61 protein-coding genes and 2 tRNA genes (2 of these 63 cut by a window edge) are annotated in these 53140 nt (G+C 66.9%); 50 read left to right on the top strand and 13 right to left on the bottom strand.

Annotation, left to right across the window (positions count from 1 at the left end; all coding sequences use genetic code 11):
• Window positions 1–488, top strand: partial view of a hypothetical protein gene (locus tag MF134_RS02090; protein ID WP_255337726.1) — the 3' portion only. The gene continues 88 nt to the left of window position 1, outside the view; 488 of the gene's 576 nt are visible here — the last part of the coding sequence; its start codon lies off the left edge, out of view; the stop codon is at window positions 486–488.
• Between the two features lie 116 nt (window positions 489–604).
• Here the strand turns inward: MF134_RS02090 and MF134_RS02085 are convergent, their stop codons facing one another.
• Window positions 605–916: a hypothetical protein gene (locus MF134_RS02085; RefSeq protein WP_255337725.1), complete on the bottom strand. Its 312-nt coding sequence runs from the start codon at window positions 914–916 to the stop codon at window positions 605–607.
• A gap of 98 nt (window positions 917–1014) precedes the next feature.
• Between MF134_RS02085 and MF134_RS02080 the strand changes: the two genes are divergently transcribed.
• The 8 genes from MF134_RS02080 to MF134_RS02045 are packed head-to-tail and all read left to right on the top strand — an operon-like array spanning window position 1015 to window position 9759.
• On the top strand, window positions 1015–1446 hold the full coding sequence (locus MF134_RS02080; protein ID WP_255337724.1) for a hypothetical protein: 432 nt from the start codon (window positions 1015–1017) through the stop codon (window positions 1444–1446).
• A complete protein-coding gene (locus tag MF134_RS02075; RefSeq protein ID WP_255337723.1) occupies window positions 1443–2615 on the top strand; it encodes a GcrA family cell cycle regulator in 1173 nt (390 codons plus the stop codon). Before MF134_RS02080 ends, MF134_RS02075 begins: the two co-directional genes overlap by 4 nt.
• Complete coding sequence (locus tag MF134_RS02070; RefSeq protein WP_255337722.1) at window positions 2612–3736, top strand: DNA-methyltransferase; 1125 nt, start codon at window positions 2612–2614, stop codon at window positions 3734–3736. The genes MF134_RS02075 and MF134_RS02070 overlap by 4 nt, the downstream gene beginning before the upstream one ends.
• Window positions 3733–4332: a hypothetical protein gene (locus tag MF134_RS02065; protein ID WP_255337721.1), complete on the top strand. Its 600-nt coding sequence runs from the start codon at window positions 3733–3735 to the stop codon at window positions 4330–4332. The genes MF134_RS02070 and MF134_RS02065 overlap by 4 nt, the downstream gene beginning before the upstream one ends.
• Window positions 4329–5666 carry a DNA cytosine methyltransferase gene (locus MF134_RS02060; protein WP_255337720.1) on the top strand — a complete coding sequence of 446 codons (1338 nt, stop codon included), beginning with the start codon at window positions 4329–4331 and terminating at the stop codon, window positions 5664–5666. The genes MF134_RS02065 and MF134_RS02060 overlap by 4 nt, the downstream gene beginning before the upstream one ends.
• Complete coding sequence (locus MF134_RS02055) at window positions 5663–6040, top strand: helix-turn-helix domain-containing protein (protein ID WP_255337719.1); 378 nt, start codon at window positions 5663–5665, stop codon at window positions 6038–6040. The genes MF134_RS02060 and MF134_RS02055 overlap by 4 nt, the downstream gene beginning before the upstream one ends.
• Window positions 6037–7572: a primase-helicase zinc-binding domain-containing protein gene (locus tag MF134_RS02050; RefSeq protein ID WP_255337718.1), complete on the top strand. Its 1536-nt coding sequence runs from the start codon at window positions 6037–6039 to the stop codon at window positions 7570–7572. The genes MF134_RS02055 and MF134_RS02050 overlap by 4 nt, the downstream gene beginning before the upstream one ends.
• A 3-nt stretch (window positions 7573–7575) precedes the next feature.
• The gene (locus MF134_RS02045) at window positions 7576–9759 is read left to right on the top strand and encodes a phage/plasmid primase, P4 family (RefSeq protein WP_255337717.1); all 2184 of its coding nucleotides are present in this window, start codon (window positions 7576–7578) and stop codon (window positions 9757–9759) included.
• 17 nt (window positions 9760–9776) lie between these two features.
• Here the strand turns inward: MF134_RS02045 and MF134_RS02040 are convergent, their stop codons facing one another.
• Window positions 9777–10388: a BRCT domain-containing protein gene (locus tag MF134_RS02040; protein WP_255337716.1), complete on the bottom strand. Its 612-nt coding sequence runs from the start codon at window positions 10386–10388 to the stop codon at window positions 9777–9779.
• Window positions 10389–10958: 570 nt separating this feature from the next.
• Here MF134_RS02040 and MF134_RS02035 point away from each other — a divergent pair.
• The 15 genes from MF134_RS02035 to MF134_RS01965 all read left to right on the top strand — a co-directional run bounded on the left by MF134_RS02035 (window position 10959) and on the right by MF134_RS01965 (window position 24180).
• Window positions 10959–11813, top strand: coding sequence for a hypothetical protein (locus MF134_RS02035; protein ID WP_255337715.1), 855 nt, complete (start codon window positions 10959–10961; stop codon window positions 11811–11813).
• Window positions 11814–11950: 137 nt separating this feature from the next.
• Window positions 11951–12490, top strand: a complete 540-nt coding sequence (locus MF134_RS02030; RefSeq protein WP_255337714.1) for a hypothetical protein — start codon at window positions 11951–11953, stop codon at window positions 12488–12490.
• A gap of 180 nt (window positions 12491–12670) precedes the next feature.
• Window positions 12671–13249: a hypothetical protein gene (locus MF134_RS02025; protein WP_255337713.1), complete on the top strand. Its 579-nt coding sequence runs from the start codon at window positions 12671–12673 to the stop codon at window positions 13247–13249.
• The gene (locus MF134_RS02020) at window positions 13246–15207 is read left to right on the top strand and encodes a phage terminase large subunit family protein (RefSeq protein WP_255337712.1); all 1962 of its coding nucleotides are present in this window, start codon (window positions 13246–13248) and stop codon (window positions 15205–15207) included. Before MF134_RS02025 ends, MF134_RS02020 begins: the two co-directional genes overlap by 4 nt.
• A gap of 12 nt (window positions 15208–15219) precedes the next feature.
• A complete protein-coding gene (locus MF134_RS02015) occupies window positions 15220–16827 on the top strand; it encodes a phage portal protein (protein WP_255337711.1) in 1608 nt (535 codons plus the stop codon).
• Window positions 16827–17102: a hypothetical protein gene (locus tag MF134_RS02010; RefSeq protein WP_255337710.1), complete on the top strand. Its 276-nt coding sequence runs from the start codon at window positions 16827–16829 to the stop codon at window positions 17100–17102. The genes MF134_RS02015 and MF134_RS02010 overlap by 1 nt, the downstream gene beginning before the upstream one ends.
• 8 nt (window positions 17103–17110) lie before the next feature.
• Entirely contained in the window at window positions 17111–18442 is a 1332-nt protein-coding gene (locus tag MF134_RS02005; RefSeq protein WP_255337709.1) for a S49 family peptidase, read from the top strand.
• Window positions 18443–18491: 49 nt separating this feature from the next.
• Entirely contained in the window at window positions 18492–19199 is a 708-nt protein-coding gene (locus MF134_RS02000) for a head decoration protein (protein WP_255337708.1), read from the top strand.
• A 95-nt stretch (window positions 19200–19294) separates the two neighbouring features.
• Window positions 19295–20347 (top strand): major capsid protein, encoded by a 1053-nt coding sequence (locus MF134_RS01995; RefSeq protein WP_255337707.1) that lies wholly within the window; start codon window positions 19295–19297, stop codon window positions 20345–20347.
• Window positions 20347–20754, top strand: a complete 408-nt coding sequence (locus MF134_RS01990; protein WP_255337706.1) for a hypothetical protein — start codon at window positions 20347–20349, stop codon at window positions 20752–20754. The genes MF134_RS01995 and MF134_RS01990 overlap by 1 nt, the downstream gene beginning before the upstream one ends.
• A gap of 49 nt (window positions 20755–20803) precedes the next feature.
• Window positions 20804–21532, top strand: coding sequence for a hypothetical protein (locus MF134_RS01985; protein ID WP_255337705.1), 729 nt, complete (start codon window positions 20804–20806; stop codon window positions 21530–21532).
• Window positions 21533–21544: 12 nt separating this feature from the next.
• Entirely contained in the window at window positions 21545–21820 is a 276-nt protein-coding gene (locus tag MF134_RS01980) for a hypothetical protein (RefSeq protein WP_255337704.1), read from the top strand.
• Window positions 21820–23337, top strand: coding sequence for a hypothetical protein (locus tag MF134_RS01975; protein WP_255337703.1), 1518 nt, complete (start codon window positions 21820–21822; stop codon window positions 23335–23337). Before MF134_RS01980 ends, MF134_RS01975 begins: the two co-directional genes overlap by 1 nt.
• Before the next feature lie 124 nt (window positions 23338–23461).
• Window positions 23462–23833: a hypothetical protein gene (locus MF134_RS01970; protein ID WP_255337702.1), complete on the top strand. Its 372-nt coding sequence runs from the start codon at window positions 23462–23464 to the stop codon at window positions 23831–23833.
• On the top strand, window positions 23833–24180 hold the full coding sequence (locus tag MF134_RS01965) for a hypothetical protein (RefSeq protein ID WP_255337701.1): 348 nt from the start codon (window positions 23833–23835) through the stop codon (window positions 24178–24180). The genes MF134_RS01970 and MF134_RS01965 overlap by 1 nt, the downstream gene beginning before the upstream one ends.
• A gap of 79 nt (window positions 24181–24259) precedes the next feature.
• Here MF134_RS01965 and MF134_RS01960 read toward each other — a convergent pair whose 3' ends face one another.
• Window positions 24260–24595 (bottom strand): hypothetical protein, encoded by a 336-nt coding sequence (locus MF134_RS01960; RefSeq protein WP_255337700.1) that lies wholly within the window; start codon window positions 24593–24595, stop codon window positions 24260–24262.
• A 13-nt stretch (window positions 24596–24608) separates the two neighbouring features.
• On the opposite strand from MF134_RS01960, the gene MF134_RS01955 reads away from it, so the two are divergent.
• From MF134_RS01955 to MF134_RS01870, 18 genes are all read left to right on the top strand, one after another.
• Entirely contained in the window at window positions 24609–26657 is a 2049-nt protein-coding gene (locus MF134_RS01955) for a phage tail tape measure protein (RefSeq protein WP_255337699.1), read from the top strand.
• 3 nt (window positions 26658–26660) lie between these two features.
• Window positions 26661–27149, top strand: a complete 489-nt coding sequence (locus MF134_RS01950; RefSeq protein ID WP_255337698.1) for a DNA circularization N-terminal domain-containing protein — start codon at window positions 26661–26663, stop codon at window positions 27147–27149.
• Between the two features lie 3 nt (window positions 27150–27152).
• Window positions 27153–27803 carry a hypothetical protein gene (locus MF134_RS01945; RefSeq protein ID WP_255337697.1) on the top strand — a complete coding sequence of 217 codons (651 nt, stop codon included), beginning with the start codon at window positions 27153–27155 and terminating at the stop codon, window positions 27801–27803.
• Between the two features lie 13 nt (window positions 27804–27816).
• A complete protein-coding gene (locus MF134_RS01940; protein ID WP_255337696.1) occupies window positions 27817–28869 on the top strand; it encodes a phage baseplate assembly protein in 1053 nt (350 codons plus the stop codon).
• Window positions 28870–28878: 9 nt separating this feature from the next.
• Complete coding sequence (locus tag MF134_RS01935; RefSeq protein WP_255337695.1) at window positions 28879–29436, top strand: phage baseplate assembly protein domain-containing protein; 558 nt, start codon at window positions 28879–28881, stop codon at window positions 29434–29436.
• Window positions 29433–29690, top strand: coding sequence for a hypothetical protein (locus MF134_RS01930; RefSeq protein ID WP_255337694.1), 258 nt, complete (start codon window positions 29433–29435; stop codon window positions 29688–29690). Before MF134_RS01935 ends, MF134_RS01930 begins: the two co-directional genes overlap by 4 nt.
• Complete coding sequence (locus tag MF134_RS01925) at window positions 29687–30205, top strand: phage GP46 family protein (RefSeq protein ID WP_255337693.1); 519 nt, start codon at window positions 29687–29689, stop codon at window positions 30203–30205. The genes MF134_RS01930 and MF134_RS01925 overlap by 4 nt, the downstream gene beginning before the upstream one ends.
• Entirely contained in the window at window positions 30205–31284 is a 1080-nt protein-coding gene (locus MF134_RS01920) for a baseplate J/gp47 family protein (RefSeq protein WP_255337692.1), read from the top strand. Before MF134_RS01925 ends, MF134_RS01920 begins: the two co-directional genes overlap by 1 nt.
• A complete protein-coding gene (locus tag MF134_RS01915; protein WP_255337691.1) occupies window positions 31277–32053 on the top strand; it encodes a putative phage tail protein in 777 nt (258 codons plus the stop codon). Before MF134_RS01920 ends, MF134_RS01915 begins: the two co-directional genes overlap by 8 nt.
• Window positions 32054–32130: 77 nt before the next feature.
• Window positions 32131–33372, top strand: coding sequence for a hypothetical protein (locus MF134_RS01910; protein WP_255337690.1), 1242 nt, complete (start codon window positions 32131–32133; stop codon window positions 33370–33372).
• A complete protein-coding gene (locus tag MF134_RS01905) occupies window positions 33372–33902 on the top strand; it encodes a DUF4376 domain-containing protein (RefSeq protein ID WP_255337689.1) in 531 nt (176 codons plus the stop codon). Before MF134_RS01910 ends, MF134_RS01905 begins: the two co-directional genes overlap by 1 nt.
• 2 nt (window positions 33903–33904) lie before the next feature.
• The gene (locus MF134_RS01900) at window positions 33905–35689 is read left to right on the top strand and encodes a hypothetical protein (protein ID WP_255337688.1); all 1785 of its coding nucleotides are present in this window, start codon (window positions 33905–33907) and stop codon (window positions 35687–35689) included.
• Between the two features lie 61 nt (window positions 35690–35750).
• Complete coding sequence (locus MF134_RS01895; RefSeq protein ID WP_255337687.1) at window positions 35751–36473, top strand: peptidoglycan-binding protein; 723 nt, start codon at window positions 35751–35753, stop codon at window positions 36471–36473.
• 226 nt (window positions 36474–36699) lie between these two features.
• A complete protein-coding gene (locus MF134_RS01890) occupies window positions 36700–37011 on the top strand; it encodes a hypothetical protein (protein WP_255337686.1) in 312 nt (103 codons plus the stop codon).
• Window positions 37012–37013: 2 nt separating this feature from the next.
• Entirely contained in the window at window positions 37014–37289 is a 276-nt protein-coding gene (locus tag MF134_RS01885; protein WP_255337685.1) for a hypothetical protein, read from the top strand.
• On the top strand, window positions 37289–37546 hold the full coding sequence (locus MF134_RS01880; RefSeq protein WP_255337684.1) for a hypothetical protein: 258 nt from the start codon (window positions 37289–37291) through the stop codon (window positions 37544–37546). Before MF134_RS01885 ends, MF134_RS01880 begins: the two co-directional genes overlap by 1 nt.
• Before the next feature lie 15 nt (window positions 37547–37561).
• Window positions 37562–37894, top strand: coding sequence for a hypothetical protein (locus tag MF134_RS01875; RefSeq protein WP_255337683.1), 333 nt, complete (start codon window positions 37562–37564; stop codon window positions 37892–37894).
• On the top strand, window positions 37884–38468 hold the full coding sequence (locus MF134_RS01870; RefSeq protein ID WP_255337682.1) for a hypothetical protein: 585 nt from the start codon (window positions 37884–37886) through the stop codon (window positions 38466–38468). The genes MF134_RS01875 and MF134_RS01870 overlap by 11 nt, the downstream gene beginning before the upstream one ends.
• Before the next feature lie 243 nt (window positions 38469–38711).
• Here MF134_RS01870 and MF134_RS01865 read toward each other — a convergent pair whose 3' ends face one another.
• A complete protein-coding gene (locus MF134_RS01865) occupies window positions 38712–39275 on the bottom strand; it encodes a hypothetical protein (protein WP_255337681.1) in 564 nt (187 codons plus the stop codon).
• Window positions 39276–39573: 298 nt separating this feature from the next.
• Between MF134_RS01865 and MF134_RS01860 the strand changes: the two genes are divergently transcribed.
• Window positions 39574–39885 carry a hypothetical protein gene (locus MF134_RS01860; protein WP_255337680.1) on the top strand — a complete coding sequence of 104 codons (312 nt, stop codon included), beginning with the start codon at window positions 39574–39576 and terminating at the stop codon, window positions 39883–39885.
• A gap of 6 nt (window positions 39886–39891) precedes the next feature.
• Here MF134_RS01860 and MF134_RS01855 read toward each other — a convergent pair whose 3' ends face one another.
• Genes MF134_RS01855 through MF134_RS01840 form a run of 4 tightly spaced genes read right to left on the bottom strand, consistent with a single transcriptional unit; the run spans window position 39892 to window position 40880 of the window.
• Complete coding sequence (locus MF134_RS01855; protein WP_255337679.1) at window positions 39892–40167, bottom strand: hypothetical protein; 276 nt, start codon at window positions 40165–40167, stop codon at window positions 39892–39894.
• Window position 40168: 1 nt separating this feature from the next.
• On the bottom strand, window positions 40169–40315 hold the full coding sequence (locus tag MF134_RS01850; protein ID WP_255337678.1) for a hypothetical protein: 147 nt from the start codon (window positions 40313–40315) through the stop codon (window positions 40169–40171).
• Window positions 40312–40719, bottom strand: coding sequence for a thermonuclease family protein (locus MF134_RS01845; RefSeq protein ID WP_255337677.1), 408 nt, complete (start codon window positions 40717–40719; stop codon window positions 40312–40314). The genes MF134_RS01850 and MF134_RS01845 overlap by 4 nt, the downstream gene beginning before the upstream one ends.
• Complete coding sequence (locus MF134_RS01840) at window positions 40716–40880, bottom strand: hypothetical protein (RefSeq protein WP_255337676.1); 165 nt, start codon at window positions 40878–40880, stop codon at window positions 40716–40718. The genes MF134_RS01845 and MF134_RS01840 overlap by 4 nt, the downstream gene beginning before the upstream one ends.
• 189 nt (window positions 40881–41069) lie before the next feature.
• Between MF134_RS01840 and MF134_RS01835 the strand changes: the two genes are divergently transcribed.
• The 3 genes from MF134_RS01835 to MF134_RS01825 all read left to right on the top strand — a co-directional run bounded on the left by MF134_RS01835 (window position 41070) and on the right by MF134_RS01825 (window position 41651).
• Window positions 41070–41146: transfer RNA gene (locus tag MF134_RS01835), tRNA-Pro, on the top strand.
• 37 nt (window positions 41147–41183) lie between these two features.
• On the top strand, window positions 41184–41489 hold the full coding sequence (locus tag MF134_RS01830; RefSeq protein ID WP_255337675.1) for an ETC complex I subunit: 306 nt from the start codon (window positions 41184–41186) through the stop codon (window positions 41487–41489).
• 86 nt (window positions 41490–41575) lie between these two features.
• Window positions 41576–41651: transfer RNA gene (locus tag MF134_RS01825), tRNA-Arg, on the top strand.
• A 132-nt stretch (window positions 41652–41783) separates the two neighbouring features.
• Here the strand turns inward: MF134_RS01825 and MF134_RS01820 are convergent.
• From MF134_RS01820 to MF134_RS01800, 5 genes are all read right to left on the bottom strand, one after another.
• Complete coding sequence (locus MF134_RS01820; RefSeq protein WP_255337674.1) at window positions 41784–43001, bottom strand: geranylgeranyl diphosphate reductase; 1218 nt, start codon at window positions 42999–43001, stop codon at window positions 41784–41786.
• Complete coding sequence (locus MF134_RS01815; RefSeq protein WP_255337673.1) at window positions 42998–44347, bottom strand: BCD family MFS transporter; 1350 nt, start codon at window positions 44345–44347, stop codon at window positions 42998–43000. Before MF134_RS01815 ends, MF134_RS01820 begins: the two co-directional genes overlap by 4 nt.
• A gap of 2 nt (window positions 44348–44349) precedes the next feature.
• Window positions 44350–45267 (bottom strand): chlorophyll synthase ChlG, encoded by a 918-nt coding sequence (chlG, locus tag MF134_RS01810; protein WP_457589931.1) that lies wholly within the window; start codon window positions 45265–45267, stop codon window positions 44350–44352.
• A 203-nt stretch (window positions 45268–45470) separates the two neighbouring features.
• Window positions 45471–46898 (bottom strand): transcriptional regulator PpsR, encoded by a 1428-nt coding sequence (gene ppsR, locus MF134_RS01805; protein ID WP_255337671.1) that lies wholly within the window; start codon window positions 46896–46898, stop codon window positions 45471–45473.
• A 70-nt stretch (window positions 46899–46968) separates the two neighbouring features.
• Window positions 46969–47757 carry a cobalamin B12-binding domain-containing protein gene (locus MF134_RS01800; RefSeq protein ID WP_255337670.1) on the bottom strand — a complete coding sequence of 263 codons (789 nt, stop codon included), beginning with the start codon at window positions 47755–47757 and terminating at the stop codon, window positions 46969–46971.
• A gap of 278 nt (window positions 47758–48035) precedes the next feature.
• Here MF134_RS01800 and bchF point away from each other — a divergent pair, with 278 nt between their 5' ends.
• The 4 genes in view from bchF to MF134_RS01780 are tightly spaced (at most 14 nt apart) and all read left to right on the top strand, a layout consistent with a single transcriptional unit that may run on beyond the window.
• The gene (gene bchF / locus MF134_RS01795; RefSeq protein ID WP_457589930.1) at window positions 48036–48578 is read left to right on the top strand and encodes a 2-vinyl bacteriochlorophyllide hydratase; all 543 of its coding nucleotides are present in this window, start codon (window positions 48036–48038) and stop codon (window positions 48576–48578) included.
• A complete protein-coding gene (locus tag MF134_RS01790) occupies window positions 48575–49882 on the top strand; it encodes a ferredoxin:protochlorophyllide reductase (ATP-dependent) subunit N (RefSeq protein ID WP_255337669.1) in 1308 nt (435 codons plus the stop codon). The genes bchF and MF134_RS01790 overlap by 4 nt, the downstream gene beginning before the upstream one ends.
• Before the next feature lie 14 nt (window positions 49883–49896).
• A complete protein-coding gene (locus tag MF134_RS01785) occupies window positions 49897–51609 on the top strand; it encodes a ferredoxin:protochlorophyllide reductase (ATP-dependent) subunit B (RefSeq protein WP_255337668.1) in 1713 nt (570 codons plus the stop codon).
• Window positions 51584–53140, top strand: the 5' end (the start) of a protein-coding gene (locus tag MF134_RS01780; protein ID WP_255338012.1) for a magnesium chelatase subunit H. It continues 2187 nt past the right edge of the window; 1557 of the gene's 3744 nt are visible here — the first part of the coding sequence; the start codon lies at window positions 51584–51586; its stop codon lies off the right edge, out of view. The genes MF134_RS01785 and MF134_RS01780 overlap by 26 nt, the downstream gene beginning before the upstream one ends.

The raw sequence follows: 53140 nt of genomic DNA, 5'->3' as shown, positions 1-53140 counted from the left end.
CCGCCGTCGTCCTGAGGCGCGGCAGCCGCCTCGACGAGATCGCCGCCGGCGCCGACATTGGCACCCGCTCCTTCGAGCGGGCCGTCGTCTGGTTTTCCGACAACTGGCCCGAGGGCCTCGCTTGGCCGCAGGGCGTCACCCGTCCGCAGCCGGAGGCTGGCGCGGCGGTCGTTGGCGGGTGCGAGGGCGACGCCGGGGCGCCCCTCGCCATTCGACAGGCTCAGGATGAGGGGCTTTGTCCGGACGTCGCTGACGGAGAGGGTGGCGCAGTCTCGAACGGCGACGCCGCCCGACACCCTCGTCCTCACCCTGAGCCTGTCGAAGGGCGAGGGCGAGGGCTCCAGTCCGGCGCGGACGCAGCAAAGGGCGGGGACATCTTCCATGACGGCGAAAATGCGGCCGAACGCCGCAGCCGTCCTGTGATTTCTCAAACGAAACCATCACACGAGCTGACGGTCGCCAAGGCGGCCGGGGAGGATGCGGCGTGAGTGAGCAATTGCGACCCTTGCCCGGGTGCCGGCTGATGCGGGTTTGCGACCTGGATTTGGCCGCCTTCCGGTTTTCGCCGGGACTGTTGGCCGGCGCCGCGCCGGTTGCGGTGCGGTCAGGTCTCGTTCCCGGGGTCCTCGTCGATTTCAGGGATGATCAGGCGCCCATTGGCGTCCAGCCATCCGGCGCTCTGGCCGGCGGTGATGATCGTTGCGGCGATCTGTCGGGCGAGGTGCGGGTTGAGCATCACGTCGGCGATGTCCCCGTTGCGGCTGAGCATGCGCAGAAGAACGGCATTCGGATAAAGGCCGATCTCGAAGGATCGAATCTGCGCGAAGCGTTCAAACGCATCGTCCGGAATGCGCGGCGGCTTGCGCTGACCCGCTGCTTCCCATGCGTCGATCTGGTCTTGCGTAAAGGGTTTCATCGTCCCGTCTCCGTGGGTGGGGTTGCAACTTCCACGGTAGCATGGCCGGAGGAGGAACGGGGTGTTTCCTCCTCCGGTTCGGAGCAGGACGCGCAGCGATGACCGACCTCGCCCCCGAAGACAAGGCGCTGAAGGTGGTGACCGCCGCGCTGGTCGAGGCCTGCGGCGGGGCGTCGGCCTGTTCGCACGTGCTGTCAAAGGCGCAGAGCCTGATCTCTGGCTACTGCCTGCAGTCGGAGCCGAAGCGCTTCATGCCGCTGAACGACGTGCGGACCCTCGAACGGCTGTGCGGGCGGGCGATCGTCTCGGAGTGGATGTGCCGGCAGATCGGCGCGCCGGCAGATCCCGGCGCCTTGGCGCTCGCCGACGTGGCGCTGTTCGCCCGCGAGGGCGCCGAGGCGCAGCTCGCCGTGGTCAGGGCGCTGGAAGACGGACGCATCTGCGCCGCCGACCGCGCCGAAATCCGCCGCGAGCTCGACGACGTCGCCGAAGCCGTCGCCGCGATGCGCGACAAGGTGGGGCAGCCGTGAGCCGGGTTTTTTTCGACATCGACGAGCGAGAGCACGAGGCATCGCCGGAGATGCGGGTGGCGATCGAGAAATCGAAGGCGGCCTTGCGTTCCGTGGCCGGCGCGCAGAAGGAAGACGCTGGTTCGAGGTCGGCGCGGGCGCCCCTCGCCCTTCGACAGGCTCAGGATGAGGGGCTTGAGAGAGGCGCCGCGCTCTCCCGCGACGCTGGTGCCGCCGACGTTTCAGGCAAAGGCGACGCCGTTACTCGACACCCTCACCCTGAGCCTGTCGAAGGGCGAGGGCTCCAGAAGGCGCCGAGCCGTGACGTGGCGATCGACGCCTTCTGGAACCGGCCCTACACCGAAGAGGAAAAGCAGCGGATCGGCGAGCTCTGGAACGAGGGCCATTCGGCCGCGCAGATCGCGGTCGAGCTCCACCGCACCCGCAACGCCATCATCGGCTTCGTCAACCGCCACCGCGACCTCTGCCCGCCGCGCGGGCGCGAGGTGCGGGTCTCCCATTCCGAAACTCTGCCGTCCGTGGACAAGTCGATGAGGCAGAGGAAGCGCGAAAATGCAACGCCGGCTGGCGATGGCCGGACCACGGATAGCGCTTCCCCGCTGCAGCGGTCGTCGGGGGTGTGCGTCACGCCTCCTGATAGCCTGCAGGCAAAGCCCGGCCGATCGCACCGGGCAGACGAGATCATCAGCCGCGACGCGGTGGAAGGTCCCCAGCATCATCCGGAACCGACCCGTGGCGATGATGACTGTACGCTGGAAGGCAGGGCGGAGGTTCACGGGCAGGCAGCCGGTCGATCCCCTGAGAGCCGGACGAAGGGGCGAGGCGCGAGTCTCGCCCCAGGTGAATTATCGCAGGGCGTGTCGTCGACCCCCCACCCGCCGGTCGGAGGCTTCGCTCCGCCGTCGACCTCCCCACAAGGGGGAGGTGGGGCGCCTGACCTCGCCGCCGCTCCGCGCGGCGCGTCGGCCTTTGCGCCGCTGCCGGGCACGCGGCCGATGCCGCTCCTCGAGCGTCGCGGCTGCACCTGGCCGGTTGATCCCGCCGGGCACCGCGGCCCGCAGCTCTTCTGCGACGCGCCGGTGAGCCGCGCCCGCAAGGAGAGCGGCAAGCCGTGCTGGTGCCCGGCGCATCTCGCCCTTGAGCTGGCGCGGACGGGGAGGGGGAATTGAGCGAGAGCTTCCTCGACGGCCGGGTGACGATCCGCATCGGAGACGTCCGTGCGGTTCTGGCGAGTATGCCGGCAGATTCGATTGATTGCGTCGTCACCTCGCCCCCGTATTGGGGGCTTCGCGACTACAATGTCGAGGGTCAGATCGGCCTCGAGCCCACGCTCGCAGAACACCTCGCCGTCATGGTCGAGGTCTTCGAAGCGGTGCGGCGGGTGCTGAAGCCGACGGGCACGCTGTGGCTCAACTACGGCGACTGCTACGCGACCAGTCCGAACGGTCGCAGTGCAGCCGACACGAAGGCGGCCGGGGTCGATGACCGAACGTTTCGGGACAAGCCGTTCTCGACCGTCGGCGGTGGTCTGAAGCCCAAAGATCTCTGCATGGTCCCCAACCGCCTAGCGATCGCTCTGCAGGATGCCGGATGGTGGGTGCGTTCCGAAATCGTGTGGGGAAAACGGAACCCGATGCCGGAAAGTATCGGTGATCGGCCCGCGACGAGCCACGAAAAGATATTTTTCCTGACGAAATCGGCGCGATATCTCTATGATGCCGCAGCGGTACGACAAGTGTCCGCGTCTTCCTCCGAGGTGCGCTGGCGGCAAAACGTCGAAGCTCAGAACGGCTCGACTCGGGGAAATGGTGGCAGGAAAACGAACGGCACAATGAAAGCCGTCGGAGGTCCGCGCGCGAAGGTCCGCGCGGCAGACGTTAGTAGCCCCCGGCATAGCGGGCACGTTAATCACACAGGGATTGAAGATACGCCGCGCGGCTCGCGGAATCTCCGTAACTACGAACCGGCACCGCTGGCTGTCTGGCCGATATCAACCCAGCCCTTCAAAGACGCCCACTTCGCGACATTCCCCCCGGAACTGGCCGAGCGCTGCATTCTTGCAGGCTGCCCGAAGGGAGGCGTGGTGCTCGACCCGTTTGGCGGAGCCGGCACGACGGCTCTCGTCGCGTTGCGGCACGGTCGCCGCAGCGAATTGATCGAGCTGAACCCCGATTATGCCGCCTTGGCACGGCGCCGGATCGAAGGCGAATGGCGGGCGGTTCGGCCGCCAAGTTCTTCGGATTTGGGCCCGCTGTTCGAAGCGGTTGTTGCGAATGAGGCCGCCGAATGACCCCCGATCTTCTCAAGGACCAGCCGGTCGTCGCGGCGTTTGCGCGGGCGCGGCTGGTGGCCGATCCGAAGGGCCGGATCAATGTCGAGAACGCCTATGCCGCCTTCTGCGACTTCGCCAAGGGGCGCGGCGCCGGCGGGCGTGATGCGGCGCTGCCGCGGGCGCAGTTCGGGGCGGTGCTGTTGCAGATGGCCAAGGGCGTCGGCGGGTTTCGCGCGGGCGAAGCGATCACCGGGCTCGCCTGGCTGGAAAACCGGGCGCGGCTCGTTCGCCCCTCGGAAATCGGGCAGGTGATCGCGCCGGTGCTCGATCCGCCGACGCCGGAGCTTGCCGCCCGCGCGATGCTGCACCGGGCGGGGCGGGGCGAGGCGAACCCGCTCGAAGTCTTCTTCACCGCGCATTTTCGCGACCGCGCCGGCGGCCTCGTCAGCCTCGAAGCCGTCAAGCAGGCGGCCGACGCCGCCGGCCTCTCCCACCGCGACGTCCTCGCCTTCGCCCGGGCGCGCGGCCACGAAATCCGCAAGAATGCGTGGGGGCCGGACTATCTGACCGACCTCGAACTGGCGGCACCGGCGAACGCGGAGGCGGCGGAATGAGATACGGTTCCGTCTGTTCCGGCATCGAATGCGCGTCCGTCGCGGTCGAACCGCTCGGCTGGACGCCGCAGTTCTTCGCGGAGATCGACAGGTTCCCCTGCGCCGTTCTCGCGCATCACTACGGCTCCAATCTGCCGGGTGAACCGCTCTCAATGAATGGTGTCCCGAACTTCGGCGACATGAACGATTTCCAGGAATGGCCGGATGCAGATATCGATGTTCTCGTCGGAGGAACGCCCTGCCAGGCCTACAGCGTCGCGGGTCTCAGAAAGGGACTGGATGATCCGCGTGGCGAGCTGTCCCTCGTCTATGCTGCCGTTGCTCGCAGATATCGGCCCCGATGGCTGGTCTGGGAGAACGTCGCCGGCGTCCTTTCGCACGACGGCGGACGAAGCTTTGCAAGCATTCTGGGACTGCTCGCGGGCGTCAGGGTCGAAGTCCCGCAGAACGGATGGAAATCTGCGGGGTATGTCGTCGGCTACGAAGGGGCTTACGGCCTCGCATGGCGCGTCATTGACGCTCAGTATATCCGAGTGGACGGGTTTGGACGGGCTGTCCCTCAAAGACGACGGCGTGTCATCGTTGTCGGACATTCTGGAGGCGCCTGGCAGCGTGCCGCTGCGGTTCTTCTTGAGCGCGAAAGCCTGTCTGGGAATCCTGCGCCGCGCCGAAGCGCGAGGGAAGGAACTGCCGCCGATGCTCAAGTCGGCTTTGGAGGCGGTCGCCATATCACAGACGTAGCGTCCACCCTCGACAGCCATTTTGGCGACAAGCAAGGGCTTGAAAATCAGCACGTCAATCAAGGCTGCCCTCTCTTCGTCGCCCATTCCCTGCGCGCCGAAGGCTTTGACGCCAGCGAGGACGGGACGGGACGTGGCACGCCGATCGTGCCGATCCCGTTCGACACGACGCAGATCACAAGCGCTGCCAACTACAGCAAGCCGAAGGCGGGCGATCCTTGCCACACGCCGAAAGGCGGGGCGCACCCGCCAGCGGTAGCCTTTCAGGAGCGTGAAAGGTCCGGAGGCAGATCGCTGGAAATCGGCGGTGACGTTTCTTACGCGCTGTTGTCTCCCGGCGGCGGCAGTCGGGCGCAGGAGCGCAACATATGCCAGGGCTGGGCCGTCCGCCGCCTGACGCCGCTGGAATGCGAGCGCCTGATGGGCCTGCCGGACGGCTACACGGCCATCACCCATCGCGGCAGGTCTGCGGCGGACGGACCGCGCTATCGCGCGCTCGGCAACGGCTTCACCGTCAATTTCATGCGCTGGGTCTCTCGGCGGATCGAGATGGTCGACGGGTTCTCGTTTTTTCTATCGGAGGCGGCGGAATGAGTGCGGCCGCGCAATCGACGTTCGATCGGCGGATCGTTGAACGGCTGATCGCCGAGCGGGACGCGGCGCGCGAGGAGGTGCGGGCTCTGCGGCGGATGCTCTTCGCCGATGTCGTGCCGCCGGAGGAATGGGGCCTGTGCCGGCAGGAGATCATGGTGCTGCAGATGCTGATGCGGCGCGAGCTGGTGCCGATGGAGGCGCTGGTCGCCGCGCTCTGGCTCGATCCGCCGGAAGCGCCAGAGCAGTCGGTCTTCGTTCACATCTGCCGGCTGCGGCGCAAGATCAGGCCCCATGGTGGCGGCATCTCGGCCACGCGCCGGGTCGGCTACCGGCTGACGGGCAAGGACAGGTTGCGGGAGGCGATGGCGCGATGATTGACGAACGCAAGGCCGCCGTCGACGCCTTTGTCGAGGAGGCGCGGCTGGTGACGGTGTCGGAGGCGGCGGACCGGCTGGGCGTCGCCGGGCTGAAGGGCATTTCGAAGAGCGAGGAGGCCGGGCCGTGCCCGGTCTGCGGCGGAACCGACCGGTTTGCGATCAATCGCGGCCGGGGCGCCTGGAACTGCCGGGGCGCCGATGGCGGCCGCGACGGGATCTCGCTCGCCGCCCATCTTCTGGCGCTCGACGTCTCGCGGCGCGAAGATTTTCTGCAGGCCTGCGCGGAAGTGCTGGGGCGGGCGGTGCCGGGGGACGCGCCGGAGACGGAGGAGGAGCGGGAGGCGCGGGAGGGGCGGCTCGCCGAGCGCCGGGCAGCGGCCGAAGCGGCCCGCGTGCAGGACGAGGCGAAGCAGAACGCTTACCGAAAACGCGAGATCGCCAAGGCGCGGGGCAAGTGGGAAAAGGCGGTAGCGATTGCTCCTCATCCTGAGCTCCTGAGCCTGTCGAAGGGCGAAGGGCGAGGGGCAATTGCGGGCGGTCAGTCGTCGGCGGGTGGGTTTTCCCCCGCCCTTCGACAAGCTCAGGATGAGGGAAAACCCAGTTCCAGCGCTGCGGCGGCCGTCCTTGCCTACCTCACCCGCCGCCTCGGCGGTTTCGCGCCGCCGGTGCTGCCGTTTGCCCGGGCGATCGCTTTCGAGCCCTATTGGCTGCAGCCGCAGGCGGGCAAGCGGCTGTTCGTTCATTTCGGCGCGGCGCGGCCGGGGCCGGAGGCGGCCTGGCGCGAGGTCTGTGCCGACGGGCGGATGGAGGCGATCTTCGAAGCGCCGGCGATGGTCCTGCCTTTCGTCGATCCCTCGGGCGCCGTCGTCGGCTGCCATCTGACCTTTCTCGATCCGCACGGACCGAAGGGGCGCCCCAGCGTCTGGCTGCGGGCGGTGACCGTGTCGGGCAAGAGCGCGGGTGAGGAATCCGTCGAGAAGCTGCCGACGAAGAAGATGCGCGGCACGAAGAAGGGCGGGCTGATCCCGCTGACCGGCTTCGTCGCGCGGGACGGGCTGATCCTGCCGGACCCGGCGCGGCCGCGGCTGGTGATCGGGGAGGGGATCGAGAACGTGCTCGCCGTCGCCGTTTCGGAGGATTGCCCGGCCGATACAATCTACGCCGCCGCCGGCGATCTCGGCAATCTGGCGGGCCGCGCGGCGGGCACCTTTCCCCACCCGACCCTGAAGAACAAGGGCGGCAAGGCGCCGCTGCGGGTCGCCGGTCCCGAGCCGAAGCCGGACGAGCCGCCGGACGCCGCCTGTCAGGCGCCGGCGAGCGTCACCGAGATCCTGCTCGTCGCCGACGGCGATTCCGAGATCGTTGCGACGGCCGCCGCGATGATGCGCGCCGAGTCTCGGCTTTCCGTCTGCCCTCATCCTGAGCCTGTCGAAGGGCGAGGGCAGGCCGGCAGGACCGTCGCCACGGCCTGGCCGCCGCAGGGCGCGGATTTCTGCGATGTTCTCTTGCAAGCATCGAAGGCCGCCTGACGCATGGCTGGGGGGAACGATCCACGCGAGGCGGTGCTCGCCTATCTGCGAAAGGCGGGGCTTTCGGCGGACGGCGCCGACGCCCCTCATCCTGAGGCCCCGAGCCTGTCGAGGGGCGAAGGACGAGGGGTCCAGACCGGCACCAAGGCCCCATCCCCTTCCTTCGATCCGGGCGCCGCCAGGGGCGCTTCCGACCCGCGGCCCGAGCCCGAACCGGTGCTCTCGCCGGAGGAGCTCCTCGAGGAATGCCGGCTCGAACCGGAAACCGACATCGGCAATGCCCGCCGTCTGCTGATCCGCTACGGCGACCGGATCCTCCACGTGGCCCGGATCGGCTGGCATGGCTATGACGGGCGACGCTGGAAGGAGGACGAGGCGGATTCCATCGTCCGGCCGCTCGCCCAGAAGACCGCCGAGCTGATCGTCGAGGAGGCCTACGGGCTCGACGGCAGCGAGGAGGAGCGCGCGGCGATCACGGCGGGTCAGGAGGCGCGCCAGGATCTGAAGGAACTCGGCCGGGCGGTCGCGGCGCGCCAGCGCGAGGCGGCGGCGCCGACGAAGGCGGAACGCGCCGCGCTCAAGGCCTGGACGCTGGTGTCCGCCCAGGCCGAGGCGGCCAAGGCGACGCTCAAGCGCCTCAATTTCGAGCGCAAGACGCGAGGCGCCAAGGGGTTTTCCGACGAGGAGGCCGCGCTGCATGCCGGGCTGCAGGCGCATGTCGAGGCCGGCGAGCGGGCGGCGCGGGAATTGAAGGCGATCGAGGCGGCCCAGAAGGAGCGCCGGGGCGAGGGCTGGACGCTGGAGGAAAGCGCGAAGGCCGAGGCGCTGAAGGACCGGATCGCGGCGATGGAGGAGGCCAAGGAAGCGATCTCGGGGCGGATGTCCGCGCGGTTCCGCCACGCGAAATCCGCCGCCGGCACCACCAAGATCAACAACATGCTGACCGAGGCGGCGCCCCACTGCTCGCGCCTCGTCGGCGATCTCAACACCGACCGGCTGGCGCTGAACTGCAACAACGGCACGCTGCGCTTCGTGCAGGGGGAGGACGAGGAGAGCGATCCGGACGATCCGCGCTTCGTCTGGCGGATCGAGCGGCGCGGCCATTCGCAAGGCGATTTCATCACCAAGCTGTTGCCCTTCGACGCGCCGGGGCGGGATGGCGCCCTGTCATCGGCCGATCTGCCGGACTGGCGCGAGATGGCGCCGACGCTCGACCGGTTTCTGAAGACGATCCAGCCGGACCCGGAGCTGCGCAGCTTCCTGCAGCGCTTCTTCGGCTACTGCCTGACCGGGCTGACCTCCGAGCAGTGCCTGGTCTTCTTCTACGGCATCGGCCGGAACGGCAAGTCGACGCTGACCGATCTGATCGGCCACGTCTTCGACGATTACGCGGTGACGCTCTCGATCGATTCCTTCGCCGGCGATTCGCGAAGGGGCGGGTCCGAGGCGACGCCGGATCTGGCGCGGCTGCCGGGGGCGCGGGTCGTCTTCGCGGCCGAGCCGGAAATGGGGGTCAAGCTCAAGGACGCGCTGATCAAGCAGCTGACCGGCGGCGAGAAGATGCCGGTGCGGCGCCTGCACCAGGACTTCTTCGAGGTCGATCCGCAGTTCAAGATCGTCCTGTCCGGCAATCACAAGCCGCGGATCGACGACACGTCGGACGGCATCTGGCGGCGCGTCTATCTCGTGCCCTTCGACGTCCAGGTGGCCAAGGAGGACGTCGACCGGGCGCTGCCGATCAAGCTGAAACGCGAGGCCGCGGGCGTCTTCGTCTGGCTGCTCGCCGGGGCGCTGGACTATCTGAATTTCGGGCTGAACCCGCCGGAAAAGGTGCTGGCGGCGACCCAGAGCTATCGCGAGGAGAGCGATCCGATCGGCGCCTTCGTGCGCAGCGCCTGCATCGTCACTGGGCATGAGCACGACATGGTCTGGCCGGGCGAACTCTTCGACGCCTATTCGCGCTGGGCGGCGCGGGAGGGCGCGGCGGAGTTCAAGCAGGCGACCTTCGCCCGGCGCTTTCCCGACTACGCACTGAAGAGCTGGGAGGGCGCGGACGGCCAGATGCGCAGCTTCTGGAAGGCCAAGGTCGGCACCACCGTCTACAAGGGCCTCGCCCTGCGCGCCGAGTTCCAGGCACCGGGCAGCGAGGGCAGCGGCGGCGATTATCCGGCGGGGTATGGCGGATGATCGCGATCGTCTCGATGTCAGACCGTCAGATGCTGCGTCCAGTGCTGCTCGGAGACGATCGAGATCGGCAGCCCGGCCGTGCGCATGTCCACCGCCTTCAGGATCTTGTTGCCGAAGGCCGAGTGTTTCCAGGACTCCGTCGCGTAGGCGCCGATCACCAGGACCGACGTCGATCGGGTAAGGCTCCCGGCCGTCGCGCCGCGATCCTTGACGGCCGCCTCGCAATCCTTGCGCTTTCCGAAGACGAACGTGCCGGTGAAGCAATACGCCTTGCCATCGAAGCTGAGGACCGGTGCGGGATCGCAAAGCGGCAGGGTCGTCGCCTTCAGCGCCTCGCCCAGCTCGAAGCTGCGATCGGCGAAGCGGTTCAGCGTATCGAGCAGCTCGGCCTGTTCGTCATCGTCGAGCACGCCGTCGACCAGCATCTCGCCGATCCGCCGATAGAGCGTTTGAAAAAGCGGCTGTGCGCTGACATCGGCATTCGCCGCCAGCCATTTCTGCAGGAATTCGGCTTCGGCCTGATTGATCCGCCCGTCGGCGGCGACGCCGCGCGCAATGCCGACCAGTTCGTCGATCTGCCGCGAGGCGATCCGGTCGCCACCCACCCGGTTCTTGAACGCGTCATCCATCGCCATTCCTCCCGTTGCGATTGCACCAGCAAAGCAAATCGCGGGAGACCCGTCGAGTCACCGGCCGGTCCACGGTTTCGCGTGGTCGGCCAGGCAGCCGCCTCCCTTCTCCCGTGTCGAACCCGTACCCTTTGCCGAACTGCCCGCGGCTCGGCCCGATTGCGCCCTTTCGCGGTCCGTTTCAGGGCCGCGAGGGACGCAAGATCGGCCGTTTGCGCGCTTGCGCCCCTGACAAAGGGTGTGGGGTTTCAAGGGCTTGCGACGCTAGGGACGCTAGGGACGCAAGCCGGCAGGTTTCGCATGCATGCGGGCGCGTGGGGGCGCGCGCGTTCCTGTGTCTGCGTGAAACCATGATGAAGAGGCAAGGGCGTTCCCCTCTACACGTAAGGCGAGACTTTGCGTCCCTAGCGCCCCTTGCGTCCCTTGTGTTTTCAACCATTGGAATTTTTCCTCGAAAGATCAAAGGTTTGAAGGAATGACAAAAAATCGGAATGAGGGACGCAAGACGCCGGATCAGGGACGCAAGGCGAAAATCAGGGACGCAAGCGCGCGAAGAGAGGAAACGGGGCGATGAAACCGATCGAAATCGAGGAGCTTTTGCGCTGGGCCTATCGGCAGGAATTGCCGAAGGCGGGGTCGGGGACGGTCCGCAGCGCCGTGGCGATGAATGGCTGGGGACCGATGAACGACTACGAGCGGCTTCTGACCGTGGTCGACGATGACGGGCGCAACGCCTGGGGCTGCGTCGCCGATCTCTCGGCCGAGAGCGACCCGCATCCCGACGCGCTGATCGTCGGGCGGACGGTCCAGGCGATGGCCGGGATCGACTTCGCCGTCGCCGAGGACTGGGACGGGCTCGCCGATCTCAGATGTTCGGACGGATCGCCCCTCACCGGAGCGGAGCGGGCGGATTGCCACGCGCGCGGCAGGGCGATGGCGCTCGACACACGGGCGGGCCGGATGCCGGGGCTGATCGTGCGCCACGCGATCCTCGGCGGGGCGCCGGAGTGGCTGGATTACGGGCCGGTCCGTCGCGTGTTCGTGCGCAATGCGCAAGGCGGGACGGCGTGGTTCCGCCAAGCGGAACGCTGCGACGGCGAGGGGCGTCCCGGGATCACGATCGAGATCGACGGCTATGATCGTCGCCGGCAGCGGCCGTTCCCCGGCGCCTATCGCAAGACGGTGCTGGCGCCGGATCCGGCCCGGCTCGTGCGCGATCGGCTGACCTATCAGGCCTATCTGGTGGCGCTGGCCGAACTGACCGCGCGGCTTCAGGCAGGCACGTGCGGCGACCTGACGGCGCACCGTGTCGAGGGCTCGCCGCGCGCACTCTGGCCGTGGGAGGCCGAGGGCGAGCGCTTCGCGGCGGGATGCGAAATCGTGGAAAACGACACGGATGCGCGCCACAGGCGCGCTGCGGGCTGAAGCGAGGCGGTTTTCCACAGGCAGGATCGCCGCGCGGATTGACTTGCGGGAATGATTTGGCGGATACAAAGCAGGCTGAAGAAGATCAGAACGCCCTGCGGACCCCCCGCGGGGCGTTTTTCGTTGGAGGATTGGCCGTGGCGGCAGGGGTCGAATTCAGGATCGACAGTGCCGATTACGACCGTCTGGCGCGGGCGTTCCGGCAGCTGCCGGAGAAAATGCAGAGCCAGGTGCTCGCCCGCGCCTTCGGGCGCTCGCGCTCGGTGGTCGAGCGGACCTATGCCCGGCTCGCCTCGGCGCGGATGGACATTGCGCAAAAACACGTCAAGGCGCGGATGCGCTCCCACGTCAGCGGCGGCGATCTCACGCTGATCGTGCGCTCGCGGCAGATCCCTCTCGACGAACTCAATGCGAAGCAGCGGGCGCGGGGCGTGTTCGTGCCGCAGCGCGGTACCTATCGCTCGGCCTTCATCGCGACGGGCGGCGTCGGGCGCGGGCGTGTGCTGAAGCGCAAGGGCGCGGCGCGTTTTCCGACGATGCGGCTGTTCGGCCCGAACCCGGCAGGCGAGGCGACGCGCAATCCCAAGGTCTACGAACAGATGCTGACCGAGATCGCGCGCGGCACGTTCTTCGCCGAGCTCTCCCGCGGCATCTCCTACATGCTCGGCCGCCTCTGACCCGGCCAGCCCCCCGCCGCCCTTTCGGCCTCGGATCGAGGTCTAGGGACCGTACCCCGCGCCCCTTCACCAGCGGTGCGGGCCGCGCGCGGGAAAGCGCTAGTTTTTTAGTGAAAACAGAAGGTTGACCGGGTTGACCGGGTTGACGACGAAGGGTTGACGCGGGTGACCGACGGGCTGATGACGCAGGTCGAGTATGCCCGGCATCGTGGCGTCTCGAAGCAGGCGGTCGGCAAGATGGTCTCCAGCGGGAAGATCCCGACCGTGGCGGGGCCGCAGGGGCGCAAGCTGATCGACCCGGCCGAGGCGGACTTCAGGCTGGGCGAGAACCGCGAGCGGATCGATGTCGGGCGGGACTATCCCGACGCGCCACCGCCGCAGGCGTCGGCAATCGGTGGCGAGATCGCGAAGGATGGGGCCCGCGCCCAGGTGGGGCCGTCTTCGTCCAGCGGCCTGACGGCGGCGAAGACGGTCACCGAGGAATACCGGTCGAAGATCGCCAAGCTCGAATTCGAAGAGCGGATGGGGCGGCTGTTGCCGCTGGAAGACGTTCAGCGCGCGATGGAACGCTGCGCAGAAAGCATGCTGCGGGGCATCGACCAGCTGCCGACCAAGGCCGACGACATCGCGACCGCGTTCAGCCGCAGCGGCGTCGCCGGGGTCCGGGACGCGCTGAAGGTCATGGCGCGGGACCTCAAGACCAACCTGTCCGAGAACATGCGGCTGACGGCCGAGGCGGAAGAGGAGGAGGACGAATGAAACATCCGAACGCCCTCGTCCTGATCGCCGGCATCTTCGCGGGGATCCTCGCGCCGCAGCCGCCGATGACGCCGTCCGCCTGGGCGAAGGACCTCGTGGTGCCGGACGGCCCGCGAGCCGGGTCGCGCTGGGACGTCTCGCTGACGCCCTATGTGCCGGAGATCATCGACGCGCTCGGCCCGGATTCGCCCCACAACATGGTGGCGGTCCGCAAGAGCCAGCAGACCGGCATCTCGGTCGCCGGCATCGCGCTGGTCGGCTCATACATTGCGCTGGCGCCCTGCAGGATCGCCTATGCCGTGCCGCGGCAGGAGGATGTCGGCGAGTTCAACCGCGAAAAGCTCGGCCCGGCGATCGCCGGAACGAAGAGCCTCAAGACGAAGGTTCGTGGTCAGATGTCGCGCTCCGGCGAGGGCTCGACGCAGACGTCGAAGCGCTTTCCGGGCGGGTCTTTGAAACTTCTCAATGCCGGTGTCGCGACGGAACTGAAATCCAAGACGCTCAAGGTAGGCGTCGGCGACGAGGTCGACGAGTGGTCGTTCGATCTCGACGGGCAGGGCGATGCCTTCGACCTCTTCCTCGGCCGCTTCACGGCGTTCCATGCCACCGGGGACTGGCGGGTGCTGGCGCTGTCGACGCCGACGCTCGCCGCGACGTCGCGGATCGACAAGCTGTTCCAGGACGGTGACCAGCGCTACTGGCACGTCCGCTGTCCCGGCTGCGACGACGAGATCGTCTTCAGCTACGAGCACATGAAGCACAACGACCACCCGCCCTATCAGGCCTGTTACGTGGCGCCCTGCTGCGGAACCGTGATCGAGCATCACGAGAAGGCTTCACTGGTGCGCGGCGGTCGCTTCGTCGCGACCAACCCCAAGGGGCTCTATCCCTCCTTCCACGTCGACGCCCTGATCTCTCAGCTGACGACCTGGGACAAGCTGGCCGAGGCGGCGGTCGCCGCCGGCACGAGCGAGGCAAAGGAGAAGACCTTCCGCAATCTCTGGCTCGGTCTTTCGCACGAGATGCGCGGCAACGCGCCCGAGTGGGAACGGCTGATGGAGCGCCGCGAGAATTACGAGCGCGGCGTCATCGACGCGCGCGGGCTGATCTTCGTCGCGGGGGCCGATGTCCAGCATGACGGGATCTATGTGGAGGCGGTCGCCTTTGCCGAGGACCGGCAGAGCTGGTCGATCGACGCGGCGTTTCTGGAGGGAGCAACCGACGATCCGAAGGCGGGCGCCTGGCCGCTGCTCGAAGCGTTCCGGGCGAAGCGCTTCACCGACGTCTATGGCCAGGATCGGATGATCGAGGCGCTGGCCGTCGATTCCGGCGATGGCGGTCGCACGAGCCAGGTTCTCGAATGGTGCCGGCAGCAACCCGGCGCCTATGCGATCAAGGGCGTGGGCGGACGCGGCGTTCCGGCGATCGGTCTGCCCTCGAAGAAGTCCATCACCAAGGGCGGCAAGCGCAAGAAATACGGCTCGGCCAAGCAATGGCCGGTCGGCACATGGGGTCTGAAGTCGGAACTCTACGCCCACCTCCACAAGAGCGGCGTCAGCGCCGGGGCCGAGATCGACCCGCCCGGCTATCCGCATTTCGGCAAATGGCTCGATGCCGAGTTCTTCAAGCAGCTGACGGCGGAGTATTTTGTCGACGAGATCAAGCGCGGTCGCCGGATCGAGGAATGGCGGCCGATCCGCCGGGAAAACCATTTTCTCGACTCGCGGATCTACGCCATGGCGATGGCCGAGCATCTGGGTCTGTCGCGGCTGACGCCGGAGGGCTGGGCGCAGCTGCGGGCCCGGCTTCTGCCGGCGCCGGAGACCGATCTCCTGTCGCCTGCGGCGATGCAGGCTGCGGCTCCGGCTGCCGCTGCAGCGGTCGCGTCGCCTGACAAGCCGGCCCCGCGCAAGGCGCGGCTGTCGCTCTCGGAAATCTCGGCCAAGCTGAACGGGTGATCGGTGGGGCTCTTGTCGACATTGCGTTCGCTGGTGCCGGTGCGCGGATCACCGGTGGAGCGGCCTGCGCCGTCCGCCGGCTATCTGCGCGGCGAGCCCGGGATGGGCGTGTCGCTGGCGATGCCCCGGCCCGTGTTGCGCGACCGGGCCGACAACATCCGGGCGGCCTGGCCGCAGGTGAACGCGCGGGCCGACGACGCGCTGATCAACAATGGCTGGATCGCCGGCTGTGTCGAGCAGGTCGTCGCGCTGATGATCGGTTCGGAACTCCGGCTGTCCTACAAGCCGGACTGTTCCGCCTTCGGCTGGGACGCGAAGCAGACACGGGCCTTCGCCAGTCGCGTCGAGGGCCGCTTCCGGATCTACGGGTCCCAGCCGCGTGAGGTCGACGCCCATGGGCGCTATACGCTCGGGCAGCTGCAAGCAGCCGTCGTGCGGCAGTGGTTTGGAACCGGTGAGGTTCCCGCAGAAATCGATTGGCTCCCGAGGGCGGGATGCGAGACCGGCACCAAGGTTCGCCTGATCCCATCGCACTGGCTGTCGCAAAAGACCGACCCGCTGACGAATCTCTACCAGGGTGTGCGCTCGGGCCTGCGCGATCCCGAGCCGGTGTCCTATCTGTTCGAGACCCGCGATCCGATGGGGTTCTGCCGTGAGGTCGAGAAGCGGGCACGGGACGGGTTCGGGCGGCCGAAGATCGTCCACGTCTTCGACGGGGTCGGCAACCAGGTGCGGGGCATCACGCCGCTGGCGCCGGCGCTGAAGATCGTGCGGCAGTTCGACCAGCTGGCCGATGCGACGCTGACGGCAGCGATGATCCACGCAATCTTCGCCGCGACGATCGAGAGCGACTATCCGACCGAACAGGTCCTGCAGGCGTTGCAGGGCGAAGGCGAGAGGGACGAGCTGGCTGGCGCGTTCAACGCGTTTCTCAACCAGACGGCGGACTGGCACAAGAACGTCAATATCGATCTCGGGCGGCACGGCAAGATCGCGCATCTCCTGATGGGCGAGAAGCTGAAGCTGCACGGATCGGAGCATCCGAACGCGACCTATGAGGCGTTTGCCAATTTCCTCCTGCGGGAAATCGCCTCCTGTCTCGGCGTGATGTTCGAGGATCTGACCGGCGACTATCGCGGCGCGACCTATTCGTCGATCCGCATGGGGATCGCGAAGAAATGGCCGCTGATGGAATATCGCCGCCGCGTCATTCCCGGGCGGTTCACGCAGGCTCTCTTCGAGGCCTGGCTGGAAGAGGAGATCGACGCGGGCCGGATCGAAATTCCGGGCGGCATCGACGCCTTCGTTGCCAACCGGACCTCGCTGTGCAAGGCGGACTGGAAGGGGCCGCCGAAGCCGCAGGCGGACGACGCCAAGGCGGCCAAGGCGCACCAGACTTGGTTCGAAATGGGCGTGATGAGCCGGGAGCAGATCTGCAACGATCTCGGCGCAGACCACGAAGAGGTCATCCGGCAGCGGGTCGACGAGGAGATGCTCGAGAACGAGCTGAGGGCAGAGGCCGGACTGCCGCCGATCGAGCCGCGCTCGCGGATGATCGGTCACAATGGCGGGCCCGCGATTGCGGACGAGGACGACGACCAGAGAGACGAGGCTGCCTGATGGCGATGGTGACGATCGCGGGGCAGGAGGTCGACGCCGACGATCCCTGCGCGCTCTATGCGGCGCTCTATCAGGCCAAGCTGAAGATGCTCGACGGCACACTCGCCGAAGAGGTCGAGATCCGTTCGGCGATCACCAATCGGCGCGTGCGCTATTCGGCCGCGAGCATGAAGGCGCTCGACGCCGAGCTGCGGCATCTGCAGCAGCAATGCCAGGCGAAGACCAGCGGCCGCCCGGCGCGCTTTGCCATCCAGGCCGGTTTCCGGCGCTACTGAGGCCTGCCATGACGACGCTTGTCCACATTGCCGACCGGCTCCTCAACCGGCCGCTCCTGGTGACGCGCGACAAGGCCGCCGTGATCCTGTCGGTGCTGGGCGGCCGGATCGGAGTATCCGAAGACTTCGAGGCCTCGCGCTTCGTGGGCGATTCCTACGAGGTCGACGCGAACGGTCGCGGTCGGGCGCTGCCCTATCGGCGCACGGCCGAAGGCGTCGGGATCGTTTCGATCACCGGCTCGCTGGTCAATCGCGGTGCGTGGGTCGGCGCCTCGTCCGGCCTGCAATCCTACGAAGGGATCAAGTTCCAGCTGCAGCAGGCCGGGGCCGATCCGAAGGTCTCTTCGGTGATCCTCGACATCCAGTCGCCGGGGGGCGAGGCGATCGGCGCGTTCGAGACAGCGCAGGCGGTGCGGGATCTGGCGGCGACGAAGCGCACGGTGGCCGTCGTCAACGGCATGGCGGCTTCGGCGGCCTATGCGATCGCGTCCGGCGCCAGCGAGATCGTCACGACCGAGACCGGGGTGTCCGGTTCCATCGGCGTCATTCTCGTCCATGCGGACTATTCGGCCTACCTCGCCAAGGAGGGGGTCAAGCCGACGATGATCTTCGCCGGCGCGCACAAGGCCGACGGCAATCCGTTCGAGGCGCTCGGGCCCGAGGTGCGCGAGGACCTGCAGGGCGAGGTCAACGCGCTTTACGAAGCCTTTCTTTCCACGGTCGCGAAGGGCCGGGGCCCGAGGCTTTCGGCCGAGGCGGCCCGAGGCACGGAAGCGCGCGTCTTCATCGGCCAGGCGGCCGTCGCCGCCGGCGTCGCCGATCGCGTGGGCACGTTCGAAAGCGTGCTCGCGGAACTCTCAAGCCATTCCGGGGGCCCGGCAGCGGGCCGCCCCAACTCGCCAGCACGGAGGATTTCCATGAGCGAGAACACCGGCACGTCCGCTGCCGTCGAAAGCGCGGGCATTCCGAGGAGCGACCACGAGGCGGCGGTCGCGACGGCGCGCCGCGAGGGCGAGGCTGCCGGGGCGCAGGCCGAGCGCGACCGCTTCCAGGCGATCATCGGCGCCGAGGGCGTCAGGGGCGACGCCAACCGCATGGCCGCGGCGCTCGATCTCGCGATCCAGTCGCCCGGCATGGCAGCCGAGGCGGTCACCGGATTCGTGACGGAACGGGTGGGTGCAACCCAGACGGCCCCAAGCGAGCCGAAGGCATCCCTTGCACAGCGGCAGGCAGCTGAGCATGGCGGCGATCTGCCCGCAGCGGATGCTGGCATCAAGCCCCAACGCTCTGGGCTCTCCGCTTCAATCGATGCCGCGGTCGCGCGCATGAAGCGCGACTGAAGCTCGCGACGGTACGCCAACCTGCAAGCTGTTTCTGGAGATCAAGATCATGACAATGCCGGTCTACAAGATGAGCCGTCCGCCGATCCTCTCGGGGCTGCTCAAGTGGGAATCGAACCCCGAATTCTGCCGCGAAACCGGCACGCTCCTCGCTGGCGACGGTGCTGCGCGGATCGTGAAGATCGGCACGATTCTCGGCATGATCACCGCCGGGGGAGCCATGTCGGCCGTCGCCGCTGCGGATGCCGGAAATACCGGCGACGGCACGATGACGATGGCCAGCCCCTCGACGACCACCGCGGCGAAAGCCGGCATTTATCGCGTGGTCTGCACGACGGGCGGCGGTGACGGGACGTCGAAGTTCCGGGTCGAGGATCCCGAGGGTGTCCAGGTCGGCACGGCGACGGGCGGGACTGCCTTTGCCAAGCAGATCAAGTTCACCATCGCGGGGGGTAGCGCCGCCTTTGTGGAGGGCGACGCGTTTTCGGTGACGGTTTCGATCGCTGCCGACGACGATGACGGCAAACTGGTCGCATGGGCCCCCGATGCCACTGACGGGTCGGAGAAAGTCTACGCCGTCAGCCTGGTAGAGGCCACAGCCGCGGATGGGGCCGACAACACCACGGATCTGCTCTTCTCGCGCCGTGACTCGATTTTGTTCATTGGCGCTATCCAATGGCCGGATGGCGTCACTTCCGACCAGAAAGCGCAGGCCGTCGCCTCTCTCAAGCAGCAGGGCATTCTTCTGCGCGATTGAGGCTTGCCGCGCAGGCATCCCCAAACCGGGCGCTCGGCTGAAGCGGGCGCCCTTGTTTTTTCAGCGGCGAGTCCGCGAGGCGAAAGGCGCCCGACATGCCCGAACTCCTGTTTCCTTACACGAATGTGGAATTGACCCAGGAGGTCAATCGCATTCCGAACACCTTCGGCCTTCTGAACGCTCTGAACCTGGCACCTTCGGAACCCAAGGCGTCACGCATGGTGCGGATCGACTTTCGTGACGGAGAGCTCGTTGTGCTGGCCGCGCAGGTGCCGGGTGGCCCGTCGCAGCTGACGCCGGACGACACCGAAACCGGCGTGATCGTGACCATCCCGCATTTTCCGCATCTCGAGGCGATCCGGGTGGATGACCTTCAAGGCAATCTGGAGGTCGTCAACGGTCAGATCACCGAGCGCTCCCTGATCCGGGAAACCACGCGGAAGCTGCTGTCGATCCGCCGCCATCACTCGATCACCCGGGAATATCTCCGGCTGGGCATGCTTCGCGGCCTGATCAAGGACGGCAAGGGGCGCACGCTTTACGACCTCTATGATGTCTTCGACATCACCAAGAAGGAAGTTGATTTCGTGCTCGGCACGGAAACGACCGACATCATGGAAAAGTGCGAAGAAGTGCGCGACCATGTGATGACGAACATCAAGGGCGAAACGGTCGGCATGTTCGAAGCGGTCGTCGATCCGTTGTTCTTTTCCAAGCTCATCAAGCATCCGAAGGTCGAGAAATTCTGGATCCAGGCGCAGAACTCGGCCCTGCATACGACGGTCTCCCGTCAGACCCTTGGAGGGAACTGGGGTCGGGTGTTCGAATTCGGTGAAATCCTCTGGCGCGAGTACAAGGGCGGCCTGCCTGTCAAGGACGGACAGGGCGGGACGACGATCCAGAAGAACGTCGCCGACAATTCCGGTCAGGTCTATCCTGCCGGAACACAGGGAATGTTCCGGACCTTCGAAGGCCCTGTGCATCATATCGACATGGTGAACATGGCGCCGGAGGGTGGCGACGAGTTCATCTACATCTCGACGAAGGAACTCGACCATGGCGAGGGCGTCGAGATGAAGTCGCAATCGAACACTCTGGCAATCAACAAGCAGCCGGAGTGCGTCGTCCACGTCAAGACGACGAATTGATGAGCTTTTCGAAGGCTCTGGCCGCGGCGGATCTCGCGTGCGCCGCGGCGATGGACGAGACGGCGTTCGAGGCGGTGAAGATGCGGCGGGCGGCGGGCGCTGCGCGCAGCGCCGCGCTCGAGGCCGATCCGGATGTCGATCGGCTTTCCTTCATGGGGACGATCGATTTCGAGCCGTCGACGACGAGCTTCGCGTCGAGCTCGCGGACGGCGCCGGACGACCGGGCGCCGCGGCGGGTGACCTCGGCGCTGGTGACGGCGCTCGCCACCGGCTGGGCCTGGCGGCCGCAGGCCAGGGACCGGCTGGTGCGGGTGTCCGATGGGGCCATGTTCGGGATCGTCGCGGTCGACGACGACGAGACGGGGCGGGTGGCGTTCTTGGTGAACCGGTTGGGGGTGGACGGGTGATCCTTCGACAGGCTCAGGATGAGGCGCTGGGGCTTGGTCGGGGCTTGAAATGCTGACGGCGGAGGTGCTGCGGCTGGCGGCTCATGAGGCGTTGTTGCCGACGGCCGCGCTTGAGGCGCAGGGCGGGTTTCCGACGATCGCGGGGGATCGGGTGTTCGATTCGCGGGCGATCGAGGCGGACGAGCTCGACGACGATCTCGTCTATACGCCGACGGTCAGCCTCTACACCGAGGACAAGACGGTCGAGCGGACCGGGCCGATGGCGTCTTCGCAATCGGGCTTCGCGACGGCGTCGCTGGTGGCGGTCTGCGATCTGGCGGTGTCGGACACCGATCAGGGCGAGACGATCGCCATGCCGCTTGCCGGCACCGATCCGAAGGCGCGGCTGGTGCTGGGGGCGCTGACGGCGCAGGTGCGGCAGGTGCTCAGCGTCGGGTCAAGCGGCGCGGCCTTTCGGATGATCCGGAAGGCGTTCGTCGAGATCCGGTCGGAGCCCTTCGTCCTGCCGGAGGCGGGCCTCAGGTTCCATCGCGAGATCATGACGTTCCGCTGCTCGATCGCCGACGACGATTTCGGGCCGTCGGGCGGGCTGCCGGCGCGGGTCGAACAGGTCCGTCAGGCGCTGCCGGAGGGCTCCTATGCACGGGGGCAGATCGACAGGCTGGCGGCCTATTTCGGGGCGATCGCGGCGGGTGATCCGCTGTCGCTGATCGCGATCAACGCGCCGGTCGGGACGGGCGATCCGGACGACGATCCGAATGCACGGGTCGATTTTTGAGGAACCAGAGCGATGGCGATGAAGCGCTACAGGCTCGTCGATCCTGACGAGCGGGTGCCGTTTCGCGGGCGGCTGTTCAAGGCGTCCGGCGAGATGATGGACGATGGCGAGGCGTTCACGCGGCGGCTGCTGAGGGAAGGGTCGATCGAGGAGGTGGCGGGTGAAGACCCCCCTCTGCCTGCCGGCATCTCCCCCACAAGGGGGGAGAAAGGAAGCGGGGAAGACGGCTCTCAAGATTCTGGCGGTAGCGGCAAAAGTAACACGGGCAAACGCAAGGGAGCGGCCTGATGGCGATCGTCCACAATTTCATTCCGGGGAACATCGTCGCCCCGCTCATTTCCTTCGAGGTCAATTCCGGCGGGCAGTCGGAAAGCCAGTCGCGGCTGGTGCTGATCGGGCACAAGACGACGGCGGGGTCGCTTTCGGTCGATACGCTGGCGCCGGTGCAGACGATGCGCGAGGCGGTCTCGCTCTGCGGCAAGGGGTCGATGCTGGCCGAGATGTTCCGGGTGGCGCGGGCCAACGCGCCGGCGCAGGAAATCTGGCTGGGTGCGGCGGCCGATACGGGCACGGCCGAGGTGCGGACGATCACCGTGGCGAGTGTGCCCGCCGCCGGCGGGGTCGGCGTGCTGACGATCGCCGGGCGGGTGCTGCAGGTGGCGATTTCCGCCGGTGATACGGTGGGCGACGTGGCCGATGCGCTGTCGACGGCGATCAACGGGTTTCAGGATCCTCTGACCCAGGCGGCGCTGCCCTATATCTCGACCGTGTCGGGCGCCGTCGTCACGCTGACGGCGCGGCACAAGGGCGAGATCTTCGCCGCCGTCGACATCCATGCGCCGACGACGATCGCCTCCAACGCCTTCGCCGGGGCGGCGCTGACCTATGCCACGACGACGGCGGGGGCCGGCACGCCGGACCTTTCGGGTGTGCTCGCGCAATATGCCGACGATCCCTTCGACTGGACGGTTTCGCCCTGGTCGGACGACACGAATTTCGCGCGCTACGAGACGCTGATGAACGACGTGTCGGGCCGCTGGGCGTGGAACCGGCAGGCCTATGGCCATGTGTTCACGACCAAGCTCGCGACGACTTCGGCGATGACGACCTTCGGGCTGGCCAAGGACACGCGGCATGTCTCGACGATCCCGCAGATCGCGAGCGCCGGCAATGCGACGCCGCCCTGGGAGTTCGTCGCGGCGGAGGCGGCGCGCCAGGTGCCCTGGCTGTCGGACGGGGCGAGCGGCAATGTCTCGCGCAACCAGACCGGCCTCGAGGTTCGCGAGGTTGCGGCGCCGCGCGACCGGTCGCTCTGGATCAACGACTATGCGACGCGCGACGCCTTCCTGACCTCGGGCATCTCGACCTGGAAGGTGCGCGACGACGGCGCGGTCGTCGTCGACAAGACCGTAACGATGCAGCGGACGGACGGGGCGGGGAATGTCGACACGACGTTCCGCGATATCCAGAAGATCGGCCAGGTGATGTATGCGCTCAGGCGCTTCCGGGCGCGGCTGCAGGCCGAGCACGGGCAGAAGGCGATCGCCAATGCCAATCCCGGCGATCTTTTGGCGGTGACCACCGTCAAGGACATCAAGGCGACGCTGATCGCGACGGCCGCGGAAATGCCGGGCGTCCTCGACAACATCGCCGATTTCGCGGACCGGCTGGACGTGCGGCGCAATGCCGACAATCCGAACCGGGTCGACATCTATGCGCCGCTCGACATGCTCAATCCGAATGACGTGATGGCGGGCAACGCGACGATCTACAGCGAATATCGGGCGAGCGACGTCGCGGCCTGATTGATTGCTGGAGCCCTCGCCCTTCGCCCTTCGCCCTTCGACAGGCTCAGGGTGATGGTGGTGGTTGGGGCGATGTCGGCGACTCAGGCCGGGTTCTGGCGGCTTTTTCTGACAGGAGACGAACATGGCCAACACGTTTGGCGGCGAGATGCGGTTGCGCGGATCGTCGGGGCAGGCGCATATCCTGCGGGCGGCGGTGACGATGAATCCGGCGACGACGTCGTCGGAGGCGGTGCGGAACCAGAACGGCACGAACGCCTACAGCTACACGCCGCGGGCGCCGTCCTGCGAGCTGACGCTGGAGGATGCGGGGGAGAATTTCGACGACATCCTGCGCGCCGGCGACCAGGACATCTACATCGTCGAGGATTTCAACAACGTCTCCCACGTCTTCGTCAGCGGGCGGATCACGGGTGACGCGCAGATCGACCGCTCGACGGGGGCGGTGACCGGGCTGATGATCCAGTCCGACGATTATCGCCGGATCACCGGCTGATGGCCGAGATCGTCGTCAAGCTGGCACGGCGCTACGACCACGGGTCGACGCCGTTCGAGGAACTGCGGTTCCGGGAGCCGAAGCTCAAGGACTACATGGCGCTGGGCGAGGTGGTCGACACCAACAACCGCGTCGTCGTGGTCTATAACGAGGCGCTCTGGAAATATGCCGAGCGTCTGCTGATCGCGCCGGCGAATTTCGGGGCGGTGCTCGAGCTCGACCTGGTCGATACCGAGACGGTGAAGGCGAAGCTCCTCGATTTTTTTTCGGATGCGATCAATGCCTCGCGCGGGCCGACGAACTCGTCTTCCGGCTCGGATGGGACGCCGGACGCGTCCAGGAGCTGAGCCTCTCCGAGATCGACGCGTGGTTCGGCCGGGCGGTGGCGTGGCATCACAAGCGCACCGGCAAGTGACGCAGTCGAGCTCATGGTTCCTTGCGGAGGAGAAGGCCCGGGATCGCCTCGCCGTCTTCGCCGAGAGCGTCCCACAGCAGAGCGCAGATCGTGGCGGGCGGCTCTCCGAGCATGGCCGTGGCGAACGTGCCCTTGGCCGCTTCGATTATCTGGCGCCGCTGTCCGAAACTGCCGGGAAGATTGTCGGACAGGACCGCGAGCGTGCGGGAATCGGCCTTGAGATCGTCGCAGAGATCAGTGGCGATCGAGGCCATGGCCAGAAATTCGGCCGAGGCGCGTGGCGGCAGATCGTCGATCCCGTGAAGCATCAGGTTGGACACGGCAAAGACTGTGGCAAGCATGGTCATGAGGGGCTGATCCTTGGCGGCTGATATCGAAGCCCGGTTGAAGCTGCTGGCGATCGACCGGACGCAGAAGGCGTTCAATTCGGTCGCCCGCAACATGGACCGGATCGACCGCAAGGCCAAACAGGTCGAACGGTCGCAGAGCCTGCTCGGACGCACCCAGGCCGGGATCGTGCGCAGTGGCGCGGCGGCGGAAGCGGCGCTCTTGCGAGTGGCGGCGCCCGCCGCGCTGGCCTATGGGGCGATGCGGACGGTGAACCGGTTTGCGGGGGTCGAGCGCGCGGTGAACCGGATCGGCATCACGGCGGACGCGACGGCCGGGCAGACCAAGGGCGCCTTCGGGGTGATCCAGAAGGCGGCTTTCGATTACGCGACGACCCAGGACGAGGTGACGCGCGGCCTCGACGCGCTGGTGGCGGCCGGGCAGGGTCTGCCGGAAGCGCTGGAGTTCCTGCCTTCGGTGGCGGCGACGGCCCAGGCCTCCGGTGCCGACATCGTCGAGATCGCGACGACGGCCGACGCCATGGCGACCTCGCTGAAGATCACCGGCGAGCGGATGCAGAACGCTTTCGACATTCTGGTGGCGGGCGGCCAGGCCGGCAAGTTCGAACTGAAGGACATGGCCGCTTACCTGCCGTCGCTGGCGCCGGCCTTCCAGACGCTCGGATACGAGGGCGAGGCGGGGCTGAAGAAGCTGGTCAGCGCGCTGCAGATCGTGCGCGACCGGACGGGCTCCGCCAGCGAGGCGGCGACGGCCTTCGCCAATGTGCTGCAGAAGATGGAGACCGAAGAGACCGCCAACAAGTTCCGGAAGTTCGGCATCGACATTCGCCGCGAGATGGATGCGGCCCGCAAGGAGGGGCGCGACCTGATCGAGGTCTTCGTTGAGATGACCGAAAAGGCGGTGAATGGCGATCTGTCGAAGCTGCCGCAGCTCTTCGGCGATGCGCAGATGCTGACCGGCATGCGGGCGCTGATCCAGGGCGGCGAGGATCTCGACCGGATGATCGTCAAGCTCGGCCAGTCCGCCGGAGCAACTTCGAAAGCGCTGGACGTGCTGTTGTCGGACAAGCAGGCGAAGATCGATCGGATGACGACCGGTCTCGATCGGCTGGCAACGAATTTGGGCGGCAAGATCGCGAATGTGGCGTCGCCGCCGATCGATGCACTGAATCATGCCATGGGCGCGGAGCAGGCGCGGGAACTGGCGACGGCGAAGGAAGAGGCGCGGGGCGGATCGCGGGACGCGGCCAGGGAAGAGTTCTACCGGCGTTACGAAAGGCTCTACGAGGCGCCTTCCTGGATCACGCCGATCGACCGGGCCAATTACAACATGCGCGCGGGCAAGGCGTTTCTGCGGAACTGGGCGCGCTATGGCGAGGGCGAACTGGCGACGCCCTATGCCGAACTCGATCACATAAGGGACGCGCGCAAGGGCGGGCGGTTTGCGAGCGGTGCCGATGCCCGCGCGGCCTCGGCGGCCTGGGCCGACAAGGTGCGTCGCGAACGGAGCGGCAATCTCGACGGGCTCGACGTCCGTCACGGTCTGGCCGTGCCGGCCTCGCGGCCCGGGGCGCCGGCACCGATCTCGCTCGCCGAGCAATATCAGAGCTACGGCGCCGGACGGCGTCGCGGCGAAATCGGCGGGCGCAAGATCATGGCCCGCGATGCCGGGCTGGAAGCCTCGATCTCGCGGATCGAGAGCGTGCAGGCGCGGATCGCGGCGGCGGCGGAAGGGCGGGCGGTGCCGCCGGCGGCCGATCCGGACGCGTTGCGGCGGGCACTCGAAGAGGGCGGCCGTTCGGTCGGACAGGGCGGCGACGATGCGCGCGCGGCGATCGACCAGGCGGGAAAGAATCTGCCGACGATGGGCGAACAGGCGGGCGCGGCGCTGGGCCGGGCCGTGATGGGCGCCCTGTCGGGACAGATGGGCGCGCTCGGGGCACAGATCGCAGCGGGTTTCAACGCCAATGTCCGCACGCCGAACGGTGGTGGCGGGGCGCTCCCCCGGGCGAACAAGGCGCCGGGGCGGACGATGCCCGATGCCGGGCAGCCGGGAGGCTAGGTCATGCCGGACTGGTCACGGGCGTTTCGCAATGGCGGGCGGGCCTCCTACAAGGGGGCCGGCTTCTGGGTCGAGATCGACGAATTGCAGGGCGGGCGGCGCGTCGCCGTCCACCCGATCGCCGGCGGGGCCTGGCTCGCCGAGGACATGGGGCGGCGGGTCGGCGTCTATCGTCCGACCGCCTATGTCGCCTCGGACGGGGTGATCGGCGAGGGCAAGGCGCTGGAGGCGGCGTGCAATTCCGAAGGGCCGGGCTTCCTGTCGCTGCCGATGGATGCGCTCGTCGCCCATTGCGACGGGTTCCGGCGCAACCGGGACAAGGACCGGAACGGGCTGATCGCCTACGACCTGATCTTCATCGCCGAAGGTGCAAGCGCCAGCGCCGGGCTGTCGGCGGGGGCGGCGATCCGGGCCGGGTTCTCGGCCAATTTCGGTTCGGTGTCGGTGGCGGTCGGGGCCTCGGCGCGTTTTTCCGCGGCGCTCGGGTTCTAGACGATGGACTGGCTGTTCGAACTCATCGGGGTGCATGTCACCGACCCGGAAGATCTGGTGGCGATCCGCAAGCGGGCGCTGGCGATCTCCGCCGGCGGGGCGGAGGGGGCTGCGGCCTATCTGACGGTGTGCCGGGAGCTGGGGGAGGCGGCGGACGATGCGGCGGGGCTGATTTCGGTGTTGCGCGTGCTGGAGCCCTCGACCCTTCGACAGGCTCAGGGTGAGGGGGCTGGGGAAGCGTCTCAGGGTGAGGGGGGCAGTGCGGGGGCGGATGTCGTGGTGGCGCTGGGGCGGCTGGTGATCTGGGCGGCGGCGGTGGTGCGGGTGGAGTTTGAAAGCCGCCCGGACGCGGTCGCGGCGCGCACGGCACTCGGGGCCCGGGCGGATGCGGATTACGGGGCGATCGCGGCGGCGTTCGGGGCGGACGTGCTTGAATGGATTTCCGGGCTCGTCGGCGAGGCGATCCGGCAGGTCTCGGCGCTGGCGGCCGATCTCAGCCCGGTGGTGCGGGTCGAGACGAATCTGTCGCTGCCCGCCAGCGTGCTCGCCTGGGACCTCTACGGCGACCCGCGACGCGGGGCGGAGCTGGTGCGGCGCAACAATGTGGCGACGGCGATGCTGATGCCGGTCGCCTTCGAGGCCTTGTCCTCGTAGGAGGCAAACCCGGATGGCGTGGGAAGAGGTGGTGCTGTCGGTCGGCGGGGCGCGGCTTCAACACACGCGTTGCGAATTGCGCGAATCGGCCGAGGAAGTCTCGCGCGAGGCGAGTTTCGATCTCGCCTATGTCGGGGCGGGGCCGCCCTGCGCCGAGGACGAGGCCGCGACGGTCACCGTGTCCGGCGAGCTCTGGCTGACCGGCTACACCCGCGACATTCTGGGCGCGCTCGACGGCGACCGGCGATCCTATTCGGTGACCGTGGTCTCGAAATCAGTGGACGCGACCGAGGCGAGCGTCGAGCATCCGACCGGGCTGGTGAAGGACGCCGATCTGAAGACGGTGGCCGAGACCTTCGACACGCTGGGAATCGGGATCGAAAGCACCGCGCAGACGGCGAAGAAGAAGCTGCACAAGCTGAGGGTCGGCGAGACGCTGTTCGACACGATCGAGACCGACGCGCGATCGCAGGGCGTCCTCGTCCACGACACGCCGGAAGGCCGGATCAAGCTCTCGAAGGGACCGGACGGGACGATCGGCGGGGCGCTCACGGAAGGCGTCAATATCGAGCGGGCGACCTCGAAGATTTCCGGGCGCGGGACCTTTTCGAAGGTGGAGCTCCGCGGCCAGGCCTCGGAGGGCACGACCAAGACGGCGCTTCGGCCGGTCGGTGAGGCGCCGGCGGGCTCGAAGCGCGAGCGGCCGCTGATCCGCGTCCACGAGGGCGAAGCGACGAGCGAGCGGCTGAAGGAACGGGCGGCCTGGGAAGCCAAGCGCGCGGCGGGATCGGCCAAGGCCTGTCAGGTGAGCGTGCCGGGCTGGCGCTCGGGCGGTCAGCTGTTCAAGGCCAATTATCTGATCGCGGTGGCGATCCCGAGTTTCGGGATCGAGCAGCAGATGGTGATCGCGGCCGTGTCGTTCGAACAGGACGCGGAGGGAACCGGGACGGTGGCGAAGCTGGAGCTGAAGGATCCGCGGGCGCTGGGCGGGGACAATCCCAGGGGCCGGAGCGCCGGCAGCTGGTCGGTGCCGGCGGTGCCGAGCCCGATCTTCCGGGCGGACTGAGAGGGTTTCATGGCCGACAGCGGTTTCACGCGCGTCGAGCTCGACGGGACGGTCGAGCATCGCGGCGGGCAGCAATTCGTCAATGGCAAGGGCTATGCCGGCGACGGCTATGAAAGCGTCCACCGGATCGAGCCGCACGGCTTCGCGTCGCATCCGGTCAAGGGCGGGATCGGGCTTCTCGCCGGCGTCAGGGGCAATCGGGATTCGGCCTATCTGATCGGGGCGGAAAAGCCGTCGCTGCGGCCGGACCTGCCGCAGGGCGCCTCGGCGCAATATGACGACAAGGGCAACATCATCAAGCTGATCGGCGACGACGGCGCCGTGTTCGACTTCGCCAGCCGATCGGCGACGCTGACCTGCGGAGACTGGACGATCGACGCGCCGAGCGGGGTGACGATCAACGGGCCGCTGACGGTCAACGGGCCGGTTTCGGTGGGCGGGGCCGTGGCGATGACGGGCGACATTACCGTCACCGGGAACATGGCGATGACGGGCGACATCGGCCTCGACGGCAACATGACCGCCACCGGTTCGGTGGTCGACGGCGACGGGGACGGCGGGGCGTGACGGTCGTTCCCGCAGGGTCCTGGGTGACGACAGAAGGCGGCGCACGGGTCGCGCGCCTGGCGAAGCCTCTTCGGTTCATGACCGTCATCCGGTCGCAGTTGTTCTGCGACTGGCGGATCCCGCCGATCGTCAATGGCGAATGGATCGATCCGATCGGCCCGGACGGAACGCCGTGGATCGCCAACAAGCCGAATGCGCGGGGGCATGAGGCCTCGACCCTTCATATCGAGAACAGGGGCTGGGTGGCGCTGTGAGGATCATTCCGCTTTCGCAGGCCGCCGAGCCGCAGCTGTCGCCGGACATCGTCTGGGACGGGGAAAAGGGCGATCTGGCGCTGTCGGCGCTCACCGACCCGATCAACCCGGCGGGGCTTCAGGCGGAGCGGCCGCTGGAGACGGCGGTGCTGATCGCGCTGATGACCGACATCCGCGTCGATCCGACGGAGCTTCGCGACGGCGACCGCAACAAGGGCTGGCCCGGCGACGGGTTCGATCTCGAGCCCGGCGAGCATCCGCTCGGCTCGAAGCTCTGGCTTCTGCGTCGCTCGGCCCTCGCGCCGGACGTCGAGCAGAAGGCGGTGGAATATGCCGAGGAGGCCCTGCGGCCGCTGATCGATCAGAAGGTCTTCGCCCGTTTCGACGTTGCGGCCGCGGCGGACCGGGTGCGCAACCGGCTCGATCTCACCGTCCAGGGCTACGGGCGGGACGGAACGCAAACCTATCACGAGAAATTCGCGGTCCTCTGGGACCGGCTCGGAGCGCCTGACTGATGCCCTATCGCGCGCGCGACATCGACAGCATCTCGCGGTCCGTCCGAAAGGCGGTCCGGCAATATCTGCCGGGCACCGATGCCGGGATCAGGGGCAACGTTCTCTATGTTCTGCAGAAGGCGATGGCGCTGCTGTTCGAGCCGCTGGAACAGCGGCTGGAATGGCTGTCGAAACAGCAGCATCTGAATTCGGCCAGCGACGAGCGGACGATCGAGGCGCATGCGGCGGAATACCGGATCACCCGCAAGCCGGCGACCGCCGCGACGGGCGCGATCGAGGGAACCGGGCAGGCGGGCCGGACCTATCCGGCGGGGATCCGGTTTCTCTCGGCCAACCAGAGCTACGTGACGACGGCGCCGGCGACGGCAGACGAGGCGGGCGCGATCGTCTTTTCCGTCACGTCCGAAGCGACGGGGGCGGCGACCAATCGCGAGGCCGAGGCGGAGATGCTGCTCGCCGACGCGGCGCTCACCCCGACGCTGGCGGAAGAATTCCAGGTCGGCGCGGGCGGGCTCGGCGGCGGGGCCGATCGCGAGGATATCGAATCCCTGCGCGCCCGGGCGCTCGACCGCAAGCGGCGTCCGCCGCAGGGCGGATCGCTGTCGGACTACGAGCAGATCGCGCTTTCCGTGCCCGGCGTGGTGAAGGCCTGGGCGTTCCGGATGACGGACGGGATCGGGGCGATCGGCCTGTTCTTTTTGTTCGAGGGACGGACGAACCGCATTCCGGAAGCGGCCGACGTCGCGGCGGTCGACGCGGCGCTGGAAGCGGCGCGGCTGATCCGGGTCGACGCGACGCCGATGGCGCCGGTCGCCGTGCCGGTGCCGGTGACGATTTCCGGCCTTGCGCGCGACACGGCGGAAATCCGCGCGGCGATTGCCGCCGCGCTGACGGCGATGCTGTTCGAGCGCGCCCGGCCGTCGATGCCGGACGATCCCTTCGCCCTGTCGCGCTCCTGGATCGGCGAGACGATCTCCGGCGTCACCGGCGAGGACCGGCACATCCTCGTCGTGCCGGCGGCGGACGTCAGCTTCGCGACCGGAGAATATCCGGTCCTGGGCACGGTGACCTATGCGTGATCGGGCGACGAACCGCTGGACGGAGTTCGTTCCGGAAGAGGACGACGGCGAACTCTATGTCGACCGGACCGACCCGTTGTCGGACCCCGATATCGAGGCGGTGCTGCCCGCCGCGCTGTCGATCTGGCCGAAGGGGGCGGCCTGGGGCTCGCCCGACGGGCAGGCGATCGACGGGGATTCCGTCTATGCCCGGCTGACGCGCGCGGTCTTCGCGCCCTTCGCCGAGTTCTACCGACTGGCCTTCGCCGAGAGCAACGAATGGTTCGTGCTGCAGCTCGAGACGAGTCTTGCCGACTGGGAGCGCGAATACGGGCTGCCGAACGAATGCGCCCGGCCCGACCAGAGCTATCAGACGCGGTTCTACACGCTTTTGAACAAGGTGCGGTCGAAGGGGACGATCACGCCGCAGGATTTCTGCCGGCTGGCGCATTTCGCGGGGTTCCGCATCAAGATCGAGGAGCGGTTCGGCTTTCGCTGCGGCTTCTCGCGCTGCGGCGGCGAGCACTTTCTCGGCTCGGCGGCGCAGGAAGGCTACTGGATCGTGCATGTCTACGATCTGAGGAAGGAATATTTCCGCGTCGGGTCGAGCCGGGTCGGGCGTGATCCGCTGTTCCGCATCGTCGGCATCCAGGAGCTGATCTGCCTGTTCGAGGTGGTGGAGCCGGCGGCCTTCAAGGCGGTCTTCCGCTACGCCGAGGACGCGCTGCCGGAATATCAGAGCTGGCCGGACAGCTGGCAGGACGCGCCCTGGGGGCAGTTCGACGCCTGATCGGGGCTTCAGGCCGCACATGACATCCAATCGAAGGGCTGGCCGCGCGCCGGCCCTTTTCGTTCGAAGGGGCGGGCATGGACTACAATGCACCTTTGCTGCAGCCGGGGACGTTCGACCCGGACGCCGGCTATCTCGACGAGAATTCCCCGGGCGGCATTCTGGGCTCGGTGCCGCCGGCGGACGCGATCGAGGCGCCGCAGCGGGAAATCTGCTGGGCGATCGACAATCTCCTCGGCGACGGCACCTGGCGCTCGGCGCAGGATGCGGGCGACCTGACGCAGCTCTATCAGGCGATCCTGGCGGCGGCGCCGATCACCCGCACGACGACGATCATCAACGTCGCGCCGGGCGGTTCGGCGAACCCGGCCGATCCGATCGCCGGCGATGCCTTCGACAAGCTGTCCTCGGCCTTCGCCTGGCTGCAGGGGCGGCGGGTGATGCCGGGCGTCCTTCTGCGCATCCTGATCGCCGAGGGCGTCTACACCGAGACCGCCGATCTCCTCGACCTGTCGCATCCGGACGGGCTCTCGATCACGATCGAGGGAGCCGACATGCTGAACGCCTTTCCGACGATCGGCAATTTCGCCGACGACGCGGATGACGACGAGGCGATGCTGCGCGCGCGCTTCGCGGTCAAGATCGACTGTCTGAAGGACGGGATCGTCGCCGGGCAGGGCGGCATCAGGCTGATCAAGAACATCGCCCTGTTCGGCAGCGGCAGCTATATCGGCGCGCATTTCGGCTCGACCAATTCGCTGAACCCGAACACGTTCGGCCGCGCGGGCCCGGCCTTCGGCTCGGTCCTCAACTTCGCGACGATGGGGTTCGCGACCGGCATCGTGGCGCGGAACGCCGGCGCCTGTTCCGGGCTGAACGTCCTCGCGGTGCACAATTCCGGCTCGGGCGTCGTCGCCAACAACATGTCGCTGTTCACGGCGAACAACATCATCTCCTCCTACAATTCCGATTCGGGCCTGACCTGCATCGACGGGTCCTTCGCCGAGATCGGCCAGTCGGGCAATTTCGACGGCAACGGCGCCCACGGGGTCAATCTGATCCGCTCCCAGGCGGTGGTCGGCGGCGAGGTGCCGGGCACCTTCACGGCGCGCGGCAACACCTCGCGCGGGATCAATGCCGACAAGTGGTCGCGCTTCGACGGGCGGGTGATGGATCTCGACATGACCGGGGGCGGCACCTTCTCGGCCTTCGCCAATGACGGCTCGCAGATCTTCCTCGACAGCGCGAGCAATCTCGGCTCGCTCTCGCCGGCGAACAACACGGTCGGCAACAACAATTCCTTCATCCGGAGCGCGTGATGCAACTCGCCCTTCTTTCCGGCGTGGTGCTGGCCACGCATGCGGACGATGCCGTCTTGCCCGCCGGCGCCTACGGCGCGGCCGAGATTCTTCTCGTGCCGGACGGGTTTCCGGCGCTCGCGGGCTCGGCGCTCGGCGGCCTGTCGCTGATTGATGCAAAGGCGCTGGCCGTGGCGCGGATCACGGCGCGGCGGAACGGGCTGATCGCCGCCGGCTACCAGCACAATTTCGGCGCCTCGGCGGGGGTGCGGACGCTCGACTGCCGCACCACCGAGGACCAGGCGAACTGGCTGGCGCTGCACGGGCTGTGGAGCGCGCTCGACCCGGAGACGATGGTCGAGGTGATCGACGCCGGCAACGCGGTGTTTGCGACCTCGGCCGAGACCGGGGCGGGGGCGATCCTTGCGCTCGGGCAGTGGAAGTCGGCGATCGTCGTCGCCGCCCGAAACCTCAAGAACGCGGTCCTTCAGGCGGCGGACGCGGGCGCGCTCGCCGCGATCGACCTCGACGACGGCTGGCCGGGAGAGTGACGATGTTCCGTTTTCGTCTCGTCGCGGCGCTCGCCGCTTGCGTCGCGGTTTCGCAGATCGCGGCGGCGCAGGATTTCGACACGCCGGCGCTGGCGCCGGTGGTCGACGATCGCACGCCGAATTACGACCTGCCGATGCCGAACGTGAAGAACAACACCGCGCGCACCGACGTGCCGCGGCTGCGTTCGGCGATCCACGCGATCGACGCGGAGCTTGCCGCGCAGGACATCAACGTGCCGGCGACGCTGGCGGCGGCGTTCGAGGGGCTGGCCGAGGCGCTGACGAGCACCGTGCCGGCGACGGTCGGCGATCTCTGGTTCAATGGCGGGATCCTGTCGGTCGTGCCGGAAGGCGGCGGGCGGCCGAAGCCGGAATTCGGCCGGGTCGTCGTGCCGGGCGGGCTGCCGCAATTCGTCGATCTGGCGCAGCCACCCTATCGCACGCTGGGGGAGGCAACGCCGGACACGGTGGCCTTCGGGGCAGGGAACGCGATCGTCTACTGCCCGAATCTCGGCTGCATCAAGGACGATGCGGACTGGACGCATATGGCGACGTCCGCGCTGATCATGTCGGAGACGCGGCTCGGGCCGGTGGCCGAGGAGAACACGCTCTCGGTTTCGACACGGATCAGCACCGGCGCCCGGAAAGTCTGGACCGCCGACACGGTCTACGAGGTCGGAGACTATTTCGCCGCGAGTGGCGACAGCCCAACCTATGAAGTGATCTCCTGCACCGGGGATTGCGAATCCGGCGCGACCGCCCCGACCAGCGAAAAGGGCGATCCGGACGAGACCAATGGCGATCTCGTCGTGCGCTGGGTCAATCCGCCCGCGCTTTCGGCCAAGACCAGCATCTACAACGATGTCGAAGTGATCGGGGCGGATGCCAGCGGCTCGGCCTGGGCGAACGTCCACAACATGCGGTTTACCGGCGGCGTCCAGAAAATCTTCATGGTCAACACCGAACTCGACTTCGACAACCAGTCCGGAGACTGCGTGATCGGCACGTCGAACTGCATCGTGCTCTACATCACCCCGAAGGGCGACACGTCGACCGCCGCGCTCACCATCCAGACCAAGGGCAACAAGAACAAGATCTGGCAGGATTCGCCGACGAACAGCGTTCCGGGGAAGCCGGCCCTGCACTGGGGCATGCGGTTCACGGGCGTGGCGGACACGCTCCTGGCGGACCGCGACGTTCTGAACTTCGAAGTTGGCAATGCCGACAATGCGATCGGCTTCAACACCTTCAACGCGGCGGGGACGTTTTCTTTCGACGAGGCCGTCATCAAGAACCGCGCCACGGCGCCGGTGATCTTCCACAATCTCGGCAATGGCACGACAGCGGCGTTTCGCGACGAATCGGCATCCGCGCTGGGCTTTTATGCCACTGGGGTCAAGTCCGGGGCGGATGCCCGCCTGGGCAGCAGCGCGCCGACGGGACTGCATGTTCTCGGCACGAAGGGGTCCTACGGCATCCGGGAGCAGTCCACCGCGCCGATCGGGCTCAAGCTCGACGGTCTCTATTCCTCGAAGCAGGTGGAGGGGGCTGGCTGGGACGTTTCTCCCGCCGGCGCGCTGACGGCGAATGCCCTGACCGCGAACAGCTTTCTCAAGCTGGGCGGTTTCACGGTGGCCACGCTGCCGACCTGTGACGCCTCCCGCCGCAACGAGATCCGCGTCGCGAACGATCTGACTTCGCCGACGGCGGGCGGTTCCCTGACGGGGTCGGGCACAGATCGGCGGCCCGTCTTCTGCGGCAATTCCGGCTGGGTCTCGATGTTCTGAGTCCCCCCGACAATCCGACATCCGACACCGCCCGCGAGGCGGTTTTTTTGTGAGGTGAGGCATGGAACCGTTCATCCACTTCCTGCAGATGCGGCTGACCACGCACGGGTTCTCTCCGGGTCCGATCGACGGTTACGACGGGCCGCTGACGCGGGCGGCGATCGCGGCCTTCGAGCGGGCGCACGGCCTGCCCGGCGACGGCATGGCCGATCCGGAGGTCGTCGATCTGCTGCGGCTCGATCCGAAGACCGATGCGGTCCGCCCGGACGATCTGACCGAGGACGAAATCCAGGCGATCGATCTCGCCTCGCTGAAGATCAACCAATGGCCCCGGCAAAGCGGCGTCTCGTCGTACTACGGCGCGGTCGGCACGCGGCAGACCCGGATCGAGATCCCTTTCGACATGGTGCTCGCCTGGTCGAAATCGACGCGCATCCGCCGCATGACGCTGCACGAGAAGGTGGCGGCCTCGGCCGAGCGGGTGCTCAACGTCGTGGCCGAGACCTATTCGCGCCGGGAGATCGAGGCACTCGGCCTTCATCTCTTCGGCGGCTCGCTGAACGTGCGGCGGATGCGCGGCGGGTCGCGCTATTCGATGCATTCCTGGGGCATCGCCATCGACTTCGATCCCGAGCGCAATCAGCTGCGATGGAAGTCGCCGCGGGCGCGCCTGTCGCACGAGGACGCGCTGCCCTTCTGGCAGGCCTTCGAGGCCGAAGGCTGGCTCTCGCTCGGCCGGGCGCGGAACTACGACTGGATGCACGTCCAGGCGGCGAGGCTGTGATGCGGCCCGTGATCGTGTTGTGCGCTGCCGCAGCGATGGTTGCCGTCGGTGCATCAAAAAAGGCGCCTGAGCCGCACTCTGTGGAGAAGGTTGGGATCTGGTCGGCATGGGTCAAGTCGCATTCAGGCAAACCGCCTAAATGGGAGCGAGCGACCAACATGAGATTGCGTAGCGATATCAAGATCATCGGCACCACTCCCCTCCAAATAGAAGGACGCGACCAGTGATGCGCGCGCTTATCACTCTCACGCTCGCAGCCGGTCTTGCCGGCTGCACGACGCTCCAGGGCGCCAACGAGGCCGTCCGGTCGCAGTCGGTGCGTCTCGACGCTCTGTGCGATGCGGCGGCCCGACTAGAGCCGACGGTCGTCTCATTCATCGACGCCGGGCTCGTGCCGGACAGGCAAGTGCCGAAGGCTCAAGCCGCCCTTGCCGCCGTCGATGCGGCGTGCGCTGCACCTGTCGATGATGTCGTCACCGCCATCTCGGCCGCCGGTGCTGCGGTCGTCGTCTTCAAGGCTGTTCTGGAAGGGAACTGATCATGGCAAGCGAATTGACGCCGGTCCAGTCGACCAACAAGGCGAACATGGGCGCCGGCGGCGCTGCCGGCGGGATGACGGTCGGAAGCGCTGTCGCGCTGCTGTGGTCGCTAACCTCATGGTTTCCGCAAGAATGGGCGGACAGTCCCTCGGCGATCGTCGCTGTCGTGTTCCTGCTCAACCTCTTGTTTGGCGCGGCGGGATCATGGATCGCAACCTATCGGGCACGCGAGATGCGTCTGGAAAGCGACGCCCCGAAGATCGGCAAGGACGGCTGATGCGCTGGGGCCCGGCCGTCGCCCTTCTCGGCACGGCGCTCGTCCTGTTCGCGCTTGCCTGGCTCTCGCGGCCGGTGGGTGCCGCGCCGCTTCCGCCGGACGCGCCGCAGCGCCTGTCCGATCTCATGGCGTGTCATCGCTCCGGCAGGGTGCCGGCGATCCGCGTCGATCGGTGGGGCCGGCTCCAGGTCACCACTCACGACCGGAAAGGGTGCGTTCGCTGGCGGGTCTGGCGGCCGATGGTGAAATCCCGATAGCCGCACGAGGCCGAGGTGAAATTGTTCGAATGGCTCTTCTCGGCCGATGCGCGGTTGCTGCTCGCCGGCGCGCTGGGCGGCTGTGTCAACTGGCTGACCCGCAAGGCGACGCTGTGGGACGGCGTGACGCAGATCGTCGTCGGGGCGATCTGCGCGGTCTATCTCTCGCCGCTCTTCCTGCCAGCGATCACGCCGATGCTGGGCGAAATCATCGCGACGCCGGAAGAGCTCGCCCGCCTGTCGGGCTTCGCGATCGGCCTCGGCGGCGTCTCCGTCTCCGGCTTCTTCCTCGACTTCTGGCACCGCTACCGCGACCGCGCGAAGGGGAAGGACCGCGATGATGCGTGAATGTCTCGGCCCGGCGACGAAAAACGCCTCCGCGACGCTCGGCATCGGCGTCGCGCTGCTGGCGCTTTATGTCGGGTTTCAGGCCCTGACCCACCGTCTCGGCGATCTGGAGGTCGCGCGCTACCCCGTGCTCGCGGATGTCGCGATCTGCGAAGGCTCGCTTGACAAGGCGAGCGGCGATTGCGCGGGGCGGGTGGTCCTCTATCCGGCCTTCGCCCAGAGCGAGGCGCGCTGCGACGGCCGGGACGCGATCGTGTCGGGGACGCTCTCGAAGGTCCGGCGCGCGCGGTATCTGCCGGGGCGCCAGGTCGTCTATTACGGGCGGCCGGACGGGGTTTCGCGGCGCGCCTGGTGGCGGCCGATGGATCAGCCGGACGGGGCTCCGAAAAGCCGACCGCCGGGCGTTCAGGACTGGGGGCCGTGGCGGCTGATCGGCGGCTGCGCCACGCGCTACGAGACCTGGTTCACCACGGTCGAGCACGAGCCGTGGCACGGCCTCTATCCGCTGGTGACGAACAGCGGGCCGTTTGCATTGCCGCGCGCGGAGGCCGACAGCCCTGATCCTAGACGATGATCAGGAAGGCGACCGCAAGCGCGGACCAGAGGAGGGGCGTCTTGACCATGCCGGGATGACGCGCCGGCATCGATAAGGATGCATCACGCAAATTCCGCGAAGCCGCCCGCGAACTCGAAACAGACGAGAGCGAAGAGCGATTCGACGCAACGTTGAAGCGTATCGCAAAGCCTGAAAAGGCCAAAGACGAGAAATCAGGAAGCCGAGAGGAAGACTCTAACCAAGGCTAGTGTACACCCTGTTTCAGGGCTTTGGTCCGATTACAAGGACTGCATAGCCTTCATATTGACTTGCTGCGGACCCAGGTAGCGGCATTATCATTTTGTTGATGGCTGCATCTTGATTGAGTGCTTGGAGGTCAAGAGCCAATTGTGCTGGGTCTGTTCCATTAGGGACAATCGTTACGCCCTTTGGAAAATTGCTGGCGAAGTTGTAGCTTGCGCGGCTGATCGCATAACGTTCTGACAACTTCGACGAGAGTGCGTCCGCAAGAGAATTTGGCTCAGCCCCTCCCCACGCAATAATCAGGAGCTTGTCACGCTGCCTCTCTGGGAGGGGTGAGTCTGGCACGAATTCAGCTCTGGGGGCGTTCTGAGCAATCGCGCTTCCCGTGTCGGCTGCATAAGCTAATCCAACGGCGAGAGCCCCCAGGCCAGCAAACATGCTTGCCTGGCGTATTAATGGTTTGGATTTGGAGGGGTCGCCTGTGGCGCTTTTGAAGCCTTTCCAAGCGGCTAATAGACCGAAAAATACACTAACAACTGTGAGCGCGGCGTCAACGCCAGACAATATGTTAGGAGGAATCATTGCGCTATCCGTCTGATGAATTCCTGCTGAATGCAGCCTTGGTGCTTATAATCGTTTCAGGGGTTATTGTCGCTATTACCGCGATCGTTGGGTATCAATACGGCGTATGATTGGATGGTCGCTGTAGATCGCGCCGATCTCACTCCCAAAGTTGAAGCCTGGGAGCATACACCAAATCAGCGTTGGTGTGTCAGGTATAATATCGCGATGCGTGCCGCCCGCCGCCCTTCACGGGGTGGCGGGCGCTTTCCTCGTTTCAGGGCTCTCGAATCGGCCGGGTGCGACTATCCTCGCGGCCATGTCCGAGGAATATCAGCCCCGATACAAATGGCGGCAGACCTGGCCGGAAAAGGGCGAGGATTACGAATGCGTGTGGAACGGCATCTCTGTCGGCCGCATCTACCGGATCATCGGCGGGCCGCAGGATCGCATGTGGTTTTGGACGCAGTACGCCCACCAGGACACGCCGACGCGCATCCCGGCCAACTCCAGCGGCGTCATCGACGGGACGGCCCGGGATGCCGCGAAGATCGTCGAGGAGGCGTTCGACGCGGCGCGCGAGCGCTGGGGCGACCCCCGGCCGTCGCCCTGGCCGCACAACCGGCGATGATGCCGGCTACTTGCCTTCCAGCCGCCGCCGCAGTTCCCGGATCTGCACCTCGTCGATCCGCGAATCCCGGTGTTCAAGGATCAGCCCGCCGCCGGTCGAGACCGTCTCGACAGCCGCGTCCGGATCGGTAATGCCGGGGCATTCGTAGAGCGCGACCGCCCAGTCATCCGAGCCGCGCAGGCCGTGCCACGCCGCCTCGTAGCGTGTCAGCGCCACGCCGCGCGAGGCGATCGCTTCGCTGTCGATCCGGCTGCCGCGCCGCGTTCGCAGAACGAAGGCCATCTCACTCCCGATCGCGCCGCGCCCGCCTTGCTCGCTCCCGACGGGACAGGAGATCATCGACCGCACCGTCGATGACGTTGCGATCCTGCGCGCCGCTCATGCGCCGCAGCCATTCGGCATATCGCCGCAGAGCCTGAAGGTCGGTCATCGGCTGCACCCGCCGGCGACCCGATAGGCGCCGCCCGAATAGCGCGGCCAGTCGCAGGCCGCGCCGGCCTCGACCATCGCCCGCGCCAGATCCCGGCCGCCGACCCGGCAGGTCGCGACGACGCGGTCATGGCTCATCCGCCGCGATCGCCCGTCGCAGGGCGTACCCTCGTTCACCGGCACGCACCGCACCGTCCGACCCTCGGCGAGAGACGCCAGCGTGCGCCTGGCTCGCTCGCCGCCCGCTGTACCGTATTCCGGCGCGTCGATCCCGCACAGCCGGATTTCGACCGGACCGACATCGAGCGAATCGCCGTCGATGATCCGGCCCGTTCCGACGATCGGGTCAGCGCTGGCGTGAGAGGCGACGAAGAGGACGAGGGCGACGAGGGCAGGGCGGATCATGCCCACTCCACCTCGAGCTTGCGGAACTCCTCGACGACGTCTGCGAAACCGTGGGCGATCAGCACCTCTTCCAGAATCGCGACGGCGTCACTCGCCTTCCTCTCCCGCGGGGTGGCGTCCTTCAGGTTGCGCAGGCTGTCGATGGCTTTGGTGCGGGACATGGTTCGATCCTTCTTCTGGCAGATCGCCTGCGGCGAACGGAGCCGGAACAGCCCCACTCTCATTCCGGTACTATTCCGGGACTCCTTCTGACAAGTTCTGCATCGCCTTGTCGACTTTTGACCGTTTCGTCGGCTTGACTTGGCGGGCAAAGCCCGGCAGATCGCAGTCTGTGTGCGGGTCACTGCATTCGGAGCGTAGCGCAGCCTGGTAGCGCATCTGGTTTGGGACCAGAGGGTCGCAGGTTCGAATCCTGCCGCTCCGACCAACATGGCCCGCCAGGGAACGAAGCGACGAGGGCAGGCATGGTTGCACGCATCTACCGACCATCTCGAACCGCCATGCAGTCGGGCAAGGCCAAGACACGTCGCTGGGTACTCGAATACGAGCCGGAAGCGCCGAAACAGGTCGAGCCGCTGATGGGCTATACCTCCTCGCGCGACATGCATTCCCAGGTTCGCCTGACCTTCGACACCCAGGAGCAGGCGATCGACTACGCCGAGCGCAACGACATTCCCTATCGCGTGGAAGAGGCTCATTCGCCGAAGCGCGCGCGTGTCGCCTATGCTGACAACTTCAAGTATGATCGCCGCCAACCCTGGACCCATTGAGGACCTGACCGAGACGATCCGGCCCGGCATCAATCAAGTCGGACCCGCCGAATCGCTCTTGCGCTGCTCGCGGTCCCGACCGCTTCGGCCCCGTAGCTCAGAGGATAGAGCACCGGCCTTCTAAGCCGATGGTCGCAGGTTCGAATCCTGCCGGGGTCGCCATAAAATCAGAGGGTTAGTGACTTTTCTTCATCTGTTATGGCAACCGCGGATGATCCTTGAGGCTGACGAGCTCCCGGTCCGGCACCGGAGGCAGGGACGCACTTATGGCGCCCACCACCCCTTGCGCTGGCATCAGGACGGCGAAACCAGCCGCAGCAGATGGGCGAGGTCCTTGAAGAAGATCTTCAGATGGGCCGCCGGCCGGGCGCGGACGAGTTTCTTGTTCATATAGGCTTCCCAGGTCAGGCGCTGCACGTCCTTGTCCCGGCAGATCGACACGAAGCGCTCGCGCTGCTTGTCCGAGCGATACCAGAAGTGCTGCATGATCCCCAGGATCCAGAACACCCGGCCGTGTTCCTTCATGAAGGCCTTGCGGGCGCCGGCGAGCGCCTTGGATTCTCCGGTGGCTAGGGAGGCATGGCCGGCCTCGGCCACCATCACCGCGCTGACCATGGCGTAGTAGATCCCCTCGCCGGAAGCGGGTGCGACCACGCCGGCTGCATCGCCGGCCAGAATCACATCCCGTCCATTGTCCCAGCGCTTGAGAGGCTTCAGGGGAATCGGCGCGCCCTCGCGGCGGATCGTTTCAACGCCGGAAAGACCGGCGGCGGCGCGAAGTCGCTCGACCGCCGGACGCAGGCCGTAGCCCTTGTTGGCACTACCGGTCCCGATCGAGGCGGTCTTGCCATGGGGAAAGATCCATCCGTAGAAATCCGGCGAGACATGGCCCTGGTAATAGACGTCGCAACGCGCCGGCTCGTAGTCGGCCTGGCTGCCGGGTTCCGGCGAGCGGACGATCTCGTGATAGGCAAAGACGCAGGGGACCTTGTCGGCTCCCGGTATCGTCTGCTGTCCGACCGCAGAGCGTGCGCCGTCGGCCCCGACGACGAGGCGGGCCGACAACAGCCTCTCGGCGTTCTCGTCCCCCTTGGCCCGGTAGCGCACGAGCGCCCGACCGGTGCGGTCATGCCGGATGGACAGGAAGGTCCCGGTGAGGCGCGTCGCACCGGCGCTCGCCGCACGCTCCCGCAGCCACTCGTCGAAATCGGCGCGGTCGACCATGCCGACATAGCCGTTCTCGATCGGCATGGGCACGCGTTTCTGCGAAGGGGCCACCATCTGTGCGCTGGCAATCCGTGCCACGAGCAGGTCCGGGGGGATGCGGAAATCCCGGACGAGTCGCGGCGGGATGGCCCCGCCGCAGGGCTTGATGCGCCCGGCTTTGTCCAGAAGGGCGACCGTGTGACCCGCACGAGCCAGCGACTCGGCAGCCGTCGCGCCCGCCGGACCACCGCCGACGACGACGACATCGAAGCGTTCGATCGGGGTTGTGTGAGACGTCTCGCTCATGCCGGCATGACCTTCTCGACGGCGCGATGACCCAAATGCTCGTCGCTGTTTGGAGTGACCTCGGCGCCGCGCGCCGCAACGACACGCAGGACCAAGGCGGCGGAAAGGATGAAGAGGGCGGCCTCGACGGCAAAGACGATCTGATAGGCCACGTTGCCTGCGCCGAGGCCAAGGGTTGCGACGTCGACGCCGACGGTACCGAGGAAGCCGCCGAGGCCGAAGGCAACGGCCTGCGAGGCGCCCCATACGCCCATCCGGACTCCTTCGCGACCGGCGGTGCCCTGTCTGGCGAGGCTCATCATCATGGCAATGGCGGCGATCGCGAAGACGCCGTTGAAGAAGCCGAGGGCGAAGACGCAGGCTCGCAGAGGGAAGACCGCCACATAGGCGCCTGAAGCGGCAAGTGCAGCCAGTGTCGCCGCCGATCCGAAGCAGCCCACCACGCAGAGGATCAACAGGATGCCCCGGACCCGGCTCGCGAGCAGCCAGCCAAGCAGCGCGACCAGAACCATGCCGACGACCGTTCCGCCATGCTGCGCACTCGAAAGCAGTGTGGTCTCGCCAGGCGTCATGGCGAAGGTGAGGCCGGCAAACGGCTCCAGCACAAGATCCTGAGCGCTGTAGGCGAGCATCGAGATGAAGATGAACACCGTGAACCGGCGGGTCGGACCTTCCCGCCAGACCTCGGCCAGGGCCACCCGGAAGGTGGCCTTGGGACGCGCATCGCGCCGATCGGAGAGATGGGCCTCATGCCCTTCGACACCGCGGACCGCCAAGAGGCTCAAAAGAAAGGCGACCGCGCACACGATTGTCGTCACGACAATCAGCCGCTGGGGCGAGTAGGGGTCGAGCACGGCGCCGGCCACACCGGTCGTCACGACGAAACCGGCGATCATCATGATCCAGATCAGCGTTGCGGCAGGCCCCCGGCGTTCTTCCGCAACATGGGTCGCGACGAGGGTCAGGAGATTTGTGCCCGCCGAACCGACGCCCACGCCGATCGCGGTGAAGGCCGCAATGGCGGCGAGTGACCCCAATAGCGGTGAGATCCCCATCAAGGCAGTGGCGCCGGATGCGCCGATCGCGCCCAGGGCCAGTACGGCCATCCCGGCGATGATGAAGGGTGTCCGCCGCCTGCCGCCATCCGAGCCGTGACCGAAGCGCGGCCGAAGCATCTGCAGGGCGTGATGAAGGCCAACGAGCGCACCCGGCAGCATTGCCGGCAGGGCGAGTTCGACGACCATCACGCGGTTCATCGTGGAGGTGGTCAGAACCAGCATGGCGCCGAGTGCGGTCTGGACGAGGGCCAGCCGAACGATCTGGATCCAGCCGAGACCGCCGCCCATGATCAACCCCCGAGAATGCCGTTGAGGGCAAAGGCGGTGGCCATCATCCCGAGGACGTAAAGGCTCGTGCCGGTGGCGTTGTACCAGGGCGCCTTGCCGCGCGGGTCGGCCAGGAAGCGGCGCATCAGAACGATCTGCGTTGCCAGCAGAATCGCAACCGTCATGCCGATCATGCTCGCGCCCCAGGCAAACAGGAGCGCTATCACGACGAGCTGCGGCAGTGCCATGACCCAGCAGGCGATGAGGGCGGCGGCGCGGACGCCGTATTGCACGGGAAGGGTCCTGACGCCGAGCGCCACATCGCCTTCCACCGCCTTGAAGTCGTTGAGCGTCATGATGCCGTGGGCGCCGACACTGTAGAGATAAGCGACGAAGATGATCTTCGCGTCGGGCAGTCCGCCGGCCACGACGGCGGCACCCGTGAACCAGGCGAGCCCCTCATAGGCGATGGCGACGGCGGCGTTGCCCCACCAGCCATTGCGCTTCAGCCGAAGCGGTGGCGTGCTGTAGGCCCAGGCGAGCACGCAGCCGAGGCTGGAGGCGAGACCGACCCAAGGCCCCAGCATCCAGGCAACGGCCAGCGAAAGGGCTGTCCAGAAAATGGCGAGATAGAAGGCCGACCGGCCGGGCATCCGACCTGAAGGGATGGGGCGGCCCGGCTCGTTGATCGCGTCCACATGTCGATCGAACCAGTCGTTCACCACCTGGCTCGCGCCACACAGAAGCGGTCCCGCCAGAACGACGCCCGCCAGCACGATCCAGACGCTCGCCCCATCTTCTGCCGCGCTCGAACGCGCCGAGATCGCCCCGCAGCCGAAGGCCCACATGGGCGCGAACCATGTGATCGGCTTCAGAAGTTCGATCCCTGCGGACAGCGATGGACGCGGAGAGACCGGTGCGTCGAGTGTCAAGCGGCTCATACAAAAAGGCTAGGCGACGCCGGTGTATGTGTCAACTCAAATTGACACCCGCGTCGGGTCGCATGTGCGCTGTTCGAAAGGCTCAGGCGGTCGGCGAGGAAATTCAGTCCGCTCGTCAGCAGGCAGTAGGGCCGACGAACGTCGATCACTCGCCAGACAATGGGTCCGGTCTCGCGTCAGACGTCCGATTCGGCCGCGGAGAGCTAGTGCGTGTCGTCGCCGTCTGCGGTGTTGCCGTCGATGCGGTAGCGTCGCAGCTTCGAGTAGAGGCTCTGGCGGCTGAGGCCGAGCATTTCCGCCGCCGAGGCGCGATTGTTGTTCGTGATCTCCAGCGCCGCTTCGATGCACAATTGCTCGATGATGTCGGCGGTTTCCCGAATGATTTCGCGCAACGGAACACGCCCGACCAGGCCTGCCATGTCGTTCGCCGACCGCAGAGGTTCCCGCCCGCCGGTCCGCGCGGGCGCACGGGAAACCTGGCGGAGCGAAAAGCCGTAGAAACGCTTGTCGTCCTGGTTGATCGCGGATCCGCTCACCTCGACATCCATCATTCCCCCGAACTGGGTGTGAAGGACGGTCGAGAAATTCCGCACCTGCCCGTTGGTGTCGATCGCCTTTTTCAGGAAGCCAAGCTCGACACCACGACGACCGAGGAGGTCGGTCAGTGATCGACCGACTGCCTGGTGTTTGGTGGCGATCTCCGAAAGATCGAGAAAGCTCTCATTGGCCGAAGTGATCGTGAAATCGGGGTCGACCACGACGATGGCGTCGGGCAGGGCGTGTCCGATCCGGGCCACGAGATCAACGAGATGGCCATTGGTCGTCGCTGCCATCTCCTCGATAAACCGAATCGCGTAACGGATCGCTCCGTGCTGTCGGTAGAAGCGCACGGAAACGGCGACTTCGTCGTTGCCCTCGGCCAGCGGGAAGCGGGCGCCTTTCGGCTCCCCAGAGGTTCGCGCTTCGGCCAGCAGACGGTCCAGTTCCTGGCGTGCCTGCGCGGCGAAGAGTGTGCCGACGCTCTGGCCTACGAGCTTGGTTCCGTTCCGCTCGAATCGTTCGCGGGCGCGCGAGTTCGCCTCGAGGATATTCGAAGTGTCCGCGTCGAGGATCAGCATGGATTCGGCAGCCGTATCGAACAGGACGCGATATTGCGCCGCCGTCGTCCGCAGGCGTGCATAGTCGCTTTCCAGGGCGAGCTGCGTCTCGACCAGATCTTGCTGGAGGGAGGCCATGATCCGCAAGTCGCGGCCGAGCGCAAGGCGCATCCCGTTCTTGGTCAGAGGCAGGATGGAATAGCTGATCGGCAGATCCGGGCCGCCCGGCATCGGATGGTTGATCTCGCGCCGGGTCGGCGAATCACCCTTGGGATCTTCGGCAAGGAGACGTTCGACCTTGTACCGGCTTTCGGTGGTGACGATGTCGGTGAAATGCTGCCCGATCCAACCTTTTTCGACGTCACCGAAGAGATCGCTCTCGCGAACGGCAACGTCCTCCACGATCCCCGATTGATCGAGAAGCAGCGCGATGTCTGTCGACGCTGTCACCATGCTGGCGACAAGGGCCGCTTCGAGATTCGCGAATGATCGGCTCGGATCGGAAAAGTGCCGACCGGCGCTCGGATGTTCCATCCTCAAGGCACCTATTTGTTCGCCCGTCCCTCCAGATACGACTGAACCAATCCCTCGCCGGACGAAAAGTTCACGGCCGGAGGAGAAGTCCTGCCCTCTCGACTGCACTGCGCCCATCTGTCGCGATCAGGTCAGCTCCGTAGTCATCTAGCGATTGTCGCGCGACAGTGAAAGCCCAACCTCCCAGAAAGATACGCGTGTCGGACGATTTCGATGCGTTACGAAGCGTCGTCACCAGTTTTTCGACGCCGGGCAGGAACCGTTCGCTGCCGACGCTGAGTCCGATCGCATCATAGGTTCTCATCTCGACCTTGCTGCAAAGCTCGTCGGTCGTGGCTCTAAGCTCGATGGAAACGCGCCATCCCGCGGCCAGGAACATTTCGGCGAGGACGAAGAGCCCGAACGTATGCTGCTCACCGGGCGCGGCTGCCAAGAGGAGGCTCGGTCCGAAGGCCGCTTCCTCCTGTTCCAGCCGTCCAAGGGCACCAATCATCTGCTGCAGCCGCGCCGACCGGGTCGTGACCTCCACGAAGCTCAGTCGGTCGTCCAGCCACAATTCGCCGAGCTCGCGCACAGCAGGCGCCATGATCTCGGTCAGGATCGCCTCGAGATCCATGCCGGTCGCCCGCAACGACAGGAGGTGCTGCCACTGGGCCTCGTGACCGTCCGAAAGAACGAGTCCGAGGAAATGCTCGGCCTCGGCCCGTCGGCGCATTCCGTTTCCCAGATCGGAACCGGTGCGGCCCGGCACGGCCTCCCCGTGCGCCTGATAGAGCGTCGGAATCACTTGGGAAACGATCGTCTTGGACAGGCGTGCCTTCCATCGCCCGTCGTCCGGTTCGTCAAGATCGCTTGACATCTGGCCTGCCCGCGGCGTCCAGCGAAAACTCGGGGATACCTGTCGGTTCGCCTGGAGTACGACCACCATCGAACGCGCCTCCCGTTTTCTCGACATGCCGTCAAACGCGGACAATCCCGAGAAAAACGGGCAAATATCCCAGCATGGCGCTTGTTATCCATGAAGCTTCCCCCAATCCGAAGGATATTGCAATCGTGTCATCGGAATTATGAATGTAAAAATTGTTGGACGTCAATTTCACTTGACACTGGTCGCATCGTCGCCGCAGACTCCGGCACATGGCTTCGTCTCGTTTTTTATCGCTGGACACGGACAAGGGCGGTCAACGCCGCGGGCTCTATACCGCTGCCGAACGAGCTCGCCGGGATGCGACGTCGTGGACCGTGGTTCAGGGTGTGCTGGCGCCGCTACAATTCCTGGTGTTCCTGATCAGCTTGGTTCTGGTCCTGCGCTATCTCGTGGCTGGCGAGGGTTATGGCGCGGCCGTCGTCTCCGTCGTCGTCAAGACCGCGGTGCTCTATGCGATCATGGTGACGGGCTCGATCTGGGAGAAGGTGGTCTTCGGTCGCTGGCTCTTCGCGCCCGCCTTCTTCTGGGAGGATGTGGTGTCGATGGGCGTCATCGCCCTGCACACGGCCTATCTCGTCACCTTCGTTCTGGACATCGGCACGGCCGAGCAGCAGTTCGCGATCGCACTCGCCGCCTATGCCACCTACGTCATCAATGCCGCGCAGTTCCTGCTGAAGCTCCGGGCCGCAAGGCTGGAAGCTGAAGGAACCCGCATCGCGTCTGCTCCGGCGGGCGGGGAGGTGACGGCATGAGCCCGTCTCTCGATCCCCTGGGCGCGGCTCTCCAATCGCCACCCGTTCCCGCTCCCGGCTGCTCCCAGGCTCCGGTTTTGCGCGAACGCGGTCAGCGCGAGGTGTTCTGCGGACTGACCGGAATCGTCTGGCTGCACCGCAAGATTCAGGACGCCTTCTTCCTCGTCGTCGGCTCGCGCACCTGTGCGCATCTGATGCAATCGGCGGCGGGTGTGATGATCTTCGCCGAGCCGCGGTTCGCCACCGCCGTGATGGAAGAGCGCGACCTTGCCGGGCTCGCCGATGCCAATGAAGAATTGGACGCGGCCGTCACGAAGCTTCTGGAGCGTCGGCCCGACATCAAGATGCTGTTCCTGGTCGGCTCCTGTCCCTCGGAGGTCATCAAGCTCGATCTGTCGCGCGCCTCCGAACGGCTGTCGCGGCAATATGCGCCCGACGTCCGCATCCTCAGCTATTCGGGGTCTGGCATCGAGACGACTTTCACCCAGGGCGAAGACAATTGCCTCGCCGCCCTGGTTCCGACGCTGCCGCAGGCGGAGGGCGATGAACCGAACCTTCTGGTGATCGGGGCCTTGGCGGACGTGGTGGAGGACCAGTTCGCACGGCTGTTCGACGCCCTCGGCATGGAGAATGTCCGCTTTCTTCCGCCGCGCCGGTCGCGGGATTTGCCGCCGGTTGGCCCATCGACACGCTTCCTGCTCGCGCAGCCATTCCTCGGAGAGACGGCAAGAGCGCTGGAGGAGCGTGGCGCCCAGCGGATCGCGGCACCGTTCCCGCTCGGGGCGGAAGGGACCACGCTCTGGCTGAAGGCCGCGGCCGATGCGTTCGGCGTTGATCCCATGCGCATCCGCTCGGCGACGGCTGCGCCCGAGGCGCGGGCCAAGCGAGCGCTGGAGCCCTATCGCGCCGAGCTCGATGGCAAGCGTCTCTTCTTCTTCCCCGACTCGCAGCTGGAAATCCCGCTGGCGCGGATGCTCTCGCGCGAACTCGGTATGGAGCTGACAGAGGTCGGCACGCCTTATCTGCATCGTCAGCATTTGAGCGAAGAGCTGCCGCTGCTGCCGGCCGAAACCGCCTTGTCCGAGGGCCAGGACGTCGACCGTCAGCTCGACCGCGCGCGAGCGATCCGGCCGGATATCGCCGTCTGCGGCCTCGGCCTCGCCAATCCGCTGGAGGCGGAGGGGATGACGACCAAATGGTCGATCGAACTCCTCTTCACGCCCATCCAGGGCTACGAGCAGGCCGCGGATCTGGCGGCCCTGTTCGCCCGTCCGCTCGACCGCCGCACGCGGCTCAGGATCTAGGGGGAGGGCGCGCCATGCAACTGACCGTCTGGACCTATGAAGGGCCGCCTCATGTCGGCGCCATGCGGATCGCCACCGCGATGGAGGGCGTGCACTACGTTCTGCATGCGCCCCAGGGCGACACCTATGCGGATCTGCTTTTCACCATGATCGAGCGGCGCGACAAGCGCCCGCCGGTGACCTACACGACCTTCGAGGCCCGCGACCTCGGCAAAGACACGGCCGAGCTGTTTCAGAGCACGCTGATCGCGGCCTATGAGCGCTTCCTACCGCAGGCGGTGCTGGTGGGTTCGTCGTGCACGGCGGAGCTGATTCAGGACGATCCGGGCGGGCTCGCCCAGGCCGCCAATCTGCCGGTGCCCGTCGTGCCGCTGGAGCTTCCTTCCTATCAGCGCAAGGAGAACTGGGGCGCGGCCGAGACCTTCTATCAGCTCGTGCGGGCGATGGCGGGTGGGCAGGTTAGCCAATCGCAGAACTCTGACGCTGCGCACTCCCCTCTGCCTGCCGGCATCTCCCCCACAAGGGGGGAGAATGGCCTCTTTGAAACGCCGGGCACTCCATTCTCCCCCCTTGCGGGGGAGATGTCGCCGGAGGCGACAGAGGGGGGTGCCTTGGCGCAAGCCTCTCAGTCTCAGACGCGTAGGCGGCCCCGCTGCAACATCCTCGGGCCGACGGCACTGGGCTTCCGCCATCGCGACGACGTCGCCGAGATCCGCAAGCTTCTGGGCGAGATCGGGGTCGACGTGGCGGTGGTTGCGCCGCTGGGCGCGACGCCGGGCGATCTGGCACGGCTCGGCGAGGCCGATTTCAACGTCGTGCTCTATCCCGAGATCGCCGGCGTCGCCGCCAAATGGCTGAAGCGCCAATTCGGCCAGGAGTTCACGACGGTCGTTCCGATCGGAGTGGGCGCGACGCGGGAGTTTGTTGCCGAAGTCTGCCGGCTGGCCGGGATCGCGGCGCCGGAGTTCGCACCGGAAAAGCCCCAGTCGAACCTGCCCTGGTTCTCCCGCTCGGTCGATTCCAACTATCTGACCGGCAAGCGCGTCTTCGTCTTCGGTGACGCTACCCATGCGCTCGCCGCCGCACGCGTCGCGACCGAGGAGTTCGGCTTCACGCTCTGCGGCCTCGGCACCTACACCCGCGAGCTCGCGCGTGATGTCCGGACCGCAGCGAAGGAATACGGCGTCGAGCCGCTGATTTCCGACGACTATCTGGAGGTCGAGGCGGCGATCGCGGAGGCCCAGCCGGAACTCGTGCTTGGTACGCAAATGGAGCGGCACATCGCCAAGCGGCTGGGCATCGGTTGCGCCGTCATCTCCGCTCCAGTGCATGTCCAGGACTATCCTGCCCGCTATTCGCCGCAAATGGGCTTCGAGGGCGCCAATGTCCTCTGGGACAGCTGGGTCCACCCTCTGGTGATGGGGCTCGAGGAACACCTTCTCGGCATGTTCCGCGAGGATTTCGAGTTCAACGACGAGGCCGTACCCTCCCATCTGGGCTCCGGCGCCCGCACCGCGCCCGAACCGGCGGAGGGGATCCAGGTTGCGGATTGCGAAGCTCCGGCCGGAGTCGGCTGGGGCGTCGATGCCGAGGCGGAGTTGAGGAAGATCCCCTTCTTCGTCCGCGGCAAGGCGCGCCGAAACACCGAGAAATACGCCGCCGAACGGGGTCTTGCCGAGATCACCGTGGAGACGCTCTATGATGCAAAAGCCCATTTCAGCCGGTGATCCGGGCGCTGGATCGGGCGGCTCCGTTCCAGTGCGTTTCGTCCTGATCAGCCTCGACGGCCATATGGCCGGCGCCGTCGCAGCGGCGCGCCGCCGCCTTGGCCGGGAAATCCCAGGCCTCGAAATCTCGCTTCATGCCGCGACCGACTGGGACCGCGATCCGGAATCGCTCGCCCGCTGCATCGCCGATATCGGCCGCGCCGACATCGTCTTCGCCAACATGCTGTTCATGGAGAACCACATTCAGCCGGTGCTGCCGGCTCTTCAGGCCCGGCGTGATCACTGCGATGCCATGGTCGGCGCGATGTCCGCGGGCGAGGTGATCAAGCTGACGCGGCTCGGTCGGTTCGAGATGAACGGTGAGGCGACTGGTGCCATCGCGCTTCTCAAGCGCCTGCGCGGCGGCTCGAAAGCGGGAAAGCCCTCGGCCGCTTCCGGCGCCCGGCAGATGGCGATGCTGCGCCGCCTGCCGAAGATCCTGCGCTTCATCCCTGGCACTGCCCAGGACGTGCGCGCCTATTTCCTGGTGCTCCAGTACTGGCTGGCTGGCTCCGACGAGAACGTCGCCAACATGATCCGCTTCCTGGTGGAGCGCTATGCCTCCGGCCCGCGGGCCAAGCCCGCTGCCGAGCTGACGCGCACCCAGGATCCGGTGATCTATCCGGAAGTGGGACTGTATCATCCGCGTCTCACCGACCGGATCGCGACCCGCCTGGAAAGCCTGCCGAACCGCAAGGGCGGCGAGGCGGGGACGGTCGGGCTTCTCGTCATGCGCTCCTATGTGCTGTCGGGTGACACAGGTCACTATGACGGCGTCATCGCGGCGATGGAGGCTCGCGGTCTCAAGGTGATCCCCGCCTTCGCCTCGGGCCTCGACTCGCGCCCGGCGATCGAGGCCTTCTTCCGGCGCGACGGCAAGCCTGCGATCGACGCGCTCGTCTCGCTCACCGGCTTCTCGCTGGTGGGCGGCCCTGCCTACAACGACTCCAAGGCCGCGGAGAACGTGCTGGCGGAGCTCGACGTGCCATTCCTTTCGGCCCATGCGGTCGAGTTCCAGTCGCTCGAGGAATGGCGGGTCTCCTCGGCGGGTCTGACGCCCGTCGAGGCCACGATGATGGTGGCGATCCCGGAAATCGACGGGGCGACGGGGCCGACCCTGTTCGGTGGACGCTCGACCCTGCCGCGCGGCGACGGCCATCGGGAGATGACGGCCGACCCCGAGCGCGCCGAGATGCTGGCGCGCCGCGTCGCGCGCCTCGTGGCCCTGCGCGGCCGACCCCGGCAGGAGCGCAAGGTCGCGCTCACCATCTTCAACTTCCCGCCCAATGCCGGCAGCGTCGGCACGGCGGCGCATCTCTCGGTCTTCGCCTCGCTCTTCAACACGCTGAAGGCGCTGAAGGCCGACGGCTACGACGTCGACCTGCCCGAGAGCGTCGACGCATTGCGTGCCGCGCTCCTCGAAGGCAACACTGCGCGCTACGGGGCGCAGGCCAATGTGCATGCACGGATCACGGCAGACGATCACGTCAAG

This window comes from Jiella marina (assembly GCF_024359545.1).
GTDB lineage: Bacteria > Pseudomonadota > Alphaproteobacteria > Rhizobiales > Rhizobiaceae > Jiella.
This window is presented reverse-complemented; position numbering and strand designations above follow the sequence as displayed.

What these genes read in the sequence shown, in the direction of transcription:
- MF134_RS02085 (WP_255337725.1), bottom strand. Translation starts at nt 916, where the DNA reads ATGAAACCCTTTACGCAAGACCAGATCGACGCATGGGAAGCAGCGGGT.
- MF134_RS02080 (WP_255337724.1), top strand. Translation starts at nt 1,015, where the DNA reads ATGACCGACCTCGCCCCCGAAGACAAGGCGCTGAAGGTGGTGACCGCC.
- MF134_RS02065 (WP_255337721.1), top strand. Translation starts at nt 3,733, where the DNA reads ATGACCCCCGATCTTCTCAAGGACCAGCCGGTCGTCGCGGCGTTTGCG.
- MF134_RS02060 (WP_255337720.1), top strand. Translation starts at nt 4,329, where the DNA reads ATGAGATACGGTTCCGTCTGTTCCGGCATCGAATGCGCGTCCGTCGCG.
- MF134_RS02055 (WP_255337719.1), top strand. Translation starts at nt 5,663, where the DNA reads ATGAGTGCGGCCGCGCAATCGACGTTCGATCGGCGGATCGTTGAACGG.
- MF134_RS02050 (WP_255337718.1), top strand. Translation starts at nt 6,037, where the DNA reads ATGATTGACGAACGCAAGGCCGCCGTCGACGCCTTTGTCGAGGAGGCG.
- MF134_RS02045 (WP_255337717.1), top strand. Translation starts at nt 7,576, where the DNA reads ATGGCTGGGGGGAACGATCCACGCGAGGCGGTGCTCGCCTATCTGCGA.
- MF134_RS02040 (WP_255337716.1), bottom strand. Translation starts at nt 10,388, where the DNA reads ATGGATGACGCGTTCAAGAACCGGGTGGGTGGCGACCGGATCGCCTCG.
- MF134_RS02035 (WP_255337715.1), top strand. Translation starts at nt 10,959, where the DNA reads ATGAAACCGATCGAAATCGAGGAGCTTTTGCGCTGGGCCTATCGGCAG.
- MF134_RS02025 (WP_255337713.1), top strand. Translation starts at nt 12,671, where the DNA reads ATGACGCAGGTCGAGTATGCCCGGCATCGTGGCGTCTCGAAGCAGGCG.
- MF134_RS02020 (WP_255337712.1), top strand. Translation starts at nt 13,246, where the DNA reads ATGAAACATCCGAACGCCCTCGTCCTGATCGCCGGCATCTTCGCGGGG.
- MF134_RS02010 (WP_255337710.1), top strand. Translation starts at nt 16,827, where the DNA reads ATGGCGATGGTGACGATCGCGGGGCAGGAGGTCGACGCCGACGATCCC.
- MF134_RS02005 (WP_255337709.1), top strand. Translation starts at nt 17,111, where the DNA reads ATGACGACGCTTGTCCACATTGCCGACCGGCTCCTCAACCGGCCGCTC.
- MF134_RS02000 (WP_255337708.1), top strand. Translation starts at nt 18,492, where the DNA reads ATGACAATGCCGGTCTACAAGATGAGCCGTCCGCCGATCCTCTCGGGG.
- MF134_RS01995 (WP_255337707.1), top strand. Translation starts at nt 19,295, where the DNA reads ATGCCCGAACTCCTGTTTCCTTACACGAATGTGGAATTGACCCAGGAG.
- MF134_RS01990 (WP_255337706.1), top strand. Translation starts at nt 20,347, where the DNA reads ATGAGCTTTTCGAAGGCTCTGGCCGCGGCGGATCTCGCGTGCGCCGCG.
- MF134_RS01985 (WP_255337705.1), top strand. Translation starts at nt 20,804, where the DNA reads ATGCTGACGGCGGAGGTGCTGCGGCTGGCGGCTCATGAGGCGTTGTTG.
- MF134_RS01980 (WP_255337704.1), top strand. Translation starts at nt 21,545, where the DNA reads ATGGCGATGAAGCGCTACAGGCTCGTCGATCCTGACGAGCGGGTGCCG.
- MF134_RS01975 (WP_255337703.1), top strand. Translation starts at nt 21,820, where the DNA reads ATGGCGATCGTCCACAATTTCATTCCGGGGAACATCGTCGCCCCGCTC.
- MF134_RS01970 (WP_255337702.1), top strand. Translation starts at nt 23,462, where the DNA reads ATGGCCAACACGTTTGGCGGCGAGATGCGGTTGCGCGGATCGTCGGGG.
- MF134_RS01965 (WP_255337701.1), top strand. Translation starts at nt 23,833, where the DNA reads ATGGCCGAGATCGTCGTCAAGCTGGCACGGCGCTACGACCACGGGTCG.
- MF134_RS01960 (WP_255337700.1), bottom strand. Translation starts at nt 24,595, where the DNA reads ATGACCATGCTTGCCACAGTCTTTGCCGTGTCCAACCTGATGCTTCAC.
- MF134_RS01950 (WP_255337698.1), top strand. Translation starts at nt 26,661, where the DNA reads ATGCCGGACTGGTCACGGGCGTTTCGCAATGGCGGGCGGGCCTCCTAC.
- MF134_RS01945 (WP_255337697.1), top strand. Translation starts at nt 27,153, where the DNA reads ATGGACTGGCTGTTCGAACTCATCGGGGTGCATGTCACCGACCCGGAA.
- MF134_RS01940 (WP_255337696.1), top strand. Translation starts at nt 27,817, where the DNA reads ATGGCGTGGGAAGAGGTGGTGCTGTCGGTCGGCGGGGCGCGGCTTCAA.
- MF134_RS01935 (WP_255337695.1), top strand. Translation starts at nt 28,879, where the DNA reads ATGGCCGACAGCGGTTTCACGCGCGTCGAGCTCGACGGGACGGTCGAG.
- MF134_RS01920 (WP_255337692.1), top strand. Translation starts at nt 30,205, where the DNA reads ATGCCCTATCGCGCGCGCGACATCGACAGCATCTCGCGGTCCGTCCGA.
- MF134_RS01915 (WP_255337691.1), top strand. Translation starts at nt 31,277, where the DNA reads ATGCGTGATCGGGCGACGAACCGCTGGACGGAGTTCGTTCCGGAAGAG.
- MF134_RS01910 (WP_255337690.1), top strand. Translation starts at nt 32,131, where the DNA reads ATGGACTACAATGCACCTTTGCTGCAGCCGGGGACGTTCGACCCGGAC.
- MF134_RS01905 (WP_255337689.1), top strand. Translation starts at nt 33,372, where the DNA reads ATGCAACTCGCCCTTCTTTCCGGCGTGGTGCTGGCCACGCATGCGGAC.
- MF134_RS01900 (WP_255337688.1), top strand. Translation starts at nt 33,905, where the DNA reads ATGTTCCGTTTTCGTCTCGTCGCGGCGCTCGCCGCTTGCGTCGCGGTT.
- MF134_RS01895 (WP_255337687.1), top strand. Translation starts at nt 35,751, where the DNA reads ATGGAACCGTTCATCCACTTCCTGCAGATGCGGCTGACCACGCACGGG.
- MF134_RS01890 (WP_255337686.1), top strand. Translation starts at nt 36,700, where the DNA reads ATGCGCGCGCTTATCACTCTCACGCTCGCAGCCGGTCTTGCCGGCTGC.
- MF134_RS01885 (WP_255337685.1), top strand. Translation starts at nt 37,014, where the DNA reads ATGGCAAGCGAATTGACGCCGGTCCAGTCGACCAACAAGGCGAACATG.
- MF134_RS01880 (WP_255337684.1), top strand. Translation starts at nt 37,289, where the DNA reads ATGCGCTGGGGCCCGGCCGTCGCCCTTCTCGGCACGGCGCTCGTCCTG.
- MF134_RS01870 (WP_255337682.1), top strand. Translation starts at nt 37,884, where the DNA reads ATGATGCGTGAATGTCTCGGCCCGGCGACGAAAAACGCCTCCGCGACG.
- MF134_RS01865 (WP_255337681.1), bottom strand. Translation starts at nt 39,275, where the DNA reads ATGATTCCTCCTAACATATTGTCTGGCGTTGACGCCGCGCTCACAGTT.
- MF134_RS01860 (WP_255337680.1), top strand. Translation starts at nt 39,574, where the DNA reads ATGTCCGAGGAATATCAGCCCCGATACAAATGGCGGCAGACCTGGCCG.
- MF134_RS01855 (WP_255337679.1), bottom strand. Translation starts at nt 40,167, where the DNA reads ATGGCCTTCGTTCTGCGAACGCGGCGCGGCAGCCGGATCGACAGCGAA.
- MF134_RS01850 (WP_255337678.1), bottom strand. Translation starts at nt 40,315, where the DNA reads ATGACCGACCTTCAGGCTCTGCGGCGATATGCCGAATGGCTGCGGCGC.
- MF134_RS01845 (WP_255337677.1), bottom strand. Translation starts at nt 40,719, where the DNA reads ATGATCCGCCCTGCCCTCGTCGCCCTCGTCCTCTTCGTCGCCTCTCAC.
- MF134_RS01840 (WP_255337676.1), bottom strand. Translation starts at nt 40,880, where the DNA reads ATGTCCCGCACCAAAGCCATCGACAGCCTGCGCAACCTGAAGGACGCC.
- MF134_RS01830 (WP_255337675.1), top strand. Translation starts at nt 41,184, where the DNA reads ATGGTTGCACGCATCTACCGACCATCTCGAACCGCCATGCAGTCGGGC.
- MF134_RS01820 (WP_255337674.1), bottom strand. Translation starts at nt 43,001, where the DNA reads ATGAGCGAGACGTCTCACACAACCCCGATCGAACGCTTCGATGTCGTC.
- MF134_RS01815 (WP_255337673.1), bottom strand. Translation starts at nt 44,347, where the DNA reads ATGGGCGGCGGTCTCGGCTGGATCCAGATCGTTCGGCTGGCCCTCGTC.
- chlG (WP_457589931.1), bottom strand. Translation starts at nt 45,267, where the DNA reads ATGAGCCGCTTGACACTCGACGCACCGGTCTCTCCGCGTCCATCGCTG.
- ppsR (WP_255337671.1), bottom strand. Translation starts at nt 46,898, where the DNA reads ATGGAACATCCGAGCGCCGGTCGGCACTTTTCCGATCCGAGCCGATCA.
- MF134_RS01800 (WP_255337670.1), bottom strand. Translation starts at nt 47,757, where the DNA reads ATGTCAAGCGATCTTGACGAACCGGACGACGGGCGATGGAAGGCACGC.
- bchF (WP_457589930.1), top strand. Translation starts at nt 48,036, where the DNA reads ATGGCTTCGTCTCGTTTTTTATCGCTGGACACGGACAAGGGCGGTCAA.
- MF134_RS01790 (WP_255337669.1), top strand. Translation starts at nt 48,575, where the DNA reads ATGAGCCCGTCTCTCGATCCCCTGGGCGCGGCTCTCCAATCGCCACCC.
- MF134_RS01785 (WP_255337668.1), top strand. Translation starts at nt 49,897, where the DNA reads ATGCAACTGACCGTCTGGACCTATGAAGGGCCGCCTCATGTCGGCGCC.